General features: G+C 60.1%; 49 protein-coding genes and 1 riboswitch. Of the genes, 10 read left to right on the top strand and 39 right to left on the bottom strand.

What is annotated here, in order from left to right; all coding sequences use genetic code 11:
• Positions 1–65: 65 nt before the first annotated feature.
• From ABGT74_RS04200 to ABGT74_RS04040, 33 genes are all read right to left on the bottom strand, one after another.
• The gene (locus ABGT74_RS04200; protein WP_297282950.1) at positions 66–2,411 is read right to left on the bottom strand and encodes a SpoIIE family protein phosphatase; all 2,346 of its coding nucleotides are present in this window, start codon (positions 2,409–2,411) and stop codon (positions 66–68) included.
• A gap of 172 nt (positions 2,412–2,583) precedes the next feature.
• The gene (locus ABGT74_RS04195) at positions 2,584–3,363 is read right to left on the bottom strand and encodes a sirohydrochlorin cobaltochelatase (protein WP_297282949.1); all 780 of its coding nucleotides are present in this window, start codon (positions 3,361–3,363) and stop codon (positions 2,584–2,586) included.
• A gap of 1 nt (position 3,364) precedes the next feature.
• Entirely contained in the window at positions 3,365–4,003 is a 639-nt protein-coding gene (locus tag ABGT74_RS04190; RefSeq protein ID WP_346704601.1) for a precorrin-8X methylmutase, read from the bottom strand.
• Entirely contained in the window at positions 3,997–4,527 is a 531-nt protein-coding gene (locus ABGT74_RS04185; protein WP_346704600.1) for a cob(I)yrinic acid a,c-diamide adenosyltransferase, read from the bottom strand. Before ABGT74_RS04185 ends, ABGT74_RS04190 begins: the two co-directional genes overlap by 7 nt.
• Positions 4,524–6,026 (bottom strand): cobyric acid synthase, encoded by a 1,503-nt coding sequence (locus ABGT74_RS04180; protein WP_346704599.1) that lies wholly within the window; start codon positions 6,024–6,026, stop codon positions 4,524–4,526. The genes ABGT74_RS04185 and ABGT74_RS04180 overlap by 4 nt, the downstream gene beginning before the upstream one ends.
• Positions 6,026–7,081 (bottom strand): aminotransferase class I/II-fold pyridoxal phosphate-dependent enzyme, encoded by a 1,056-nt coding sequence (locus ABGT74_RS04175; protein ID WP_346704598.1) that lies wholly within the window; start codon positions 7,079–7,081, stop codon positions 6,026–6,028. Before ABGT74_RS04175 ends, ABGT74_RS04180 begins: the two co-directional genes overlap by 1 nt.
• Positions 7,082–7,096: 15 nt before the next feature.
• A complete protein-coding gene (gene cbiB, locus ABGT74_RS04170; RefSeq protein WP_346704597.1) occupies positions 7,097–8,065 on the bottom strand; it encodes an adenosylcobinamide-phosphate synthase CbiB in 969 nt (322 codons plus the stop codon).
• Complete coding sequence (locus ABGT74_RS04165) at positions 8,056–8,391, bottom strand: bifunctional adenosylcobinamide kinase/adenosylcobinamide-phosphate guanylyltransferase (RefSeq protein ID WP_346704596.1); 336 nt, start codon at positions 8,389–8,391, stop codon at positions 8,056–8,058. The genes cbiB and ABGT74_RS04165 overlap by 10 nt, the downstream gene beginning before the upstream one ends.
• Positions 8,388–9,176: an adenosylcobinamide-GDP ribazoletransferase gene (locus ABGT74_RS04160; RefSeq protein ID WP_346704595.1), complete on the bottom strand. Its 789-nt coding sequence runs from the start codon at positions 9,174–9,176 to the stop codon at positions 8,388–8,390. The genes ABGT74_RS04165 and ABGT74_RS04160 overlap by 4 nt, the downstream gene beginning before the upstream one ends.
• Positions 9,173–9,703 carry a bifunctional adenosylcobinamide kinase/adenosylcobinamide-phosphate guanylyltransferase gene (locus tag ABGT74_RS04155; RefSeq protein WP_346704594.1) on the bottom strand — a complete coding sequence of 177 codons (531 nt, stop codon included), beginning with the start codon at positions 9,701–9,703 and terminating at the stop codon, positions 9,173–9,175. Before ABGT74_RS04155 ends, ABGT74_RS04160 begins: the two co-directional genes overlap by 4 nt.
• 25 nt (positions 9,704–9,728) lie before the next feature.
• Complete coding sequence (cobT, locus tag ABGT74_RS04150; RefSeq protein WP_297282940.1) at positions 9,729–10,787, bottom strand: nicotinate-nucleotide--dimethylbenzimidazole phosphoribosyltransferase; 1,059 nt, start codon at positions 10,785–10,787, stop codon at positions 9,729–9,731.
• A 5-nt stretch (positions 10,788–10,792) separates the two neighbouring features.
• The gene (locus tag ABGT74_RS04145) at positions 10,793–12,133 is read right to left on the bottom strand and encodes a cobyrinate a,c-diamide synthase (protein WP_297282939.1); all 1,341 of its coding nucleotides are present in this window, start codon (positions 12,131–12,133) and stop codon (positions 10,793–10,795) included.
• Positions 12,123–13,316, bottom strand: coding sequence for a precorrin-6y C5,15-methyltransferase (decarboxylating) subunit CbiE (cbiE, locus tag ABGT74_RS04140; protein ID WP_346704593.1), 1,194 nt, complete (start codon positions 13,314–13,316; stop codon positions 12,123–12,125). The genes ABGT74_RS04145 and cbiE overlap by 11 nt, the downstream gene beginning before the upstream one ends.
• 244 nt (positions 13,317–13,560) lie before the next feature.
• Positions 13,561–14,841: a glutamate-1-semialdehyde 2,1-aminomutase gene (gene hemL / locus ABGT74_RS04135; RefSeq protein ID WP_346704592.1), complete on the bottom strand. Its 1,281-nt coding sequence runs from the start codon at positions 14,839–14,841 to the stop codon at positions 13,561–13,563.
• Positions 14,841–15,827: a porphobilinogen synthase gene (gene hemB / locus ABGT74_RS04130; protein WP_346704591.1), complete on the bottom strand. Its 987-nt coding sequence runs from the start codon at positions 15,825–15,827 to the stop codon at positions 14,841–14,843. The genes hemL and hemB overlap by 1 nt, the downstream gene beginning before the upstream one ends.
• Entirely contained in the window at positions 15,817–17,313 is a 1,497-nt protein-coding gene (cobA, locus tag ABGT74_RS04125; RefSeq protein WP_346704590.1) for a uroporphyrinogen-III C-methyltransferase, read from the bottom strand. Before cobA ends, hemB begins: the two co-directional genes overlap by 11 nt.
• Positions 17,310–18,173: a hydroxymethylbilane synthase gene (gene hemC, locus ABGT74_RS04120; RefSeq protein WP_346704589.1), complete on the bottom strand. Its 864-nt coding sequence runs from the start codon at positions 18,171–18,173 to the stop codon at positions 17,310–17,312. Before hemC ends, cobA begins: the two co-directional genes overlap by 4 nt.
• Complete coding sequence (cobK, locus tag ABGT74_RS04115; RefSeq protein WP_346704588.1) at positions 18,170–19,375, bottom strand: precorrin-6A reductase; 1,206 nt, start codon at positions 19,373–19,375, stop codon at positions 18,170–18,172. Before cobK ends, hemC begins: the two co-directional genes overlap by 4 nt.
• Complete coding sequence (gene cobJ, locus ABGT74_RS04110) at positions 19,372–20,100, bottom strand: precorrin-3B C(17)-methyltransferase (protein WP_346704587.1); 729 nt, start codon at positions 20,098–20,100, stop codon at positions 19,372–19,374. The genes cobK and cobJ overlap by 4 nt, the downstream gene beginning before the upstream one ends.
• Positions 20,097–21,302 carry a glutamyl-tRNA reductase gene (gene hemA, locus ABGT74_RS04105; protein WP_346704586.1) on the bottom strand — a complete coding sequence of 402 codons (1,206 nt, stop codon included), beginning with the start codon at positions 21,300–21,302 and terminating at the stop codon, positions 20,097–20,099. Before hemA ends, cobJ begins: the two co-directional genes overlap by 4 nt.
• Positions 21,303–21,318: 16 nt before the next feature.
• Entirely contained in the window at positions 21,319–22,347 is a 1,029-nt protein-coding gene (locus ABGT74_RS04100; RefSeq protein ID WP_346704585.1) for a cobalamin biosynthesis protein, read from the bottom strand.
• The gene (gene cobM, locus ABGT74_RS04095; protein WP_346704584.1) at positions 22,344–23,099 is read right to left on the bottom strand and encodes a precorrin-4 C(11)-methyltransferase; all 756 of its coding nucleotides are present in this window, start codon (positions 23,097–23,099) and stop codon (positions 22,344–22,346) included. The genes ABGT74_RS04100 and cobM overlap by 4 nt, the downstream gene beginning before the upstream one ends.
• A complete protein-coding gene (gene cobI, locus ABGT74_RS04090; protein WP_346704583.1) occupies positions 23,096–23,788 on the bottom strand; it encodes a precorrin-2 C(20)-methyltransferase in 693 nt (230 codons plus the stop codon). Before cobI ends, cobM begins: the two co-directional genes overlap by 4 nt.
• Positions 23,785–24,915 (bottom strand): cobalt-precorrin-5B (C(1))-methyltransferase CbiD, encoded by a 1,131-nt coding sequence (gene cbiD, locus ABGT74_RS04085; RefSeq protein ID WP_346704582.1) that lies wholly within the window; start codon positions 24,913–24,915, stop codon positions 23,785–23,787. The genes cobI and cbiD overlap by 4 nt, the downstream gene beginning before the upstream one ends.
• A 71-nt stretch (positions 24,916–24,986) precedes the next feature.
• A complete protein-coding gene (locus tag ABGT74_RS04080) occupies positions 24,987–25,319 on the bottom strand; it encodes an energy-coupling factor ABC transporter substrate-binding protein (protein ID WP_346704581.1) in 333 nt (110 codons plus the stop codon).
• The gene (locus tag ABGT74_RS04075) at positions 25,316–26,065 is read right to left on the bottom strand and encodes an energy-coupling factor ABC transporter permease (RefSeq protein ID WP_346704580.1); all 750 of its coding nucleotides are present in this window, start codon (positions 26,063–26,065) and stop codon (positions 25,316–25,318) included. Before ABGT74_RS04075 ends, ABGT74_RS04080 begins: the two co-directional genes overlap by 4 nt.
• A gap of 146 nt (positions 26,066–26,211) precedes the next feature.
• Positions 26,212–26,406: riboswitch (cobalamin riboswitch) on the bottom strand.
• A gap of 59 nt (positions 26,407–26,465) precedes the next feature.
• The gene (locus ABGT74_RS04070; protein WP_346704579.1) at positions 26,466–27,293 is read right to left on the bottom strand and encodes an ATP-binding cassette domain-containing protein; all 828 of its coding nucleotides are present in this window, start codon (positions 27,291–27,293) and stop codon (positions 26,466–26,468) included.
• A 20-nt stretch (positions 27,294–27,313) separates the two neighbouring features.
• Positions 27,314–28,099, bottom strand: coding sequence for a cobalt ECF transporter T component CbiQ (gene cbiQ, locus ABGT74_RS04065; protein ID WP_346704578.1), 786 nt, complete (start codon positions 28,097–28,099; stop codon positions 27,314–27,316).
• Positions 28,100–28,157: 58 nt separating this feature from the next.
• On the bottom strand, positions 28,158–29,147 hold the full coding sequence (locus ABGT74_RS04060; RefSeq protein ID WP_297282922.1) for a hypothetical protein: 990 nt from the start codon (positions 29,145–29,147) through the stop codon (positions 28,158–28,160).
• A gap of 27 nt (positions 29,148–29,174) precedes the next feature.
• A complete protein-coding gene (locus ABGT74_RS04055; RefSeq protein WP_346704577.1) occupies positions 29,175–30,110 on the bottom strand; it encodes a transketolase C-terminal domain-containing protein in 936 nt (311 codons plus the stop codon).
• A complete protein-coding gene (locus ABGT74_RS04050; protein WP_346704576.1) occupies positions 30,107–30,931 on the bottom strand; it encodes a transketolase in 825 nt (274 codons plus the stop codon). Before ABGT74_RS04050 ends, ABGT74_RS04055 begins: the two co-directional genes overlap by 4 nt.
• Positions 30,932–30,974: 43 nt before the next feature.
• Complete coding sequence (locus ABGT74_RS04045) at positions 30,975–31,778, bottom strand: aldolase/citrate lyase family protein (protein WP_297282919.1); 804 nt, start codon at positions 31,776–31,778, stop codon at positions 30,975–30,977.
• A 62-nt stretch (positions 31,779–31,840) separates the two neighbouring features.
• Entirely contained in the window at positions 31,841–32,827 is a 987-nt protein-coding gene (locus tag ABGT74_RS04040; protein WP_297282955.1) for an NAD(P)-dependent oxidoreductase, read from the bottom strand.
• Positions 32,828–33,072: 245 nt separating this feature from the next.
• Between ABGT74_RS04040 and ABGT74_RS04035 the strand changes: the two genes are divergently transcribed.
• Complete coding sequence (locus ABGT74_RS04035; RefSeq protein ID WP_297282918.1) at positions 33,073–34,998, top strand: sigma 54-interacting transcriptional regulator; 1,926 nt, start codon at positions 33,073–33,075, stop codon at positions 34,996–34,998.
• An 83-nt stretch (positions 34,999–35,081) separates the two neighbouring features.
• On the opposite strand, the gene ABGT74_RS04030 is transcribed toward ABGT74_RS04035, so the two are convergent.
• Both ABGT74_RS04030 and ABGT74_RS04025 read right to left on the bottom strand, forming a co-directional pair.
• Positions 35,082–35,825, bottom strand: a complete 744-nt coding sequence (locus ABGT74_RS04030; protein WP_346704575.1) for an N-acyl homoserine lactonase family protein — start codon at positions 35,823–35,825, stop codon at positions 35,082–35,084.
• A gap of 46 nt (positions 35,826–35,871) precedes the next feature.
• A complete protein-coding gene (locus tag ABGT74_RS04025) occupies positions 35,872–37,077 on the bottom strand; it encodes an ABC transporter substrate-binding protein (protein ID WP_346704574.1) in 1,206 nt (401 codons plus the stop codon).
• Positions 37,078–37,518: 441 nt separating this feature from the next.
• On the opposite strand from ABGT74_RS04025, the gene ABGT74_RS04020 reads away from it, so the two are divergent.
• The 9 genes from ABGT74_RS04020 to ABGT74_RS03980 all read left to right on the top strand — a co-directional run bounded on the left by ABGT74_RS04020 (position 37,519) and on the right by ABGT74_RS03980 (position 47,591).
• The gene (locus ABGT74_RS04020; RefSeq protein WP_346704573.1) at positions 37,519–38,415 is read left to right on the top strand and encodes a branched-chain amino acid ABC transporter permease; all 897 of its coding nucleotides are present in this window, start codon (positions 37,519–37,521) and stop codon (positions 38,413–38,415) included.
• An 11-nt stretch (positions 38,416–38,426) separates the two neighbouring features.
• Positions 38,427–39,446 (top strand): branched-chain amino acid ABC transporter permease, encoded by a 1,020-nt coding sequence (locus ABGT74_RS04015; RefSeq protein WP_346704572.1) that lies wholly within the window; start codon positions 38,427–38,429, stop codon positions 39,444–39,446.
• Positions 39,443–40,201, top strand: coding sequence for an ABC transporter ATP-binding protein (locus ABGT74_RS04010; RefSeq protein ID WP_346704571.1), 759 nt, complete (start codon positions 39,443–39,445; stop codon positions 40,199–40,201). The genes ABGT74_RS04015 and ABGT74_RS04010 overlap by 4 nt, the downstream gene beginning before the upstream one ends.
• Positions 40,194–40,931, top strand: a complete 738-nt coding sequence (locus ABGT74_RS04005) for an ABC transporter ATP-binding protein (RefSeq protein WP_346704570.1) — start codon at positions 40,194–40,196, stop codon at positions 40,929–40,931. The genes ABGT74_RS04010 and ABGT74_RS04005 overlap by 8 nt, the downstream gene beginning before the upstream one ends.
• A 71-nt stretch (positions 40,932–41,002) precedes the next feature.
• Positions 41,003–42,520, top strand: coding sequence for a UxaA family hydrolase (locus ABGT74_RS04000; RefSeq protein ID WP_346704569.1), 1,518 nt, complete (start codon positions 41,003–41,005; stop codon positions 42,518–42,520).
• A gap of 149 nt (positions 42,521–42,669) precedes the next feature.
• On the top strand, positions 42,670–43,608 hold the full coding sequence (locus ABGT74_RS03995) for a 3-hydroxyacyl-CoA dehydrogenase family protein (protein WP_346704568.1): 939 nt from the start codon (positions 42,670–42,672) through the stop codon (positions 43,606–43,608).
• A gap of 21 nt (positions 43,609–43,629) precedes the next feature.
• Complete coding sequence (locus ABGT74_RS03990) at positions 43,630–44,586, top strand: D-2-hydroxyacid dehydrogenase (protein ID WP_346704567.1); 957 nt, start codon at positions 43,630–43,632, stop codon at positions 44,584–44,586.
• An 18-nt stretch (positions 44,587–44,604) separates the two neighbouring features.
• On the top strand, positions 44,605–45,837 hold the full coding sequence (locus tag ABGT74_RS03985; protein WP_346704566.1) for a glycerate kinase: 1,233 nt from the start codon (positions 44,605–44,607) through the stop codon (positions 45,835–45,837).
• Positions 45,838–46,043: 206 nt separating this feature from the next.
• Positions 46,044–47,591 carry a nitrite/sulfite reductase gene (locus tag ABGT74_RS03980; RefSeq protein WP_346704565.1) on the top strand — a complete coding sequence of 516 codons (1,548 nt, stop codon included), beginning with the start codon at positions 46,044–46,046 and terminating at the stop codon, positions 47,589–47,591.
• A gap of 104 nt (positions 47,592–47,695) precedes the next feature.
• On the opposite strand, the gene ABGT74_RS03975 is transcribed toward ABGT74_RS03980, so the two are convergent.
• The 4 genes from ABGT74_RS03975 to uxuA form a co-directional block, all read right to left on the bottom strand.
• The gene (locus ABGT74_RS03975; protein ID WP_346704564.1) at positions 47,696–48,007 is read right to left on the bottom strand and encodes an S-layer homology domain-containing protein; all 312 of its coding nucleotides are present in this window, start codon (positions 48,005–48,007) and stop codon (positions 47,696–47,698) included.
• A 9-nt stretch (positions 48,008–48,016) separates the two neighbouring features.
• Complete coding sequence (locus tag ABGT74_RS03970) at positions 48,017–51,253, bottom strand: metallophosphoesterase (RefSeq protein WP_346704563.1); 3,237 nt, start codon at positions 51,251–51,253, stop codon at positions 48,017–48,019.
• A gap of 351 nt (positions 51,254–51,604) precedes the next feature.
• On the bottom strand, positions 51,605–53,221 hold the full coding sequence (locus ABGT74_RS03965) for a mannitol dehydrogenase family protein (protein WP_346704562.1): 1,617 nt from the start codon (positions 53,219–53,221) through the stop codon (positions 51,605–51,607).
• A 42-nt stretch (positions 53,222–53,263) separates the two neighbouring features.
• A partial coding sequence (gene uxuA, locus ABGT74_RS03960) for a mannonate dehydratase (RefSeq protein ID WP_346704561.1) occupies positions 53,264–54,005 on the bottom strand: 742 nt, incomplete at its 5' end.

The raw sequence follows: 54,005 nt of genomic DNA, 5'->3' as shown, positions 1-54,005 counted from the left end.
CCTTTCACCATAGCAAATCCCTCCCTTTTGCAGCAAGTATTGCCACAAAGGGAGGGATTTAACCATCACATTTTTTCCACCCGCATCACCAGCGCGGTGCGGTCGTCGTCGTGTCCTCGACCTGCCGCACCCGTGACCAGATGCATCGCCAGCTCTTTCGGGCTGTCCTCCGCATGGGCTTGCAGGGTTTCCCGCACCCAGCCGTCGTCCATGCCGTCCGAAATGCCATCGGACAGCAAAATGCATAGGTCACCATGCCCGAACCGCAGCGGCACCGGCTCGCCCAACGCATCCTCTTCAGCCAGACCAATGGGCAGCGCCTTTCCAGTCAGCATCTTCCACTGCCCGCCCAGACGCAGGTACGAAGGTGCTGCGCCGCACTTGAGGCTCTCCGCCCGCCCGGTGAACAGATCGAGTGTCAACGCATCCAGCGTAGTAAACCGCGTCCCGTCCGAGCGCAGCCGCAGCGCGGGCGACACCGCCTTGAGCGCATCCGCGATCGTGATGCCTGCGCGCAGGAAGCGTTCGAGCGAAGTAATCAGCATACGGCTATCCTGCTGCGCTGCTGTCCCTGACCCCATGCCGTCGGATAGCAGCAGGCAGGCAATACCCGCATCGGTCAGGAAATAGCAGCCGCTGTCGCCCGATACGGCGGAATCCTCCTTTTGCTGCCGCCCGATGCCGACGACCGCGCGAAAGGGCGCGCGCTCGCGCATTTCCACATGCGGCCCCAGCTCATCCTCCACCCTTTTGGGCGTGGTCAGCGTCACGCCGAGCAGCGCGCTCAAACCAGCTGAAAAGCCCTCGCCCTGCCGCAGCACATCCTCGATACCCTCGCCGTACAGCTCAATCGCCAGCCGACCCTGCGCGTCGCGCACCGCACACACGCGGTCGATCCAACCGAATGCCGCCGCATACCGCCGGATCTGCCGCTCCATCATGGGCTGAGCAGTCACATCCTGCGTCGCCTCCGCGCCCAGCTGACGAAGAATATCCGTAATGCCCGCATATTGGCGCGCCAGTAAGCTCTGGTTTTCCTCCTGCTGCCGCCGAAGGCTTTGGCGCTCGCGCAGCGCAAACAACGCGCTGTTGATCGCGCGCATCAGTTCGGGCAGATGCACGCAGCGCGAGGCAAAGTGATAGGGAAAATCCGAAAGCTCCGCCCGCCCACGCTTGAGCATAGGCTGGGTCACATCGTTGAGCGCGGCAAGCGTTGTCACATAGTCGCGCTGCCAGCACTGGGAGCACAGCACGCAGTTTTTGCAGACTCGGTCGCTCGCGCGGTCGAACACCGCGCGCACATTCTGATCGCCCGCGGCTTTGCCCTCGCTGATGCCGTTCAGCATCGCCAGATACAATTCATAAAACGCCTGCGCCGCTTCGGTGGCGCATTTTCCAACCGCCTGCCGCACTGTGCGGTGCGCAGCCTCTCCCATGAGCGTATCGGGCAAAAAGCTGTGGCGCATGGCCTCCCACACCAGCGGCGGCATGACCGCAAACGCCGCCACCGCGCAGAAAAGCTCGAAAATCATCGGCACAAACAGCACATGCTCCACGCCCAGCATCGCCGCGCACAGGCCGGAGCCCAGCGCACACAGCGCAAACCATCCGCGTCCGCTGTCCCGGAACAGCCCGGCAACCAGCGCGCACAGCCCATAGCAGCAGGTAAACAGCGCACCGTAACCGCAGGCAATATCCATCGCAGCACCCAGCGCAACGCCCGCCGCCGCGCCGGGTGCTGCCCCGCCGAGATACGCCGCCGCAAGCGTCAGCAGAAGCGCCGCCACACGCGCGGGAGAGAGCAGACCGAACAGGCTTAGGTCGGACAGTGAAAGCAGCACGGTCGCCACCAGCACCAGCAGCGTTGCCGGCCGCCGCCAGTCGTTTTCATCCCGCGGCGGGGAAAGCGCCGCGCCATACACCCGGCACGCGCCCAGCGTCAATAGCTGCACCGCCACAAACGGCAGCAAAGCGGATAAAGTCAGCGCTTCGCCCGTCGGCAGAAACACAAAGGTGCATGCCGCACCCGCAACCGCCGCAACGATCGGCGCAAACCACGCCGTGCGCACGATACGCAGCCCTGCGCATACACTCATCACGCACAGCACCAGCAGCGCCGCTGCAATGTACACCCCGCTTTTCATCCCGCCGCCCAACAGCATCAGCCCGCAGACCACACCGCCGATGGCGCTCAGCCCCGCGCCGCGCGCCATCAGTGCCGACGCCATTGCCAGCCCAAACGGCGCATACCCGCCAAACACCGTGCCGCGCGCCAGCACTGCGCACAGGATAAACCGCTGCACCCCGGTAATCAGGATATGCAAATGCTCTTCATTCCAAAGCCGCGCCAGCCATGCCGCTGCGCGGCCCAACACAAGCGGCGCAGCCCGCTTTGTCTTTTGCTTGTCCATTTTCGTTCTGCCTCCCTTGTTTTCCCAGTATAGCCCAAACAATTTGCGGGCTTTGACGGAAAATAAGGGTGGGAATAGAACTTTTTCTTTTTTTCCTTGCGCCGCCGCGCTTCTGACAGAAAAAAACACAGCAGGCTGCTGCTTGCTCCTGCTGTGTTCGATCGTTTTTCCGTTAAAATGCTTCCGCCGCGCGACAATGACCGGCGAAAATCTCCCCGACCGCGTCCAGTTCGCCCAGACCGCGCAGATGGGTTTCGACCGTATAGCCCTCGCTCTCCAGACGGCTCTTCCAGCTGTCCTCTTCCTCGCCCGCCAGATCGTTGTGCGCATGGTCGCCCGCCACAATCATCAGTGGCGCAAGATGGACATGCGTCACCTCATGCGCATCCAGCCGCGCCAGCACATAGTCGAGATGCGGGAAGCCCTCGACCGTGCCGACATACACCCGCTCGGCGCGGTGGTACCGGAAACAGTTCTCCACCAGCGCATACGCAGCGTTTGCGGGATGCTCGGTGCCGTGCCCCATGAAGACATACGCCTCGTCCGATGCAAGGCGCGGCATTTCGGCCAGCAGCGCGCGCGTCAGCCGCAGATAATCCTCGGTGTCCCACAAAAGCGGCCGACCAATCAGCAGCCGTGCAAACCGTCCGCGGTATGGCCGCAGCTGCGCAAGCAGCTTTTCGTATTCCTGCCCAAAGATGACGTGCAAGCTCTGGCAGCGCACCTCTTCATACCCTGCATCCGCCAGATGTTCCATCAGTTCCTCCGGAGATGGGATGTGCACGCCCTCCTCGCGCTCGATCTTGCGGGCAACCATCCGCGAAGTGAACGCGCGGAAGAAATCGTAATCTGGAAACGCAGCGCATAACCGTTCCTCTATGTTTTCGATCGCACGCCGCGCCTGCGGCATGCTGGTGCCAAAGCTGACCACCATCAGCGCTTTCTTGCCCATGTCAAAATCCCTCCCGCTTGACCAGTTGATACAGCAGCGCGTTAACGATGGCGGCAGCTACGTTCGAGCCGCCCTTGCGCCCGCGCGCGATGACATACGGCGTGTCCCCGCCGATGAATAATTCTTTTGCTTCCACCACGTTGACAAACCCGACCGGCACGCCGATCACGAGCGCGGGCTGCACCGCGCCCTCCTCTATCAACTCATGCAGACGAATGAGTGCGGTCGGCGCATTGCCGATAGCAAAAATGAGCGGTCCACCCAGTTTCGCCGCGTGTTCCATCGACACCGTCGCGCGCGTTACGCCGCGCGCCTTGGCCTCGCGCGCAACGTCCGCATCCGCCATCAGGCAGACCGCCCGCACGCCGAGCTTTTCGAGCGTTCCCTTGCTGATGCCCGCCAGCGCCATATTGGTATCGGTCACGACCGTTGCACCCGCTTCGAGCGCGGCTTTTGCCCGCTCAACTGCGTTTTCCGAAAAACACAGTTTGTCCGCATAGTCAAAGTCCGCCGTCGTATGGATGACGCGTTTGACTACCTCGGACACACCCGGCGCAAAGGTACGTCCGCCGAGTTCGGCGGTGATGATTTCAAAGCTGCGCTTTTCGATCTCGGCAGGCGCCATGCGTCCGTTTACCATTCGATTCCCTCCCTCGCGGCAATGCCACCGTCAAAGGGATGGCGGCGCTTTGCCATTTCCGTGATATAGTCCGCGTGCGCTTGGAGCGCGTCCGACGGGTCGCGTCCGGTCAGCACGACCTCAAGCGTATCCGGACGGCTGTCCAGAAAGTCCAGCACGGCCTGTTCGTCCAGAAAACCGCAGGAGATTGCCGCGCACACCTCGTCGAGGATGAGCAGCCCCGCGCCCTCGCGCACCGCGTAACCGGTCGCAGCGACGAAGGTGCGCTGTATCGCGTCCGCCGTCTGCCTTTTCTCGTCGTCCGTCATCTGAAAGGAGAATTTGCGCACCGGATTGGCTGCGAGCATCGTGACATTGCCGAGCTTTGCCAGCGTGCGGCATTCGCCCGAGGTGCCATCCTTCAAAAACTGCGCCAGCACCACCTTGCCGACGCGTCCCGCAAACCGTACCGCCAGACCGACCGCCGCGGTCGTCTTTCCCTTGCCGTCGCCGCAGTACAGGTGTACACAAGCCTTGTTTGTCATGCGTTTCCCTCCAAAATCCGGTAAATCAAATCCATATCGAGTGCCTGACGGATGGTGTCCGCCAAGCGGTCGTACTCCTGTTCCTTATACGCTGCGGTGTCGTACGCTGCATCGTCCAGCGACACCCCTTTGCGCGTAGCAAGCGCCTGCGCCAGTCTCAGCGCAACGCCCGGCGCGTCGAACACACCATGCAGATAAGTGCCGTAGGCGTTTTCCGCCTGACAGCCGTCCGAAACCACTGTGCCGTCCGCGCGTGTGAGCGTGGAGAACAGCAAAGCCGCCGCATCACGCTCGGTTTCACCCATGTGGATTTCATATCCTTCCACCGCTGCGTCCGACAGCCCCGCGAGCACGCCGGACAGCGCGCCGACCACGCCGCGCGCCTGCACCGTGGTCTTGCGCGGACGGAACACCGTATCCACGGGCAGCAGGCCAAGCCCGCGCAGACTGCCGCCGCCTTCGGTATTTTCCGGGTCGGAAACCGTGCGCCCCAGCATTTGAAAACCGCCGCATACACCAAACACCGGTGTACCCGCCGCATGCTGCTTCAAAATCTGCGCTTCCATGCCGCTCTCGCGCAGCCATTTCAGGTCGGAAAGCGTCGCTTTCGTGCCGGGCAGGATAATCAGGTCTGCGCCCTCCAGCTGCGCAGGCTTGTCCGCGTAATAGACACCCACACCGGGTACTCTTTCGAGCGCGGCAAAGTCTGTGAAGTTCGAGAGCCGCGGCAACCGCACGACCGCAATTCGTACCACCGCGCTGCGCGCGTCACCGTCCAGCCGCTCGGATAAGCTGTCCTCGTCGTCAATGTCGAACCGCCCATACGGCACCACGCCCGCGACCGGTTTGCCGGTCAGTTCTTCCAGCTGCGTAAGGCCCGGTCGCAAAATCTCCACGTCGCCGCGGAATTTGTTGATGATGAGTGCGCGGATACGCGCCTGCTCGTCCTGTTCGAGCAGTTTCACCGTGCCGTAAAGCGAGGCGAACACGCCGCCGCGGTCGATATCACCCACCAGCAGCACAGGCGCGTCCACCAGCTTTGCCAGCCCCATGTTGACAATATCGTCTTGCTTGAGGTTGATCTCTGCCGGACTGCCCGCGCCCTCAATGACGATGATATCATACTCGGTGGCCAGACTGTCATATGCCTGCTTGACCACCGGCAGCAGCGCCTTTTTATCGCCCCAGTATTCGCGGGCGGTGCGGTTGCCGCGCGCCTCGCCCATCACAATGACCTGCGAGCCGACGTCACTCGTCGGCTTGAGCAAAATCGGGTTCATGCGCACATCGGGCGCAATGCCCGCAGCCTCAGCCTGCACAACCTGCGCGCGGCCCATTTCACCGCCGTCTGCTGTAATATAGGAATTGAGCGCCATATTCTGCGCCTTAAACGGCGCGACGCGCCAGCCGTCCTGCCGGAAAATGCGGCAGAGCGCCGCGCAAAGCAGGCTTTTGCCCGCGTTCGAGCAGGTGCCCTGCACCATGATGCACCGCGCCATCAGCTTTCCTCCTTTTGAATTGCATCGAGCGCCGCAAGCAGCGCGTCGCTCTCTTTGCAGGTCTTGACCGCTGTGCGGTAATACCCGCGCGTCAGGCCACGATAATTGGAGCAGTCGCGTATCAGAATGCCGCGCCGCGCCAGTTTTTCCTGCAAGTCCGCGTCTTGCGCGCGGAACAACAGAAAATTCGCTTTGCCCGGACAGACCCAAAGCCCGCGCGCGGACAGCTGCGCGGACAGATACGCGCGCTCGTCTGCAATCCGCACGGCGCTCTCCTGCGCAAAACCGCGCTCCTGCGCGCACGCCACCGCGCATGCCTGCGCGATGACCGACACGTTCCACGGCTGCCCCACGCGGTACAAGCCCTCGATCAGCGCCTTGTCCGCTGTCATGCACCAGCCGAAGCGCACGCCCGGCACAGCGCACATCTTAGTATACGCCCGCAGCAGCACAAGCGACGGAAATTCGTCCAGATAGGGCGCCAGCGTCTCGCCGCCCTGCACAAAATCGAGAAAGCACTCGTCCACCACGAGCCGCGCACCTACTCCCGCGCACCGCGCGGCGATTTCGCGCAGCAGCGCGGAGGCAATTGTTCGTCCGGTCGGGTTGTTGGGGTTGCACAGGTAGACCGCGTCGAGTTCCGGCGTGATATCGTCCAGCATCCGTTCCGTCACGGCAAATTCTTCCTCGGCGCGCAGTGGGTGAAAGCGTAAATCCGCACCCGCAAGCGTGCGCTCATACTCCGCAAAGGTCGGCGCGAGCAGCAAGGCCGTTTTGGGACGCAGCACGACCGCCAGACGGTCGAGCACATCCGCCGCGCCGCTGCCGCAGTAAATCCGGTCGGGATCGACACCCTCTGCCGCGCCGATTGCCTGCCGCGCCGCGCGGCAGAACGGGTCGGGGTACTGCGTGCAGGCATCGACCGCGTCATGCATCGCCTGTTTGACGCGCTCTGGAATACCGGAAGGGTTGATATTCGCTGACAAATCGACCGGCGCGCCGCCAAAGCGCGCGGAAAAGGAATACACGTCGCCGCCGTGTACATATTCGGGCATAGGATCTCCTTTCTGTCAGGCAAGCGGCGGCCAGCCGAAAAGAAGCCGCAGCATCGCGCACAGCACCAGCGCGAGGACGCTCGCCATACTCATGAGGTCACAGGTCTGCAAAATATCCGTGCGGCGCACCACACGGTCGGGGTCGCCGAACGACGCTTTTTTCACCGTTTTGCCGAAGTAGCCTGCATCCCCGCCAAGCTGGATATGCAGCGCGCCCGCGCACGCGGACTCGGTCTGCCCGGCGTTCGGGCTTTTGTGACCGTTCCGGTCGCGCCGGCAAATGCGCAGCGCATTACGGTTGTCCAGCCTCAGCATTCCCGCCGCTGCAATCAGGCAGGCAGCGGACAGCCGCGCGGGGATAAAGTTGAAGATATCGTCCATGCGGGCGGAAAACTTGCCGAAATACTCATATTTTTCGTTATGGTAGCCCACCATCGAGTCGAGTGTGTTGACTGCCTTATACAGCAGTCCCAGCGGCGCGCCGCCGATGAGCAGGAACACAAGCGGCGCAACCACGCCATCGGTCGTGTTCTCCGCGACCGTCTCAACCGCGGCTTTAATGACGCCCGCCTCGTCCAGTTCTCCGGTGTCGCGGCCGACGTACATCGCGACCGCCTTGCGCCCATCGTCCAGCGACTGCCCCAACGCGCGGTAAACATGCTTTCCCGCGTCGGCTAGACATTTTCGCGCGAGAATCAGCCAGCACAGCAGCGACTCCGCCGCAAAACCCAGCCAGAAGTTCTGTCCGCGCAGCCAACGCAGTGCGAAAAACGGCGCGGCGAAGCTGACGCCGCACACAATCAGCCACAGCAGCACGCCCGCGACGGTCTCGCCGCCTTTCGTCTTGGGGAACACGCGCCGCAGGATTTTTTCGGTCAGCGACACCAACCGCCCAATGAGACAGGCGGGATGCAGACCGGTGTTTGGGTCGCCCAGCACAGTATCCAGCAGAAAGCCGAGCAGCACGGCACAGGTCAGGTACATGGTTTCTCTCCTTTGATATATTGCGGGATGCCCGCGGTCACGCGGATGACCGCATCCGCCTCGGCAGCCAGCGCACAGCACAGCCGCCCGACCGCCTCGCGGTAAGCTTCGTCCGCGCGGTCAATGGGCACCACGCCGCAGCCGACCTCGTCACAGGTGACGGCATGGCCGCGTAACGTGTTCAGCAGCGCCATCGGGTCGCGCCCGGCGGCGAGTTCCTCCCGCACGCGACGGTGCAGGTTTTCGACAAGCGGCAGCGCGGGATACAGCGCGCGCGCCAGCGCGGCCTTGCCCTGATGCGCCCCGCCGATGCATAATACCGTCATAGCATCAGCCCTCCCAGCGCGGCGCACGCAAGCGCCAAAAGTTCGGATACCGAAATGTAAAATCCGGCAAGGTCGCCCGTAATGCCGCCGAAAATGCTGCGGGTCATGTGCTCATGCACACCATGCCACACCAGCAGCACCGCCATCAGCACGGTAGCCGCCGTCAGGCCGTGCGGCACGGCATACACCAGCAGCCCGGTAACGGTCAGATAGAGCAGCACTTCGACGATCAGCGCAACGGCAACCACTTTTTTGTCGCTGTTCTCCGCGAACAGATGCGCAAGGCCGCTGTCTTTCGCGCACGGCGTCAGAACCACCTTGCAGCCACCCATTGCGCGCGCGATTGCAAACCCGCAGACCGCGAGCGGCAGCAGCGCGGGACGCGCGTAAATCTGCGCAAAACAGCCGACCTCGGCCAGCAGGAACGCAATCAGCCACATCGGCCCAAACGCGCCAACATGCGGGTCTTTCAAAACTGCCAACCGCTTTTCCCGGTCTCCATAGGAGCAGAGCGCATCACAAGTGTCGCACAGGCCGTCCAGATGGATGCCGCCCGACACGAAAAGCGGGATAAGCGCCGCCCCAACCGCGTAAAACAGCCCGTCCGCGGCAAAGCGCGTGCAAAACAGAAACCACAACCATTCGAGCGCACCGATCAGCACGCCGACCAGCGGCAAAAAGCCGAGCGCCCAGCGCATCGTGCGTTTTTCCCACTGCACCTGCGGCACGGGCACCGCCGAATACATCGAAAACGCGACCAGCAGACCGCTCCATGCGCTTTTCATGCGTTTTTCTCCCCTTTCAGCGGCAGCAGAATGCCGCAGACCGATTCATAAACCGCATCCGCCCGCGCGGCAAGCGCGCGGTTGAGTGCCGCAAGGTCGCGGATATACCGCGCGGTTTCGGGCGGGTAGTCCAGCCCATCGGAAAAGATTTCGTCCGTCACCACGACCAGCGTTTCGCAGCAGTCTTGCAGATGCACAATGCCTGCAAGGATGCTGCCGAACGCCGCGTCGCCCGCGCCTTCGGGCGCAAACATCTCGTTTGCCAGCAGATTGCCCAAATCCTCGAGCAGCATTCCGTCATACTGCCGCGCAAGCGTCAGGCTTTGCAGCCCCAGCGGGCGCTCGATCGTCTCAAAGCCCTTGCCCTGCCGTAGCGCGCGGTGCCGCGCAATGCGCGCCTGCGCCGCCGCACCAAAGGGCTGCATGGTCGCCAGATACAGCCGGGAGGACGGCGCAGCTTCGCACACCAGACGCTCCGCATGCGCGGATTTTCCGCTTGCCGCGCCGCCGGTCACCAAAATCAGCATGTTCCGTCTCCCCCCTTGTACATTGTTATTTCAGCGGCTGATACGCTTCGACACCCGCTTCGGCAAAGCTGGGCATACCGTCATAAGCCGCAAACACCAAGTCAAGCAGGCTGACCGCCGCGACCGCGCCCGTGCCCTCGCCCAGCCGCATGCCTGCCGTGATAAACGGTCGAAGCTCCAGCTCACGCAGCAGCAGCGCGCCCGCGGGTTCCTCCGAACGATGCCCCGCAAACAAATAGCCGCGCACTTCGGAACACAGCCGCACCGCAATCAGCGCCGCCGCGCAGGAAATCACGCCATCCAGCACAGCGGGCAAACCGCAGGCCGCCGCACCGAGGTACAGCCCAGCCAGTCCTGCGATATCCAGCCCGCCGACCTTGTGTAGTACGTCAAGCGGGTCGCTTGGGTCGGGCTGATGGAGTGCCAGCGCGGTCTGGATTGCACGCACCTTGCGTTCCAGCCCTGCCGAGGACAGACCGGCACCGCGTCCGGTCACGGTCTCCACGTCTGCACCGGTCAGCGCGGCGGTGACAGCAGCGCTTGTGGTTGTGTTGCCGATGCCCATTTCACCGCCGCAAAGCAGGTCGTACCCCTGTGCCGCGCACCATTCGGCAAGCGCAATGCCGACTTCCACCGCGCGCACGGCTTCCTGACGCGTCATGGCGGGTTCCTGCGTCATGTCCGCCGTACCGTACCGGATCTTGCGGTGCAAAATCCTTTCGCCCTGCACATCGCGCGCCACGCCGATATCGACCGGAAAACTGTCCATGCCGATGTGCCGCGCCATCAGGCAGACCGCCGACTGACCGCGCCCCATGTTTTCGGTCACGGTCGCAGTGACCTCCTGCCCGCACTGGGTCACGCCCTGCGCGACCACGCCGTTATCCGCGCAGAACATCACGACCGCGCGCTTGGCAATCGACGGACGCACCGTGCGCCGGATGGCGGCAATCTGCGCTACCGCATCCTGCAACAGCCCCAGACTTCCCAGCGGCATGGCAATCTCGGAAAAGCGCGTTCTAGCGGCGGCGCGGCTGTCCTCACACGGCGGACGCACCGCCGCAATGGTCTGCTGCAAATCCATGCTTTTCATCCTTTCTGCGCCGAGCGGCGCACAAAACTGGCTGCAAAGTCCTGGTTTGCCCGGAAATAAAGATGCGGAAAGCCCACATACAATGTGTCATTTGCATGAATGCATGCCCATGCTCGACCGTTTGGCTTTTGCGCGTCAAAATCCGCGCCTTCGTCGCCCGACACCGCGTAGTGAAACACATGCGCGCGGGTCTGCTCCCCTGCGCGGCACAGCAGGTTATCCCGCCGCGCGGTCAGCGTCACATAGCCGAAGGGCTGCAATTTTTTCGTCAAATGCGCATCCGCATCGATGGCACCGACCATTTCCGCACCGTCCAGCGTGCGGTGCAGATACAGGAAGCCGCCGCACTCCGCAACCGTTGGTAGACCGCCCAGCACCGCCGCGCGGACACTATCCCGCATCGTGCGGTTTGCCGCCAAACGCGCCGCGTGCAGCTCGGGGTAGCCGCCACCGAGATATAAGCCGCCGATGTTTTCGGGCAATCTTTCGTCCTCGAGCGGCGAAAACGGCACCAGTTCCGCGCCAAGCGCGCGCAGCACGTCAAAGTTATCCGCGTAATAAAAGCTAAACGCCTTATCCCGCGCAACCGCGATGCGCACCGGCTTGTCCACCACCGGCGCAAGCGGCGCGGTTTCGTCTGCCAGCGGCGGTGCGGTGTACGCAAGCGACAGCAGACCGTCCAGATCAAGCCCTGTTTCGGCCGCATCGGCCAGACGGTCAATCCTTTCCTGCAAATTTCCGATTTCCGCCGCGGTCACAAGGCCGAGATGCCGGTCTGGGATCTCCGCATCCGGTATCGGCGGCAGAAAACCGTAAACCGGCAACCCCGCTTTTTCTACAATTGCGCGGTAAAACGGGTACATCCCTGCCGATATGCCGTTCAAAATCACGCCCGCGAGCGTGTTGGGCGCAAAATCCCGAAAGCCCTTGATCTCTGCCGCGAGCGACAGCGACTGTCCGCGCGGCCGCACGATCAGCACCGCAGGCGTATCGGCCGCGCGCGCAACATGCGCCGCCGAAGCGGTGTCGGTCGTACCGGACACGCCGTCGTAAAAGCCCATCACACCCTCGATGATGCCGACGCTACCCGTCGGGATGTGACGCGCCAGCTGCCCGCGCACCTCGGTTTCGTCCACGAAAAACAAATCCAGGTTGCGGCTCGGTACGCCGAGCGCTTCAGTGTGGAACATCGGGTCGATGTAGTCCGGCCCGCATTTGAAGGCCGCGAGCGGCACACCGCGGCGCTGCAACGCACGCAGCAGCGCGGTTGTGACCGTCGTTTTGCCGCAGCCCGAGCCGGTGCCTGCCAGCAGCAGACGGGGTGCGTTATTCTGCATCGCGTCCGCCTCCCGACAGAATGAATACCGGATTCAGTGCGGTCATCATGGTATACGGCCCAACGGCTTTGCCGCGCGACGCGGCCAACTGCGACACCTCGACATTTGCAAAGTCGAGATCAAGGAGCGCACGCCGCGTCTCTTCCAGCGTTTCCAGCGCAATTGCAGTCACAACCACGCGCACGGCAGGATTTTTGCTCCTAGCCAGCTCCAGAATGCGCTGCATTGCGCCACCGCTGCCGCCAACGAACACGCAATCCGGCGCAGGCAGTGCTTCCAGCGCTTCGGGCGCGTGCCCCGCAACGATCTGCACGTTATACCCGCCCAGCTTGCGGCGGTTTTCGTCCAGCAGCGCAAGCGCTTCCGCGTCCCGCTCGACTGCATATATCATGCCGTCGCACGCGCGGCGTGCGAGTTCCAGCGTCATCGCGCCCGTCCCCGCGCCCACGTCCCAAACCGTGTCGCCGGTCTGTACAGCCAGCCGGCCGCACGCCGTCCAGCGCACTTCCTCCTTGGTCATGGGCACCTTGGCGCGCGTAAACATGCTGTCGCGCAAGGGCTCATACGTATTGGCTGCGTCCGGGTGCTCGATCAGCAGCACCGCCAGATCGCCGCAGGACTGCTCCGCCAGTTCCGCCGCCGTGCCGTGCGCAATGCGCTCGGTTTCCATGCCGAGGTTTTCGCCCAAATGGACAGTCAGCTCTCCCAGACCCGCATCCGCAAGCGTGCGGCACACGGTCTGCGCATTCTGCGTCCCGCCGGTCAGCACAAACACCTTTTTGTTGTAGCTGACCGCGCCGAGAATGCTGCCCGTGCGCCCGTGCAGACTGCGCACACATAGATCGTCATACGGAACACCAACCTTCGCACAGAAATATTGCAGGCTGGACAGGCCGCACACCAGCCGCACATCCCCGTGGGGCTGAAGCTGCTCCCGCAGCCGTGCCGCCGCACTGAAAAAGCCCACGTCGCCCGAAACCAGCACGGCAACCGTGCCGCCATCGACCTGCACCGCCCGCGCAGCCAGCTCCCCGAACGGACAGACGACCGCTTTCTCACTCAGCGCAGCCAGCCGCGCAGTGGCAAACACCGCATCCGCTTTGTCCAGCGCGCGGCGCGCTTCACTGGTCAGCGTGTCCGGCGTGCCCATTCCCGCGCCGATGATAAAAAAGAGGCGATTCATTTCCGTTCTCCCTTCGATATAAGCTGTAGCGCCCGCGCCCCTCTGGGGCAGGCAACCGCGAAAGTTGTTCTGATCCCGCGAGGTGGGCGGCAGACGGAAGCAGGAAGCGCATTTTGCGCGCGCAGCGCGCCCTCAAGGGAAAGCGGGTGATTGACAAGAGGGAGAAAACCGCAGGTTGTCGCCCTCTTGCCCGCCTGCGGCGCGCAGCCGCACCGTTCCTGATGAACGATGCAGTACAACACCGTTATAATGCCGCAAGGCTTTCGTCCGCCGCCTGCACGGTGAACGCCAAGTCCTTCTGCGTGTGCGCGGACGAGACGAACATCGCCTCAAACTGGCTGGGCGCCAGATACACGCCGCGTAATAACATCTCATTAAAATACTTTTCGTATTTCTTTGTATCGCTGGTCTTGGCTGCCGCGAAGCAATCCACCGGCGTATCTGTAAAGTACGGACACAGTAGCGACCCGACCTGATTGACCTGCATTTTGATTCCGTGCTTGTCCGCACTCGCGCGCAGGTGGTTGGCAATATACTGCGCCGAAGTCTCCATCACAGTGTAAACCTCCGGGTGATCGGTCAGGATTTGCAGCTGCGCCAGCCCCGCCGCCATGGCAACCGGGTTGCCGGAGAGCGTGCCCGCCTGATAGACCGGACCGCACGGCGCGACCTGCTCCATGAGCGCGCGGCTGCCCGCATACGCGCCGACCGGCATACCGCCGCCGATGATCTTGCCGAAGGTCACCAGATCGGCGCGCACGCCGAAATACTCCTGTGCGCCGCCTGCCGCCAGACGGAAACCCGTGATGACCTCGTCGAAAATCAGCAGCGCGCCGTGCTTATCGCACAAATTGCGTAAGCCCTGCAAAAAGCCGTCCTTTGGCGGCACAACGCCCATATTCGCCGCAACCGGCTCGACGATGACCGCCGCCACTTCGCCCGGGTTCGCGTCCAGCAGACGCTCGACCGAGGCAAGGTCGTTGTACTGTGCCATGAGCGTATCCTGCGCCGCGCCCTTTGTCACGCCCTTGGAATCCGGCTCGCCCTGCGTGAGCGCGCCGCTGCCCGCGCCGACCAGCATAGCATCCGAATGGCCGTGATAGCAGCCCTCAAACTTGATGATCTTGTCGCGTCCGGTCGCACCGCGCGCCAAACGCAGCGCGCTCATCACGGCTTCGGTGCCGCTGTTTACCATACGCACCATTTCGATGTTCGACACCATCGAGATCATCTTTTCCGCCATCTCGACCTCGAGTGCGGTCGGCGCACCAAAGGACAATCCGTTTACCATACGGTCATAGACCGCTTTCAGGATATCCGGATGGCTATGTCCCAGCACCATCGGCCCCCACGAGCCGATATAGTCGATATATTCCAGCCCGTCCTCGTCGAGGATATGGCTGCCCAGCCCCTTGACCAAAAAACGCGGACTGCCGCCCACCGCGCGGAACGCACGCACCGGAGAGTTCACGCCACCCGGCAGCACCTTTTTGGCGCGCTCGAACAGCTCTTCCGATCTGCTCATCAGCCGATGTCCCCTTTCCGAATCGCATCTGCAAGCTCACAGGCGTAGTAAGTAATCAGAATATCCGCGCCCGCACGGAAAATCGACACCGCGCTCTCGCACATCACGCCATATTCGTCGATCAGACCCGCTTTTGCCGCCGCCTTGACCATCGCATATTCGCCCGAAACCGCATACGCCGCAACCGGCAGATCGAACCGCTGCTTGCACTGGTAAACCAAATCCAGATAGCTCATCGCAGGCTTGATCATCAGGATATCCGCGCCCTCAGCCACATCGAGCGCGCACTCGCGCATTGCCTCGCGGCCGTTGTGCCAGTCCATCTGGTAGGAACGGCGGTCGCCAAAGGCCGGCGCCGAACCCGCCGCGTCGCGGAACGGGCCGTAGAAAGACGAAGCGTATTTCGCGGCGTAGGACATGATCGGCATATTCGTAAAACCGTTCTGGTCGAGCGCACCGCGGATGGCAGCCACGCGGCCATCCATCATGTCGCTCGGCGCGACCATATCCGCACCCGCCTGCGCGTGGCTGACCGCGATCTCTGCCAGCCGCACGAGCGTCTGGTCGTTATCGACATCACAGCCGCACAGGATGCCGCAATGCCCATGGCTGGTGTATTCGCACATGCATACATCCGTGATGACATACATCTCCGGGGCAAGCTCCTTGATCTTGCGGATGCCCTGCTGCACGATGCCGTCCTCCGCCCATGCGCCCGAGCCGATTTCATCCTTTTCCTTCGGCAGACCGAACAGGATCACGCGGCTCACGCCGTGCGCGCGGGCGCGCTCGACCATGCGGTACAGCTGATCGGGCGAATAATGGTACTGTCCGGGCAGTGAGGGAATCTCCTCATAAATGCCCTCTCCCTCGGCCACAAAAATCGGCCAAATCAGGCTTTCGGGCGAGATGCGCGTCTCGCGCACCATGCGGCGCAGGCTGTCCGATGTGCGCAGGCGGCGCGGACGGATGGTGTCATTGAACATTGTTTCTCTCCTCCTCAATACAAGTAACCAGATCGTCTATTGTAGCATTTTTTGCGATTTTTACATTGTTATAGTACCGCTTTGCGGCACTGGCGGTTTGTTCACCGATGCAGAACGCGGTAAAGCCGGTGCAGTCCGCGCCGATGGCTTCGACAAATCCTTCGACCGTGGACACACTTGTGAACGTCACCGCGTCGATTTTGCCGTCCGCCAGCAGACCGCGCAGCACATCCGCCTTATCGCAGCGGTGCACCGTGTCATAAAGCGGCACATCGGTCACACGGATGCCCGCGCGGGCGAGCTTTTCGGGTAACATTTGCCCACCTTGCATGGCGCGCAGCAGCAGCGCCGAACCGTCCTGCGGCATCGCGCCAATGAGCGCGTCCGCAAGGTGCTCCCCGTCGTACTGCGTGGGCACAAGATCGGCGGTCAGGCCGTAAGCCGCGAGCGCCGCCGCCGTGCCCTTGCCGATCGCGGCAATTTGCATCCCATACAGCGCACGCAGATCGCGGCCCAACCGCCGCAGCGCATGCACCGCCGCGGGCACGCCCGCTGGGCTGGTGAACACCGCCCAGTCGTGCGGCTGCTGCAAAGCGTCCGCCAGCGGCTGCGTGTCCTCGCGTTCGACCGTCTCAATGCACGGCGCTTCGATCACGTTCGCGCCGCGTGCGCGAAGCTTATCCGCCAATGTACCCGCCCGCGCTTTCGGACGGGTCACGGCGATGGTTTTTCCATGCAGCGGCAGCGGTGTGAACCAGTCAAGCGCATCGCTCAAGCTGCACACCCGCCCGACGATAATCAGCGCCGGGCTTTGCAGCCCCGCCGCGCGCACGTTGGCGGCAAGTTGCGATAAAACGGACACCACCTTGCGCTGCGTGCCGCGCGCACCGTTTTCAATGACGGCGGCGGGCATGTCGAGCTGCATTCCTGCGCGCAGCAGGCCGTCCGTCACCTGCTCCAAAGCGGTCAGCCCCATCAGGAACACCAGCGTGCCGTTTAAGCGCACAAGGCTGTCAAAGTCGATGGTCAGCGGCTTGCCCGCGCGCGCGTGCGCCGTGATGATGTGCACCGAGGAGGTAAAGTCCCGGTGCGTCACCGGGATACCCGCGAACGCGGGCGCGGCCAGCGCGCTCGTCACGCCCGGAATGACCCGAAACGGCACACCGTTTTGCAGCAGATGCTCGCACTCCTCGCCGCCGCGCCCGAACAGGAAGCAGTCCCCGCCTTTGAGCCGCACGACGTTTTTCCCTTCTTGCGCCAGCCGCACCAATATTTCGTTGATCTCCGGCTGCGGCACGGGATGGTGATTGTTTTCCTTGCCGACCGATATTTTTTCCGCGTGCGGCGGGATGAGGTCGAGAATATCCTCGCCCACCAGTCGGTCATACACCACCGCGTCCGCTCGCGCAATTGCCTGTGCGCCCGCTGTCGTCAGCAGTCCTTTATCGCCCGGCCCTGCGCCGACCAGCGTTACCGTTCCTGTCATACATTTTCCTCCGCCTGATGCTTCAGTTGCAGCGCGAGCGTACGCCCGAGCGAAACGGCTTCCGCCCGCCGTCCGGTCACCGCGCCGCGCGCCATGTGCGTTTCATCCGCGGACACATATAGCCCACGCAAGTGCAGCGTATCATCCTGCACCTCGGCATAGGCTGCGACCGGCGCAAAGCACCCGCCGCCGAGCGTGCAGATGAACGCCCGCTCGGCCGCTGCACAATCGCGCGCGTCCGCGTCGTCGACCAGCCGCACCTTATCTTCCCATTCTCCCGCGCGGCCCTGCACGGCGAGAATGCCCTGTCCCGCTGCCGGGATGATCTCATCCGGCGAAAAATACCGGCTGATGCGGTGCTCCAGCCCCAGCCGCTTGAGGCCTGCCGCCGCGAGCACCAGCGCGCCATACGCGCCGCTCTCGAGTTTGTTAAGCCTCGTCTGCACATTGCCGCGCACGGGCTGTACGTCCATATCAGGGAACAGTGCTTTGAGCTGCACCCGCCGACGGGCGGATGCGCAGCCAATGGGCTTGTTTTTGTCCCACGCGCCGCTCTCCGGCAACACCAGCGCGTCGCGCGCATCGGCGCGTTTGGTAAAGGCCACGAGCGGCAAGCCGTCCGGCTGCTCCATCGGCACGTCTTTTAAGCTGTGCACGGTGAGGTCAACCCGACCATCGGCCAGCGCATGATCCAGTTCCTTGACGAACAAACCCTTGCCGCCGACCTTGTCGAGCGTTTTATCCAGCACCATGTCGCCCGTGGTTTTCATCGTGATTAGTTCACAGTCGCCCAGCGCGCGGCAAACCTCTTCGGCCTGCACGACCGCCAGACGGCTGTCCCTGCTGCCCACTCGAATCATGTCATTCCCTCCAATACCGCGCGGATGCGCTTTGCCGCCGCCGCCGTTTTGCCGTGCGCCGTGCCGTCCGACACCACGCCTGCCGTGAGTCCGCCGCCCTCACATACCGCGGGGAAGAAAAAGGTCGATTCCGCTGCGCAGTCTGCCACGCTGCACGGAATATGCAAAGCGGCGCAATCCGCTGCGATACGGTGATTGACCTCCCGATCATTCGTTGCCGCAGCTGCCAGAAAAGCCCCCGAAAGATCGCTTTTCTCGTAGCCGCGGACATAATCGACCGCAATCCCTGCCGGACTTTCCGGTGCAACGACCGTCACCGCCGCGCCGAAGCGCCGCAGAACGCCCACGCGCCGCGCGGCGATATTGCCCGCGCCGAACACAACGCACTTTTTCCCTGCCAGCGAAACAAACAGTGGAAAACGCGGTGCTTGCTGCTCCTGTGCGGGCGCAGGCTGCGTCCAGCCGAAGCGGGCGGCGAGAAAGTCCTGCATTTGCATAAGCGTGCGCCCCTCTTCCCGGCACGGGCGGTCGATGACCAGCACGGTCGCGCCGACTTCACGCGCAGCCGACAGCTTTTCCGCAAAGCCGCCCGCCGCGCCGGTATTCTTGGTGACCAGAATATCCGCGCGCGTCTGGCGCAGCAGCGCAATGTTCATTTCATGCGAAAACGGCCCCTGCATGGCAACGATCTGCGCGCCCGCAAAGCCGAGTGCCGCGCATTGTTCAAGCACGGAAGCACTCGGCAGCACCCGCGCGGCCAGCCGCTCCTGATAGCCCTCGACCAATGCGAACGCCGCCAGCTCCTTGCTGCCGGTCGTCAGCAGCGCGCGTCCGGGATGGGCATTCAGCCACTCCACCGCCGCCGCGGTATCGGGGACGGTGACCACATCCCCGCCATCCAGCGCGGGACGCAGCAGACGTTCGTACTGTGCGCCGGTCTGTGCGCAGGCCGCACGCAGATTTTCCGAAACCAGCGCAGCATACGGATGGGTCGCATCGACGACCAGCGTATCCGCATCCAGCGCAGCCGCCATCGCGTCCGCGTCCAACCGCCCCTCGTGCACCGTGATGCCGTGCATCGGCTCCATAACCGCCGCGCCATAACCGGTGGCAACATACACATCCGCGCACCCACCGCAGTCCGAAACGAAGCGGCACAGCGAATGCCCCTCGCTCGTACCCGAGAAAATCACGAGTTTCATACGCCGCGATACCCCCGCGGCGTTACCATACGCCCATTTATCACGCGCGTGCGGCTGTTGCCGACGAAAACCGTTGTCAGCATATCGACCTGCATATCGCGCAGTGCACCCAGCGTTGTCAAAGTATATGTTTCGCCGTCGCGGCCAATGTTGCGCACCGTGCCGCACACGGTTTCCGGCGTCAGCGTTTCCAACAGGATATCGCACGCGCGCTGCAAATGGTCCACCCGCTTTTTGCTTGCGGGATTGTAGAGCGCAATGCAGAAATCGCCCTGCGCCGCGCAGCGCAGCCGCTGCTCAATGACCTCCCACGGAGTCAGCAAATCGGAAAGCGACACGCAGGCGAAATCGTTCGTCAGCGGCGCGCCCAGCACCGCGCCGCCCGAGCAGGCCGCCGTGATGCCAGGAATGACCTCGATTTGAATTTCCGGGTCCTGTACGCACACCTCGAACAGCAAACCCGCCATACCATACACGCCCGCGTCACCCGACGAGACGACCGCGACCGTATGCCCGTCCTTCGCCGCGTCGCGCGCCGCTGTGCAGCGATCGACCTCACGCGTCATGCCGGTCTGGATGCGCGTTTTGCCCTCAATCAGTTCCTCAATCAGGTCGAGGTACAGCCCGTACCCCGCCACGCAGTCGCACTGTTCGAGTGCGCGCACGGCGCGCAGCGTCATCTGCTCCGCGCCGCCCGGCCCGATGCCGATGCAATACAGCTTCATCTGCCGCTCCCCTTTCTCATGTGCGCAAGGCATGATTCCAGCCTTTCCGCATCCACCAGTTCCTTCATGCCGCCCAGCAGCAGATCGACTGTTTTGCCGACCGCCAGTTCCAACAGCCCATCCATATCGCCGTCCCGATACAAATCGCTGTATGCATGGTCAAAACGCAGCCGTTCCAGCGCAGTGTCTTTGACCGCGGCAATCATGGGCAGCGCCTGCCGGTAGGCATGCCAGCGGTAAAACTCCGTCTGTTCCTCATCCAGAATGCGCGCCGCCGCCAGTTTTGCCTCGGCGTTGCGGGAATCGTCCAAATCGCCCAGATCGTCCAGATTATACAGCGTCACGCGCGCATCTTCGCCCGCCGCCTGCTCGATGTCTCGCGGCATGGCAAGGTCAAGCAGCAGACGCGGCGGCTGCCGCAAATCAAACACCTGCTGCGCGGTGAGGGTAAAGTGCGGACTGGTCGTTGCGCTGACCGCGAGATCCGCGCCCTCCAGCACCTCGCACCGACGGTCATACGGGAACGTGTCGCACCCGGCGGGGACAATGGTCTCGCCGTGATGATAGCTGCGCAGCGTCACGGTGACGGCGCAGCCCTGCGCGCGCAGAGCGGTGGCGGCCAGCCGTCCCATCTCACCGTTACCGATCACGACTGCGCGGCGCCCTTGCAGCGCGCCGAAAAAGTCCTGCGCCCGCCGCACGCCTGCCGCCGCCGCGGAGGCGGGTACGCCGGTGAGCCTGACCTCGGTGCGCACGCGCTTACCTGCCGTCACCGCACGGCGGAACAGCGTGTCGAGCACGCTGTCGATCGTCTGCGCTTCGCGCGCGAGCGCCGCCGCGTCACGCACCTGCGTGAGAATCTGATCATCCCCGAAAATCTGGGACTCCAGCCCCGCTGCAACCGCCATCAGGTGCTGCACGCACGCCTTTTCTGCACGGGTCACGCTCAGGCCGCGCAACGATGCCGCATCAAAGCCCGCCGCGCGGGCCAGCATCGCCAGCGGGTCAAGCGACGCGCCCTCCTCGCCGTGCACATACAGCTCGGTGCGGTTGCAGGTCGCCAGCAGCACGCAACCGCAAACGCCCGACATTTCGGCCAGCTGCGGCAATAACGCCTGCACCTGCCCACGCACGAACGACACGCGCTCGCGCTGCGCCATTGGCGCATGCACAAAATCAATCCCCGTCATGATGAGGTTCACAATGTCCGTCCTCCAACTATTCTTCCTCAAAGCACGCGCGAAAGTCCTGCTGCGCAAGTGCTGCCGTTACGCCGTTTTGCGCGGTCTTGCGGCAGAGCAGTGCTCCGCCCACCGCGGCGCACACCGCCGCGCGCTCGCACACGTTATCCACGCCGACCGTGCGGACCACAAAATCCGACGGCGTAAAATCGCCCCGGACGCTTTGCAGCGTCTCCGCCGAAAACACGGTCAGTGTCAGGCCGTGAGCTTCGCAGAACCGCAGCAGCCCCGGCTCGTTTTGTTTTACATCGATACTGGCAACCCCGCGCACCGCGTCCCACGGCACACCCGCCGTGTCCAGCGCGGCCTGCACGGCTTGCTCGATCGTCTGCGCGTCCGTTCCCCTGCGGCAACCGATGCCGAGGAAAACGACCCGCGGCACCAGATGCAATGTATGTGCAAACGGCGCAGCTTTGGTGTCAAAGCCGATGCAGAAACCGCTTTCCGGTGCGCCGTCCAGCGCCACCTGCGCGGGCAAACGCCCACAAACCGGGAACGTCGACCGCAGGCCAATCGGCTCGCCGCGCAGCAGCGCGCCGGAAACGTATTTGATGTTCTGCGGATCGACCACGACGCAGTCATGTGCCGCCGCCCATGTATCGACCGCGAACGCCGCACGACCATCGGTCGCGGTCGTGATGATCGCCTGCGCTCCCAGTCCGTCTGCCAACCGCTGCGCCAGCGCATTCGCGCCGCCGAGATGGCCGGATAAAATCGGGATGACGAACCGCCCCGCCTCGTCGATCACAACAACCGCCGGATCGAACGCCTTGCCCGCAAGGTACGGCGCAACCGCGCGCACCGCGATCCCCGCCGCACCCACGAACACGATCAGGTCACAGTCCACCATCGCCTGCTGCGCAAAGCGCGCAAGCTGCGTACCGGAGAGCGAGGGGTCAACCGTACGGGCATACCGCTCGGTCAGAAAGTCGGGTAAAAGCGCTGCCGCTTCGCGCGCGGTCTGCGCACCAACTTCGGTGAACGAGACAAACTTGGCGTGCTTCATCGGCTCGCCTCGCGGAACCCCGTGGTAAACGTCGGGTCGTAGAGCTTCGAGCGGTCATATTCGTCGCCCAGAAAGCCGCCGACCGTGATCAGCGCGGTTTTGGTCACACCCTCGCGCGCGGCGGCTTCGGCAAGGCCGCTGACCGTCGTGCGAATCACCTTTTCATCCGGCCACGTCGCCTTGTAGACAATCGCGGCGGGCGTATCAGGCGCGTAGCCGCCCGAAATCAGCCGCGCGGACAGCTTTTCCAGCTGTCCTGCGGACAGGAAAACCACCATCGTTGCGCCGTGCGCAGCAAGAGCCTCGATCTGTTCTTTTTCCGGCACGGGCGTGCGTCCCTCCATGCGGGTCAGGATAACCGTCTGACTGACATTCGGCAGCGTATACTCGGCTTTGAGCGCCGCCGCCGCGCCGCAGAACGAAGAAACACCGGGGCAAATCTCGTATGCCAGTCCCAGCCGGTCGAGCGCGTCCATCTGCTCGCGGTGCGCGCCGTAGACGCACGGGTCGCCCGTGTGTAAGCGCACAACTGTCTTGCCCGCCTGCGCCGCAGGTGCCATGACCGCGATCACCTCTTCGAGCGTCATTTTGGCGCTGTCGTAAACCTCGCAGCCGTCTTTTTTATACTCGAGCAGGGCAGGATTGACCAGCGAACCCGCGTACACGATCACGTCCGCTTCGCCCAGCAGCTTTGCGCCGCGCACGGTAATCAGGTCGGGCGCGCCCGAGCCTGCGCCGACAAAATAAATCATGCCTTCCCCTCCTTGACGAGAATAATCGAGAAATATCCGGTCGGGTCGTCGAGCTGGGCAAGGTCGGTCACGATGCGTTCCCCTTCCATGCCGCACCGCTCGACGAGCGCCGCGTTTGCGAGTTCTCCGCGCGCGGCCAGCTTGTCGCGCACCTCGAGAATCGACTTGCCCGCCTTCATCAGCACGCGGCTGCCGGGCAAATCGAGCGCAGCGTCCACCCCGCCGTGCGAGGCGGGGATGATATGCAGCATTTCGCCGTCCTCGCACAGCGCGCGGCCCAGTGCGGCCGCCGCCGCGCAGAACGACGGCACGCCCGGCACGATTTCGGTCATGTAGCCGCGCGCCTGCACGCGCCGCAGCACATACCAGCAGGTAGAGTATACGGTCGGGTCGCCCAGTGTCAAAAAGGCAACGGTTTTGCCCTCATCCAGCAGCGCACAGATATCATCCGCCGCGCGGTCGTGGCAGGCATCTCGTTTCGCCTTGTCGCGCGTCATCGGCATCTCGCAGTGCAGCACCGGCTTGTCCCCGATGTACTGCGCCGCGATCGCGAGCGCGGTCTGTTCGCCCGCGCCCGACTGCGGCACCGCGATCACGTCGCTCTCCCCAATCACGCGGATGGCTTTGGCCGTCAAGAGTTCCGGGTCGCCCGGACCCACGCCCACGCCATATAATGTTCCCTTTGTCATACTATCTCCTTTAACCGCTCGCACAGCGCCCGTGCGCCGAGCGACTGTGCCAGAATGCCGTACTTTCCTGTAAACATCATAAATTCCACGCGCGCTTTGCCGCGCAGCCGCAGTGCAAGGCGCTTTTCTATTTCCTTGCCGATGCGCGCCATGACTGCGTCCCGCAGACCGGCTGCGTCCAGCAGTGCAATGCAGGCATCGACCGATATCGCGTCCATCAAGCCTTCAAGCGTCGCGCGTTCCGCGCCGCACAGGGCGGCGTGCGCGGTGAAAATCTCCTGCCGCCCGTCCGCGACCGAGGAATGCGTATTCATCACGCCCGCGGCTAGCTTGACCAGCTTGCCCGCGTGACCGACCAGCAGAATGTCCGCAAAGCCACCGAACGCCGCGTGGTCGAGCGTCTCTCCGATGTAATTTGAGCACTTGACCGCCCGCTCCAAATCCAGTCCCAACGTGTCCCGCGCGAAGTCCGCACCGTAGTTACCGGGGCACAGGAACGCGATCCGCTGTCCGGCGGCATACAGGCTGTCCAGCTCGAGCCGGATGGTATCGACCAGCGCCTTTTCGCTCATCGGTTCGACCACGCCGCTTGTGCCGAGGATGGAAATGCCGCCCATCACGCCCAGATGTTCGTTATAGGTCTGTTTGGCCAGTTCCTCTCCGTTTTCCGCCGAAACGATCACCGAAAAGCCGCCTGTATAACCTGCTTCGCGTGCGGCGCGCTCAACCGCTGCCGTAATCTGTGCACGCGGGGCGGGATTGATGGCGGCTTCGCCCACAGGAACAGATAAACCGGGGCGCGTCACACGCCCAACACCCGCGCCGCCCTCGATCACAATATCACTTTCCGTGCGGCGCACTGCCGCCGAAATACGCACGCCGTTTGTCACATCCGGGTCGTCGCCCGCGTCCTTGCGCACGGCGCAGACCGCCGCGCCGTCCTCCCATCGCGGCTGCTCGACCGGCAGATGGAAGGTCAGTCCCGCCGGGGTTTGCAGCGCAATTTCGACAGGGGCGGTACCTGTCAGCAACAGCATTGCCGCCGCCTGCGCCGCTGCCGCCGCGCACGAACCCGTTGTCCAGCCGCGGCGCAGCGCCTGTCCGCCCTGATAAGCTATTTGCTCCATTGTCGTTCCGGTCACCTCCCCGCAGACAGCACCGGGCAGGACGAATCAAAAGCCCGCCCTGCCCGCCTTTCTCATTGCTCCTTTTGCGTCCCGCGCGCAGTTTCCTGCTTTTTCCGCTCGACAAAGCGGCCAAGGAAAAACGCGATCACGCCCACACCCACGCCTGTCTGCACGCAGAACAGCAGGCTTTCCAGCTCGCCCGGCAGTTCCCCGCCGAGCAGCTGCTCGAACACCGGCGTTGCCCACGGCTCATAGTCCTCGCCCGTGATTTCCGCGACCTTTTCACTGCCCGCATCGTCCGAACCGCCGAACTCCGCGCCGCGCAAAGCCAGCACGGGCGTGACGATCAGCACCACGCAAAGCAGCAGAAGCACAACCATCAGTGCCCTATCCTTTTTCGTCATACGCCCGCCTCCTCAAATCCAACGGCGCGCAGCTCAGGCTGCGCATAAGCTTCGAGCGCCATCATAATCATGACGGTCAGCACGCCCTCGAGCACCGCCAGCGGCAGCTGGGTCGGCGCAAATACGCCGAGAAATTCCAGCACCGAGCCGAAAACACCGCCCGTCGCGGACGGGTAAGCGACCGCAAGCTGCACACTCGTCACGCAATAGGTCATCAGGTCGCCCAGCGCCGCCGCCAGAAAGACCGACACCTTTTTGTTTACCTTGCAACGCAGGCACAGCCTGTAAATCCCAAATGCGGCAAACGGCCCCGCGACCGCCATAGAAAAGGTGTTCGCGCCCAGCGTGGTCAAGCCGCCGTGCGCCAGCAGGATCGCCTGAAACAGCAGAACGATCACGCCCAGAATGGATACTGCGCTCGGCCCGAACAAGATCGCGCCCAGTCCCGTGCCGGTCATGTGCGAGCACGATCCGGTCACGGACGGAATTTTGAGCGACGAAATGACGAAGATGAACGCACCCGCCATCGCAATAAGCGCCACCGCGCGTCGGTCGCGCGCCACGGTTTTCCGAAGCGAGAAGTACCCCGCCAACAGAAATGGCAGCGCGATCACGCCCCATAGGATGCACATGGACGGCGGCAGAAAGCCCTCCATGATGTGCATTGCCCCCGCCACAGGCACCACACTGCACAAAAGCGCGGCGCAAGCGGTCAGCCGAACCAATTTTTGTTGTTTTTTTGTCATATTTTCTCCTTTCCCGCGAAAAACTGCGGATACAAAAATACGCCGTATCCCGATGCTTCCCACGCATCAGGCCGGCGCTGAACGCCCGCCTCTCCCTTTGCCGGAGAGCCGGGCTGACGCACAACCGGCCATCACTCGTAGCCGTATGCGCTTCCATCCCAAAAGGCAGGTATTCTGGCTTGGGCGTCCTTGCACGCAGCCGGTCTTCCCGGACCTATGGCCCAGTGACGTATTCGGCGGCGCGCTCTTCCCTTACAGCGGCGGGACCGCAGAGGATTTGCACCTCTTTCCCTATTCTCCTGCCGGAGAAAGTGGCAGGCACCTTTTGGTATCCGACATTCTATGCCGGAAGAAGCAGTTTCATTATAACATGCGGGTCATAGCTCCGCAAGGTGCATACTTATTTTTCACCCAGCAGCCGCTCGAGTGCCACGACCGATGCCGGGCAGGATGCATCGGGCGGCACCAGCCCCCGCGCGCGCAGCGCTGCAAACACCTCCGCCAGCACCGGGCGGCGCAAATGCGCCTGCCGCAGCAGCGCCGCATCCCCGAACACCGCCTGCGGCGTGTCGTCGGCAAGGATGCGCCCCGCGGAAAACACCACCGCGCGCGTTGCCCAGCGAAAGGCAAAATCCACATCATGCGTGGAGATCAGAAGCGTCCGCCCCTCGTCCGACAGGCGGTCGAGCACGCGCTCCAGCCGCTCCTCCCCTGCTGGATCGAGTGAAGCCGCCGGTTCGTCCAGCAGAATGACCTCGCTCTCCATCGCCAGAATGTCCGCGATGGACACGCGCTTTTTCTCTCCGCCGGACAGGTCGTGCGGCGGGCGCGCACGGAACTCCTGCAAATCCATGTAATCCAACGCATGGTCTACCCGCCGCGCGACCTCATCCCGCGGCAGGCGCAGATTCATCGGCCCGAAGGAGACCTCAGCCGCGACCGTAGACGCGATGATTTGGTCGTCCGCGTTCTGGAACACGATCCCGACCCGCTCGCACAGGGCTTTGCGCATTTTGCGGTCAACCGGCTTGCCGTCCAGCAATATCTGTCCGCTCTCCGGCGTCAGCACACCGTTCAAACACAGAAAAAAGGTGGACTTTCCCGCCCCGTTCGGGCCGAGCACTGCAATGCGCTCGCCCGCATGCACATCGAGCGATACGCCGTCCAGCGCGGGTGCGCCGGAATCATAGCAAAACCGCAGATCCCGCACCTGCAAAATCGGCTGCATGCATTTTTCCTCCTTTCTCTTTATAAAACGGCAAGCGCTGCAAGTGCCGCCCAAAACAACAGCATCCCGACGATTTGTATGCCATGCACCGGCTTTTCTTCTTCCAAAAAGCGCAAATCGCCGTCATACCCGCGCGCAGTCATCGCATCCGCGTACACGCGCGAGCGGCGCAGCGCCAACACAAACAGATTGCCCGCCGTGCCGCCGAACGAACGGCATGAGGTGCGGAAATCCCGCCAGCCCAACCGTGCGCCCGCCGCCTGCCACATGCGTCCGTACATATCCAGCAGCACAAACACAAAGCGGTAGATGAGGTACATCAGCTCGCACAGCAGTGGCGGCAGATGCGCGTGGCGCAGCACATCCACCAGCTCGCAGGCGGTGGTGGTAAACGCCAGCAGATACATTACGCTGACCGCACCGAGTGCTTTGAGCACCAGCGCCGCGGCAAAGCGGATGCTGTCCGCGCTGGCGCACACATAAAACCACGACAAGCGCACCTGCCAATCGCCCACAGGCACAGCAGAAACGTCGCACGCGACCGCCGCGCCGCCCAGCAGCAGAAACGCCAGCGGCACAAGCAGCAGGCCAAAATACGCCCGCAGCGGCAGCTTTCCCTTGCCCTTTTGCAGCGCCGCTAACGCGAGGATGACTGCTGCGGATACCGCTGGGCGGTCGGCGGCGAGGCAGAGCACCAGCGTGCCGACCGCCAGCACTGTCTTAAACACTGGATTCCAACCGCGCATGCCGGACTGATACGCCAGCCGGTCAATCGAACGCGGCCCGTGTGCGTGGCGATGTGCCATGCCGCGCCCCCCTTTCTGCTTGCAATATGTGACATTGTATCGTTCGGACTGTGGTTTGTCAACCGGACAGAAAAACGGCAAAGGGCGCTGCCAAAGCAACGCCCTTTGCTGTGCGCCCGCAGACGCAGCAGATGTTTAGCAGCGTAACACGCCGTTTTTCGATACAGGAAATCACAAACCGTGCCCTTGCCAACCGCTCGCTGTAATACTCCCGCACCGCCTGACTGTTGTCCGCGCGCAGCAAGCGCTCATACATGGTGGAAATGCCGACCGAACCCATCCAACGGTCGTTGATCTGGATCAGCCATTCACCGTCTACATACTCACAAATCAGGTCCGGCACCACATATCCTACGGTCTCCTCGCTGAACGCGGCTGCCGGATGCGGGTTCAAAGAACGGATCGCCTCCAGACAACGGTGCTGGATCAGCCGCGAGATACCGGTTTTTTGGGTGATCTTTTGAAAGTGTCCTGCCGCCAGATCCTCCAGATAGCCTTGCAGCAGTGTTTCAAACGCGGCGTTGCTTTTGCCTGCGCGCCTAAGCTGCAGGGACAGGCAATCGCCCAGATCGCGTGCGCCCACGCCCGGCGGGTCGAGTGAGCGCAGCCGTTCCACGCACCGCGTCGCCAGCAGCGGGTCTAATTGCAACACACTGGCCGCTTCCTGCGCGCTCACATCCAGAAAACCCTGTCCGTCCAGCGAATCAATCAGATAATACAGGCACCGCCGCTCCGCCGCGGTCAAAGCCCGTTCATCCAGCTGGCCGCGCAGATGGTCGCGCAGGCTGGTGCGTTCCGGCGCCGGGATGTCGCGATAGGCTGGCTCCTCCTCACCGGAAGCACGGGAAAGGGAGACGCGGCAGCCGCCCGTCTGCAATACAGGTGCCACCGTGCAATCCGGTTGCTCGAGCAGCGGATTATCCTCCACCTCACGCTGCACAAACTGCTCCAGCTCGTCCCCCGTCATGGAAAGCACATGGAGGGACTGCACCTGTGCCTGCGAAAGCGTCTGCTTTTGCGCCAGTTCCTGCTTCGCATCCATTCTCATGCCAGTCCCTCCCCGCTTCCTTACTTATCATTTTCTGGCAATCGCGCGGCGCGCCGCCTCACACAGCGCATCCACACCAAGACCATACTTTTCAATCAGTTCCTCCGGTGTGCCGGACTCTCCAAAGCTGTCCCGCACGCCGATACGCTCGACCGGCACGCATACGCTTTCTGCAAGTGCTTCGCACACCGCGCCGCCAAGGCCACCCGCGATCTGATGCTCCTCGCAGGTGACGACCGCGCCGGTCTCGGAGGCGTGACGGATCACGTCCTCACGGTCGAGCGGCTTGACCGTATGCACATCGACCACACGCGCGGAAATGCCTTCTTCTGCCAGTTTTTCCGCCGCCCGCATCGCCTGATGCACCAGATAACCGTTGGCCAAGTATACCACATCCGTGCCATCCTGTACCAGTCTATTTCTTCCAAGGATAAACGGCGTGTCGTCATCGGTCACCACGGGCACGGCTTCACGTCCGAACCGGATATAGCACGGGCCTGCCGTATCATACAGCGCCATGGTCGCCTTATAGGTTTCGATCGCGTCGCACGGCACGACCACCGTCATACCCGGCAGCGTACGCATAAGCGCTACATCCTCGAGCGCCTGATGGGTGGCGCCGTCCGGACCGACCGAAATGCCGCCGTGCGCGCCCGCGAGCTTGACGTTCAGATGGTTATAGCAGACCGTGTTGCGTATCTGATCCCACGCGCGTCCCGCAAGAAACACACCGTAGGTCGAGACAAACGGGGTCAGTCCCGCCAGCGCCATGCCGGACGCCGTGCCGACCATATCCTGCTCAGAGATACCGCAATCCAGAAAATGTGACGGATTTTCCTTTTTCACCCACTCGGAACGGGTGGATTTGGCCACGTCTGCGTCCAGTACCATCACGTCCTCGTGCTTTTGGCTCAGCTCCAGAATGGCTTTGCCGTAGCCGTCGCGCATTGGAGTATCCTTCATGCCTGCACCTCCAATTCCGCCATCGCCCGCTGATATTCTTCGTCATTCGGCGCAGTTCCATGCCACTTGGCGCTGTTTTCCATATAGGAAACGCCCTTTCCCTTGACGCAGCGCGCCAGAATGACCGTGGGTTTTCCCTTGCAGGCACGCGCCGCCTGATATGCTTCGTACATCTCGCGCACATTGTGCCCGTCCGCTTCGATCACATTCCAGCGGAACGCTTCCCACTTCTCGCGCAGCGGATAAACGTCCTTGATTTCGTCCACCTTACCGTCAAGCTGCACGTTGTTGTAATCGACAATGGCGCACACGTTATCCAGACCATGCTGAGGCGCGAACATCGCCGCCTCCCAGACTTGTCCTTCCTGCAATTCACCGTCGCCCATCAGGCAATAGACGCGCGCGTCCGAGCCGCGGCGGCGCAGCGCATATGCGATGCCGTTTGCAACCGAAAGCCCCTGTCCGAGTGAACCGGAAGAGCAGTCCAGTCCGGGCGTTGCGCCCTTCTTGGGATGTCCCTGCAAGCGCGAATCCAATTTGCGCAGCGTCAGCAGCTCCTCCGGCGGGAAAAAGCCCCGCCGTGCGAGCACGCTGTAAAGGACTGGCGCGGTATGTCCCTTGGATAGGATAAAGCGGTCGCGCTCTTCCCAATCCGGGTTGCTCGGGTCGCAGCGGAACTGGTCGGTGAAATAAAGCGCTGCCAGCAGATCGGCTGCGGAAAGCGACCCGCCCGGATGCCCTGAACCGGCCTCATGCGTCATTGTCACGATATCGCGGCGAATCTGACGGGCAATTTCCTGTATCCTTTGTTCTTCAAACATGAAACCCTCCTTATCTGAGGATGGCAGACGTTTTCCGCCCTCCTTAGTATGCCTGTCCCAATGCATCCAGCGTCTCGTGCGTGCCCTTGAGCACCGCCTTGCCGCCGTTGACGATGTAATTGAAATCAAAATTCATGCACAGCCAGTTTGCGCCGCGACCGATCCAGTCCTTGACGAACTGCTCACTGTATGCGCCGGATACGCCAAAGGGCTTGCCGGTCTTGCGCAGGATCGCACCGATTTTATCAAACTCCGCCTTGGCTTCGGGGGACGCAGCCGTATAACGATGCTCCTGCGTATTCATGCTCATGGCGTAATCGTTCGGGCCGATGACAAATCCCGAAATGCCTGGCAGTGCCGCAATCGCTTCGAGGTCCTTGACCACATCGACATGCTCGATCTGCACGATCGTCCAGATATGCTTGTCCTCATTGGCGGTGTACTCTGCCTTATCCCACATTGAGTAGTTGACTGCACGGCGCGTTCCCATGCCGCGCACGCCGTTCGGCGGATAGTGCGTCGCCGCCGCAGCGGTTTTCGCCTCCTCCAGCGAACGAACCATCGGCACGATGATGCCGTCCGCGCCCATAGCGAGCACTCTCTTGATAAACACATGATCGTTCCACGGCACGCGCACAATACCAGCCACACCCGCCGCGCGGCACGCGAGCAGGTGGTTCTGGATATCCTTTTTGTCGATTGCGGAGTGCTCCGCGTCGATCCAGATAAAGTCGAAGCCGCAGCCTGCGAGCGCTTCGGTCAGAAACGGGCTGTCAAAGCCAACATGTGAGCCAACCGGAATCTTGCCGGCAGCAATTTTATCGGTGATTTTTGGTAGCTGAAACATAGTATTCCTCCTATTATTTTCTTTATTAAAAACCATCGGCCATAGGAAAACAGATCTTGGCCTTAGGCTTTTCCCTGATAACCTTCGCGGTATAATCGGATGCGCGGCGTTTCCGGATGGGTACGCAATTCCGGGATCGGATGCCCGCAAAGAATGGTATCCACTGCCTGCGCGGCAAACAGGTCCATCCGGTTGAGCGCTTCATAGGTGTAGTAAGACAGCGGCAAAACGGGGACCACACCCGGTTGCTGCCATAACTGTTCTCCGCTTGGCTGCTGCCGCACGCCCTGTCCGACCGCCGCCCCAGCCAGCATTTCCTGCCAAAGTGCATCGCATAGATCGGAGCAATTGAGCGCCCACTCATTTGCAATGCAAATCAGGTATGCGGTCGGCTTCATGCGGCAAAAGCAGGCATGGTCCAACATCCCGGGCCGAAGCGCAGCGTGAATACAAACAAAGTCGGATTCCGCCAGTAATCTTTCCATACTGCTGCAGCGGCCGACTGTCGCCGGCAGCATTTGCAGCTGGTTCTGCGGCAGACAGCAGCTTTCCATTTCAAAGGCAAGCCTGCATTTATGCGCCACCAGCGCTGCCGTTTCATCCCATCCGATGAAACCAATTTTTTTGCCGCGCAGTTCGGTATTGCCCGCAGGGGAATATGCCGCTGTATTCTGCGAATGCACCAAATAGTCCATCCGGACGATCTGCTTGCAGCAGGACAGCAATAAGGCAATCTCATACTCGGCCCGGGATTCCACCCCTGCCGCATCACTGTCCACCACCCAGATTCCCAAGGCGCTTGCGGCAGATAAGTCGACAGGATCAGCGGCAACCCCCGGAACACAAATCACCTTTAACCGTGTCCCTGCCTGCTGCAGGCGCTCACGCGACCAAGTCCCCTGATGCAGCAGCATGGCATCACAGGATTGCGCCATATTGGCTTGGCTGTCCATATCCTCCGGCGCAACAACGAGTTCATAATATCGATCCAGCAAATATTGCCGTCCGGAATCCGACAAAGCAGAGTCAACCAGCACACGTGTTTTCATCAAGTGCCACCCACTCCCTTTTTTCATCTGTTCCTTTAGAGACGCAAAACCCGTGCCAAACTGATCGTTGCAAAGAAAAAAGCCTTTTTACAAAATTGTGTCTGTTTTTATCGTCGTTCTGCATAAACCAACCACACCGCATGTTGACTTTTTTTTCTGCGTTGCAGTATATTCGAAGAAAGCGTTTCACCTTTGCAGAAACACCGTTTCAAGAAACATTTCACACACCGACAGGAGGTTCAGCCTTGATCAAAATATTGATGATTGTTCCGTTCGAAGAAATGACTGAACTGGTCTGTCAGGTATGGGACGAAATCGAACAGCAGGAGCAGCTCACCCCCTCCGAAGACCGCTATGAATTGACCGTCACGCAAGCCAGCACAACGCAGGAATTTCTCAGCAGCAACCCGGATGCCGATGTCATCATCGCTCGAGGCGGCACGGCTTACGACTTACAGCACAAGCATTTTCACATCCCAGTAATCGAACTGATGATCAGTGCAAATGACATTCTGCAAACCATTTTTGCGGTGCGGGAACGGTTTGGCGACCTTCCGGCGGCGGTTATCGGCTCGCCTAATATGTTCGAGGGCTTGGACCGTATTCTGGAATTTTTCAAAATTAACTGCAAAATTTTCTATCTCAAGGAAAACACCGAAGAAGAGATTTACCGCAACGTGGAGCAGGCCGTTTCGAGCGGCTGCCAGGTTATTATTGGCGGCATTCGCGGCTGCATTTATGCGGAAAACTTCGGCGTACATCATACCCTGCTCTGCTCCAGCCATGACTCGATCTGGAACGCGCTCATGTCTGCCCGGCAGCTGGGTGTGACCAGCCGCCGCAACCGGGAATTTGTTTTAAGCAATCAGGCCATGCTGGATAATGCCTTTGAAGGCCTCATTTCGCTGGACAAGGACCATCGCATTACCGCACTATCCACCGCTGCGCAAAAGATTCTCAACCTTGCACCCGGGAACTGGTATATCGGGATGCATATTCAGGATGTATTGCACGCGCCGCGCATCACTGCGGCGGTTTGCAGCAGTCAATCCTATATTGATGAAATCGTCCCCTACGGCAACACACACCTTTCTTTCAAAAAGGTGGCGCTGCTGCTGCATGGGGAGGAAGTCGGCTGCGTTTTGGCGTTTCTCAATGCAACACAGCTGCAAGAAACAGAAATCAAGCTGCGCGGCAAGATCTATGAGCGTGGGCATATCGCCAAATACACATTTGAGTCCATTGTCGGCGTTTCTCCCGCACTGCAAGCAGCGATTGATACCGCCAAGGCCTATGCGTCCACCGCTTCCGATATTCTCATCATCGGCCAGAGCGGCACCGGTAAGGAACTGTTCGCGCAATCCATCCACAATGCCAGCAGCCGCAGTGCACAACCCTTTGTTGCGATCAACTGCGCTGCGTTGCCCGAAAACCTGCTGGAAAGCGAATTATTCGGCTATGTAGCAGGCGCATTTACCGGCGCAAACAAAAACGGCAAGCTCGGCTTATTTGAGCAGGCCCATCGCGGCACTATTTTTCTGGATGAAATATCCGAAATCCCTCTGGCTTTGCAGGGTCGCTTACTGCGTGTCCTGCAGGAACGCGAAGTGATGCGTTTGGGCGATGATAAAGTCATCCGTGTCGATGTGCGCGTCATTTGCGCCACCAACAAAGACCTGTATACGCAGGTGAAAAAAGGGCTGTTTCGTGAGGATTTATTATATCGAATTGATGTTCTGGACTTCCGTTTGCCGCCGCTGCGGGAGCGCAAAGGGGATGTTCCCTTGCTGGCCGAGCAATTCATCTCCCGGTTTTGCCAGCGTGCCGGACGGGAACCACTTCCCCTTGAACCGGATGCAGCAGAATTGCTGAGTGCACAGCTTTGGCCCGGCAACATCCGCGAGCTGCAAAACTTTTGCGAACGCATGGTGGTTCTCTGCCACAGCAGCAGTATTGAAGCCGACTTTGTCTCGCAGCTGCTGTCACATAGCATCCACACCATGAACACCGCCAGCAGTCCCTCTCGCCGGTCCGCCAATACGATCGATACTGCGAAAATCCGAAAAGCACTGGAGGAGACCGGCGACAACCGTCAGGCGGCCGCCGAACGCTTGGGCATCAGCCGTGCCACCTTATGGCGTTATCTCAAACGCATGGAAGAAGAACCCTGAGCTTTCCTTTTCTTTACTCATACGACCATAAAAAGGCGCAGCCAGCATTCCCTCTGGGAACGCTGGCCGCGCTTTTTTGATTGTTATGGGGTATTTCCGTATATCTGCCGGCGCAACACATAATCATCATGTCCCGGCAAGACATGATCTGCCAGTTCGAGCACTTTCTTATGGCTGTCATACCATTGATACAAGCTGGTGTGGCTGCCTGCCGGAATCCCTTTTTCATAATTTTCGATCAGTGGATAGTGATCGCTGGCCAACAGATACCGATCCTCTGCCGTATCCACCAGCAGGCCATGCAATCCCGGACTGTGGCCGGGCAATGTCACAATGCGCAGCCCATCTGCCAACTGGAAATCGCCCTCCAGCTGCACCATTGCTTCAAATCCGGCAAGCCACTGCGGCAGGCCGTTGCCATCCTTGACATTGTAATTATGCTCCTCGCAGGGTATGGGCGTGAGTGCCGCGCGCACCTCTTCCGCCTGCACATAAATCGGTTTATCCGGAAACAGTTCCAGATTATACGAATGGTCCCAATGCAAATGGGATACTACCACCGCGTCAATATCCGAAGGCGTCAAGCCGTGCTGTTGCAGCTGATCCTGCAACGAAACATGCTCCGTGATCTGGCGATGTGTTTTAAGCGGCGCCAGTTCCGGGCTTTCCGGCCCGCAGTCAAACAAAATGTTTTTTCCTCCACCCTGTACCAAAAACGTAAACAGTGGTGCATTTAACCCAACGCCATAATCTTTTTTGTAGGTAAATGCCGATTTTTCATGTCCTACAAACCGTCCCATCAGCATTGGGGTGATCGTATAATTCAAGATTCCGCCTCCCTTTTATCAAATGCAAGCGATCTATGCAGCATCGTTACTCCACGACACTGATCATAACCGCCAGACCGTCCTGATTCTGTACCAGCATCTGATTGGATGCCAGGCAATGGTTCTCCTGATAGTTGTAGGTGGTCATAACACCTTCAAAATTATTGATCTGCTTGAGCGCCTCGTTAATAGCTTCGCGATCGGTCGTGGTATTGGCAATCTCGCAGGCTTCCTTAAACAAAAGGATCGCATCATAGCAGGTTGCAGAAATATAATCCGACGGCGCGCCATACGCCTCACGATATGCATCTTCGAACGCCTTGCCGTTGGGCGTTGTAATCTCGCTGGTCCAGTCCGCGATCGCATACCAGCCATCGGCCGAGCTGCCCGCATTATCGCGGCAGACCGCCGTGCAGAACGAGTTGCCGCCAATCATCGGCAGATCCAAACCGGCAGCGTCCACCTGCTGGCAGATCATCGCCGCCTGCAGCTGGCTCATGGAAACGCCGATCAGGCCATCCACATCCGAATTCTGAATCTGCGTAATGATCGGAGCGAAATTCTTATCATCTGTGGTATATCCATACAGGTTGCTCTCAGATACGTTGATCCCCAGTTCTTTCAGTGCTGCAACAATCTGATCCTTTAAGCCCGTGCCAAAGCTTTCCGTCGAGTACATGATCACCGGATTTTTCATGCCCAGCTCATTGACCGCCGCCTGTGCAATGCGTGCGCCCGACTTATCATCGGTTGTGCGCACCTGCCACATATAATCGTTCTTTTCTTCCGGGATATTCGCCGACGAACCGGCCGCAAACATGGTCACCTTTTTCTCTGCCACAATCGGCGAAACACCAATATCATTGGAAGAGGAAGAAGAGCCAAAGAATGCCATGATGTCCGGGTTGTTGGCCAGCTTGGTCATCGCGTTGACCGATGCCTGCATGTTGTCCACTTCATCCTCTGCAACCAGCACCAGCTCCTTGCCGAGGATACCGCCTTCGGCATTGATCTTTTCCGCTGCCAGATTTGCAGCATTCATAATATAGTCGCCATTCATCTTATTGGTACCGGACAGCGGTGCGGTGATGCCGAACGAAACCGTACCCTCTGCTGATGTCGTGGTTTGCTCCTGCGTGGTCTGCGTCGTATCCTGCGTGCCATCCTCCGGCACTTCCGTGCTCACACAAGCAGTTGTTCCCAACAGGAGGGAGCCCATACACAGAATTGCCAACATTTTCTTCTTGTTCATTATATAATGCCTCCTTAAAATAAAAATACGGGGTCATGGCAGCCGTTACCACGCCTTGATCCAGGCTGCTTGCCCCTGTATAGAGCAAAACCAATGCCATCTTGCAGCTTATTTTGAAATTCGTTGTTTTTGACATAGCCGGCCAAGGAAAATGCGTCAAATCGTCCATGCCTCTCGTATTTTTTCAGCAGGCCCTGCAACCGTCCGCAAAACATGTTTCGTGTTTCATTTCGATGTTTCATTACACTGAAGCACTTTTAGAACGTTTTCCTAAAAAGTCCCCTTCCGTCCATCTCTGTGCCGCACAAAATCAACAAAAAACATCAGTCCAGCTGGAAAGCCTGTCCGAAAAAACAGCGACATCCTATCATGGCATACTATTTGCTTTCCATACAAATTGGAAGTCAACAAAAAATATGAAGAAAGGTAAAGGGTGAAACAATGAATGTAAATACGCTAATATCCTTAACCGTAAACGGTTTCGCCATGGGCATGATTTATGCGCTCATGGCCATGGGCATCATTCTGCTGATTCGTGCAGTCGGTGTAATGAATTTTGCGCAAGGCGATCTTTTGATGATGGGCGCCTTCATCACCTGCTGGCTCACCATTGATTTGGAGCTTCCTCTTTATATTATGGTGCCGTTCTCACTCATTTGTTTTGCTGTGCTCGCGCTGGTATTTATGTTTACCACGTATTGGCCGCTCCGCAACGCGTCCTATCCGGCCGCGACCATCATTTCAACCATGGGTGCATCCATGGCGCTCAAAGAACTGGCAACACTGATTTGGGGCAGCCTCCCCCGCAGCATGCCGCCGCTGATGAAAAACGCAGAAACCGGCAAGGCTTCCGTCCTGCGCATCGGATCGGTTTCGCTGCAATGGCAATATGTGCTTACCATTATTGTCGGAGCCATTCTAATCGTTCTGGTGTTCATCCTGTTTGAGCGTCTGTATGCCGGCCGCATGATGCAGGCAGCTGCGCAGGACAGCTATGCCGCAGAACTGCTGGGCATTCCGACTATCCTGACCACTGCCGCCACCTATATTATTGTTGTAATCCTGTCCGGTGTCGGCGGCTATATGATCTCTCCCATTTTTATGGTCAGCAACACACTTGGCTCGCTTCAGCTCCGCTCCTTCGCCGGTGTTGTACTGGGCGGCTTCGGCAACATCAAGGGCGCGATCATCGGTTCCCTGTTTATCGGTCTTGTGGAATCTTATAGTTCCATCCAGTTTTCACAATACAAGGATGCGGTCGTCTTTTTGGTGCTGATTGCCGCGCTCCTGATCCGTCCGCAGGGACTGTTTGGCGAAAGAATTTCGGATAAGGCATGAGGTGAAACTTTATGAAAGAGAAAACTAAAAAGAGATTTGCCATGAAACCATCCCTGCTTCTATTGTTGCTTGGTGTGATCCTGTTCATCGTCATCATCCCCCGCGCTACGACCGGCTATTCGATGATGATCGTAAACCTTGCGCTGATCTATTCGATCTCTACATACGGCGTTTCCGTCATGCTCGGCTTGGGCGGACAGCTTTCCTTTGCCGCAACCGCTTTCATGGGCGTCGGTGCATATTTTGCAGCAAACCTTTGCTCCGGACGCTGGGGCTTCTGGATGGACTCGTTCGCCGTCCTGCTGCTCACCCCGGTCTTTGCGGGCATCGTTGCTTTCGCAATCGGCATGGTGCTGTTTCGTCTGAAGGGCACGTATTTCACCTTTGCAACCGTCGGTTTGGTGCAGGTTTCCTGGTGTTTCTTCCTGAACTATCGTCCTCTGTTCGGTGGACCGGACGGCATCTCCGGCGTATCTTCCATTCAAATTTTCGGCTGGACCCCCAAGGACTACAATGAATGGTTTTACTTGCTCGCCATCATTGTGCTGCTGGTTGCGCTGCTGGTTGAACGCATCCGGCGCACGCAACTCGGCCGCTCGCTGGCTGCGGTTCGTGATAACGAAGTGGCTGCACAGACTCTCGGCATCAATGTGTTCATGACCAAGGTGATCGCCTTTACCATTGCAGGTATTTTTGCCGCAGTAGCAGGCGCGCTTTACGCCATGCACAGCCAGTTTGTTTCTTCCGACATGTTCACGTTTGAACGCTCCACTACCTATATCATCATGGGTATGCTTGGCGGCATCAACAACACCGCCGGTGTTTTCGTTGGTTCCGTGCTGGTCACCCTGCTGCCGGAATGGCTGCGCGGGATGCAGCAGTACTTGCAGCTCATTTACGGCATCGGCGTGATCCTGCTGATGATCTTCATGCCGATGGGCCTTGCCGGTCTGTCTTCCAGCATTTGCAAAAGCATCAAGCGTGCGCTGGGCAAAAAAACGTCTTCTGCACACAAGGAGGAGCTAAAATGAACCCTATTCTTCGTCTGGACCACGTCTGCAAGCGGTTTGGCGGTGTCGTCGCTGCGGAGGATGTGACCTTTTCCGTCATGCCCGGTACGGTGCATGGCCTGATCGGCCCGAATGGCGCCGGCAAATCCACGCTGATGAATTTGATCAGCGGCATCTACACCGCCGATGAGGGCGCCATCTTCTTGGATGAAAAGGATATTACGCAAAAGCCTTCCCACCAGCGCGCACGGATGGGCATTGGCCGTACCTTCCAAACCCCCCGTTTTCTGCAACGCTCCAACATCCGGGATAACCTGCTGCTGGGCACGGATCTGCATCGTCAGCAAGGGTATCTGCGCAGCTTTTTCGGCCGCGGCAATGCTTCCTTTGACGCAGAGCTGAACGAGCTGATGCAATTCCTCGACTTCTCTTTTGACTGGGATGACGACATCAGCGCACTCACCTATGGACAGCGCAAGCAGCTTGAAATCGTACGCGCCATGCTGGCGCATCCCCGTGTGATGCTGGTGGACGAACCCGCAGCGGGACTCAACAACAAGGAAATTGACGACATCATGGAGCTGCTCCGCTTCGCGGCGCAGGAACGCAACATCGGTGTGCTCCTGATCGAGCACTCGATGGATATGATTATGAACATCTGCGAGGAAATCGTCGTACTATGCTTCGGCAAGGTAATCGCACAAGGCACGCCAGTCGAAATTTCCTCCAACGACGCGGTTATCGAGGCATACTTAGGGAGGGATAACAATGCTTGACATCAAAGGTCTTCATGCGTATTACGGGCCAATCGAAGCCTTGAAAGGGATTGATATCCAAGCGGCTGCCGGTGAAATCACCTGTCTGATCGGCGCTAACGGTGCAGGCAAAACCACCCTTCTCAAATCCATCTCCGGCATGATCCACCGCACCGGAGAGATCAACTTTGCCGACGCAGGCTCCATTATCAGCAAGCGCCCCAGACAAATCGCACACATGGGTATCATCCATGTGCCCGAAGGTCGCCACATCTTCCCCGGTCTGACCGTGCGGGACAACCTGGAAACCGGCACCATCAACTGGCACGGTTTTTTCGGCAGCAAATCCTACGCCAATGAGCTGGAAGAGGTTTTCACTCTGTTTCCACGTCTGAAAGAACGGGAAAAGCAGCTTGGCTGGAGCTTGTCCGGCGGCGAGCAGCAAATGCTGGCCATCGGCCGCGCGCTGATGGCGCGTCCCAAAATGCTCATGCTGGACGAGCCTTCCATGGGTCTTGCCCCGTTGGTCATTGCCGAGCTGTTTGAAAAAATCGTTTCCATCAACCGCACACAGGGCATCCCCATCCTGCTGGTAGAACAAAACGCCCGTCTGGCGCTCGAAATTTCACATCGCGCTTATATCATCGACGGCGGACGCGTCGTTTTAGGCGGAAAGGCATCTGAATTGCGGAACGATGAGCGCGTTATCCACGCATATTTGGGTAAATTTGCCACCCAAAACGCCAAATAGCTCACATTTATAGTATAGCAGAAAAGACGCGCCGGTCAAACCCGGCGCGTCTGTGCTAAGGAGTGAAAAACATGCAACATACTTGCATTCAAGTCAACCCTGTCGATAACGTTGCCATCGCTGTGCGCCCGCTTGAGCCGGGCGAGCCGCTCTGCGGCAGCATCACCGTACAGCAGCCGATTCCCCAAGGCCAAAAAGCGGCGCTGACCGATCTACAGCAAGGCGACGCGGTCATCCGCTATGGCGTGTGCATTGGCCATCTGCGCTGCAATGTGCCTGCCGGCGGCTATATCGGTCCGGACGAATTGGAACAAGCCGAACCCCCATCGCTGGACACGCTGCGCTGGGGCACCAACCTTCTCTCCCTTTCGGAGCTGCCGCCCCCTCCCGTTGATACATTTGACGGTTACGACTGCGGCAACGGCATTGCCGGCACCCGCAACCTGCTGGGGATCGTCACCACCGTGCAATGTGCCGCCGGCGTGACCGAGCGCGCCGCAGAATATATCCGGCAAAACCTGCTGCCGCGTTATCCCCATGTCGAAGATGTGGTGGTGCTGGTGCCGCCTTACGGCTGCGGTGTTGCGATCGACGCCCCGGAAGCCGTCGTCCCGATCCGTACCATCCGCAACCTGATCCACCATCCCAATTTCGGCGGACAGACATTGGTCGTGTCGCTTGGATGCGAAAAGCTCACCCCCGAGCGCGTGCTGGATGCCGGCGAGATCAACGATGACAACCGCGTGGTGTTGCAGGACTGTGTCGGCTTTGACGGCATGATCCAAGCCATTGCAGAACGCGCCGAGCGCAAGCTCGCACAGCTCGAACAGCGCCGCCGTCAGCCGCTTCCGCTTTCCTCCCTTGTTGTCGGTTTGCAGTGCGGCGGCAGCGATGCGTTCTCCGGCCTGACCGGCAACCCCGCTGCCGGCTACGCCGCCGACATGCTGGTGCGGGCTGGTGCTACCGTGATGTTTTCTGAAAATTCCGAAGTGAGAGACGGGGCTGCTTTTCTGGCTGCGCGCACACCGGACGAGCAAACCTGCCGCCGCTTGTGCGAAGAACTGGGCTGGTATGACCGCTATCTGTCGGCGGGCGGCGTTGATCGCAGCGCCAATCCCACGCCGGGCAACAAACAGGGCGGTTTGACCAACATTGTAGAGAAAGCCATGGGGTCCATTGCCAAATCCGGCCATGCCCCCATCTTGGAGGTGCTCGCCACCGGTGCACGCCCCACCAAACATGGTATGATTGATGCAGCACCCCCCGCCAACGATATGATCTGCGGCACCTCGCAAATGGCCTCCGGCATTGGGTTGCAGGTATTCATCACCGGACGCGGCACCCCCTATAACCTCCGTGCCATTCCTGTCATCAAAGTCGGCACGCGCAATGAGTTATACCACCAGTGGCCCGATCTGATCGACATCAATGCCGGCACCATCGCCTCCGGCGAAGAAAGCGTTGCCGCAGTCGGGCTGCGGCTGTTCCGGCAAATGATTGATGTTGCATCCGGCCGGACGCAAACCTGCGCAGACCGTCACCGTATTTATAATGACACCTATGTTTTTAACCCTGCACCCATCACCTGAAAAAAAATACTGGTATTTTCCCATAAAAATTGAGCGAATTTTTGTTCATCGTGTCCTCTTCTTTTCTGTCTCATCCCCATTGGCAAGCATCTTGCTTTTGTACAAGGGTGTAGCAAAATGGCATACAAAGCTTGAAAGGAGAAACACAAATGCTTAATTACAAAACCGGTGTTGTCGGCGCGGGCCGCGTCGGCGCAGGCATGGCAACGCTGATGGCAGGACACGGCTGCGAGGTGACCATCGTTGGTCTGGATGAGGATGATCTCCGGCGCTGCCGCGGCATTCTGGAGGGCAATCTGGACGAGCTGGTGCAGCAAGGGCTGGCAACCGAGAAAAACCGTGCGGCCATTCTGCGCCGCTTCACCCTGACCACCGACACCCAAGCGCTCAAAGACTGCATCTTCGTTCTGGAAGCTGCGTTTGAAGATGTCAACGTGAAAAAAGGCATTTACCAGCAGGTGGAAGCCGTGATCGCACCCGATGCACTCATGGCGTCCACTACCTCGGCCATCCCGGTCGAACTGCTGACCGCCGACATGGCGCATCCCGAGCGCTTCGCCGTCACGCACCCGTTCCAACCCGCCCATATGCTGCCGCTGGTCGAGCTGGTCGGCGGCCCGAACACCTCACCCGCAACCATCGACCGCCTGCGTGTGTTCCTCGAGGAACTCGACCGCGAAGTTGTCACGCTGCACAAAAGCGTGCCCGGCTTCATCATCAACCCTCTGGCGCAGGCGCTGTTCCGCGAATCGCTTTATCTGGTCGAGCAGGGCGTGGTATCGGTCGCGGATATTGACAAAGCGATCAAGTATGCCGTCGGCATGCGTTATGCATCCATCGGTCTACTGGAATACTTTGATGACGTGGGTTTCAACCTCGAGTGCGACATTGCCAAAACCGTTTACCCCGATCTGTGCAGCACCCGGGCTATCCAGCAGATTGTGCTGGACGGACTGGCATCCGGCAAAACCGGCCGCAGCGTCGGCCTCGGCCTGTATGACTGGTCGAAGAAGGACGATGCCGACTACCTGCGCCGCAAAGCCGCGCCGTATTATGCCTGCTTCCACTGGGACATGCCGGAGGACTGACAAAGGAAAGAAGGATCTCTCATGCGCAAAATTGTCATATTGGACGGATATACCGAAAACCCGGGCGATCTGTCCTGGGCGCCGTTTGAAGCTCTGGGCGAGGTGACGGTCTACGACCGCACGCCAACCGACCAGATCATCCCCCGCATCGGAAACGCGGAAATTGTGATCGTAAACAAAACACCGCTGCGCAGTGAAACGCTCGCGGCCTGCCCTTCGATCCGGTACATCGGCGTGCTGGCAACCGGCTATGACGTGGTCGATGTACAGGCTGCCCGCGCCCGCGGCATTCCGATGACCAACGTGCCCGCCTATGGAACCGCTGCGGTCGGGCAATACGCGATCGCCATGCTGCTGGAAATTTGCCACCATATCGCACACCACGCACAGGCCGTGCGGGAAGGCCGGTGGCAATCCTGCCCGGACTGGTGCTTCTGGGACTATCCGCTCATCGAGCTGGACGGCAAAACGCTGGGCGTGATCGGCTTTGGCCGTATCGGCCGCCAGACCGCGCGCATCGCCAAAGCCATGGGCATGCGCATCCTCGCGCATGACAGCTTCCCCTGCGATGAGGGCCGCGCCATTGGCGAATATGTTTCGCTTGACGAGTTATATGCGCAAAGTGATGTAATCGCGCTGCATTGCCCGCTGTTTCCCGAAACGCGCGGCCTGATCTGCAAGGAGAGCATCGCTAAAATGAAAGACGGCGTGATCCTGCTCAACAACTCTCGCGGGCCGCTCATCAACGAACAGGACTTGGCGGACGCACTCGAAAGCAGCAAGGTTTACGCCGCCGGGCTGGATGTTGTCTCCACCGAGCCCATTACAGGCGATAATCCCCTGCTGCATGCCAAAAACTGCTTTATCATCCCGCATATCAGCTGGGCATCCAAAGAAAGCCGCGCGCGCATCATGGACATGGCCGCGGACAACCTATCCCAGTGGCTGGCGGGCACGCCGATCCACGTTGTCAACTGAGTCAAAGGAGGAACCGCCATGAGCCTGCGCACCGATGCGGAAACTATCTACCAGTCAGCCATCCGCGCCTCGCTGCCCGACCGCGCCGTACAAGATGCGCTGACGGGCTGGCAACCCCCTGCCAGGCGAACCATTGTGCTGGCTGTCGGCAAAGCCGCGTGGCGCATGGCGCAAGCCGCGCAGCAAGCGCTCGGCAAGCAAATTTCCGCAGGTCTTGTCGTCACCAAATACGGCCACAGCGAAGGCCCACTCGACGGCATCGAGATCATCGAAGCGGACCACCCCGTACCGGACGAAAATTCGGTGCGCGCGGCGCAGCGTGCGCTTTTGCTGACCCAAAACCTCACCGCGCAGGACACCGTTCTGCTTTTGATCTCGGGCGGCGGCTCGGCGCTGTTCGAGCTTCCGCGGATCGAGCTGGACGAATTACAGCACATCACGCAAAGGCTGCTTGCCTCTGGCGCAGACATCACGGAAATCAATACCGTGCGCAAGCGGCTGAGCGCAGTCAAGGGCGGACAGTTGGCTGCGCACTGCGCGCCCGCTCATGTGGAAGCGCTGCTACTCAGCGATGTGCTGGGCGACAAACCGGATACCATTGCCTCCGGCCTGAGTGCAGTGGACGCCACCGCCGGTGACTCTGCTCTGCCCATCGCGGAACGCTATGGACTGCCGCTGTCCACGCAGGCGCACGCCTGTCTTGCGCAGCCGCTGCCGCAGGCGCTGCCCCATGTGCATAACCGGGTGATCGGCGGCGTCTCCATGCTGTGCCACCATGCAGCCGATGCCTGCGCCGCGCTTGGCTACCGCGTGGAAATCCTCACTGAATCGCTCTGCTGTACCGCACGCGATGCGGGCATCTTCCTCGCCAATATCGCGCAGCATTACGCCGGACGCGGCGAAAAACGCGCGTTTCTTACAGGCGGCGAGACGGTCGTGCGCCTAACCGGTCAGGGGAAAGGCGGCCGCAATCAGGAGCTGGCGCTTGCCGCTGCCGAAGGGCTGCGCGGCCTTGCAGGCGCAGCCGTGTTCTCGGTCGGCTCGGACGGTACAGACGGCCCAACCGACACGGCGGGCGGATATGTCGATGGTTCTACCTACGATACCTTGCGCGCGCAAGGTATTTCGATCCCGCAAGTGTTAGCCGACAACGATGCCTACCATGTGCTGCGCGCTTGCGGCGGCTTGATTGTCACGGGCGCGACCGGCACCAACGTGAATGATCTTTCCGCCCTGCTGATTGAAAATTAGTCTCCCTCTCTTTATATCCCCGGAATGCTGGTATTCTGCTACGTTCCGGGGATTTTCTATGCTTTTTGAAAAATCTGAGGAAATGACTGCGTATAAATTGTCTTTAGAGGTAAAATATCGTATAATAAAATTCAGATGATCGGCTTCCCCGCCGCGTGTCGTCGCACGGGTCAGCCTTTGCTTGGAGAATCACAAGGAGGATATTCATGAACACCATCAATCCCCAAACCTGGAAGGCGGACTTGCCCGCTTTCCGCAAAAAGACCGCGGCGTTTTATGCAGGCGAGATCAAGCTCGCCGAATACAAGGGCTTTTCCGGCTACTACGGAAGCTATGCTCAGAAGGGCGGCAAGGCCAGCATGCTGCGTCTGCGCATGCCCGCGGGCCGCGTGACCCGCGACAAGCTGGCGTTCGTTGCGCAGATGCTGCGCACCCATACCGTGCCGCGCGCGCACTTCACCACCTGCCAGACCATCCAGCTGCACGACCTCGATCAAGACGCGGTATGCGCCATCATGGAGCAGGCGCTCGACGCGGGCATTGTGACCATAGGCGGCGGCGGCGACTTCCCACGCAACGTCATGTGCTCGCCGCTTTCCGGCGTGCAGAAGGACGAGTATTTCGATACCCTGCCGTGGGCGGAAGCCGCAAGCAATTATCTGCTGGGCTTCATCAAGGCCGAAAAAATGCCGCGCAAGCTCAAAGTCGGCTTTTCCAACTCCCCGGCTAACCTGACGCACGCGACCTACCGCGACCTCGGCTTTGTCGCCCGCCCGGACGGCAAGTTCGATGTATACAGTGCGGGCGGTCTGGGCAACAACCCGCGCTTTGGCGTCAAGGTCGGTGAAGCAATCGAGCCTACGCAGATCCTGTATTATATCAAGGCCATGTGGCTGACCTTCCGCGCTTACGGAAACTATGAAAACCGCGGCAAGGCACGCACCCGCTATATGGTGGAGACACTGGGCGGACCGGAAAACTATGCCAAGGCGTTCCACGAAAAGCTGGATGAGGTCTATGCCTCCGGCGAAGACCTCACCCTTTCGGTCGAACCGCAGACGATCACCAAGACCGGCGACGGCACAACGGCCAGCGGCCCGCGCGTGCTCGAACAGAAGCAGCCCGGCCTGTATACCGTTGTCTGGCATCCGATCGGCGGTCAGCCCGCCCCGGAAACGCTGTGCGCGCTGAGCGATCTTCTGCAGGAAATGCAGGACGCGGAGCTGCGACTTGCGCCCGATGAAGCCGCCTATATCGTCAACCTGACCGGTGCCGAAGCGGAAAAGGTGCTTGCTGCAACGGCAGACAGTGCTCGCTCGCTGTTTGAAACCTCGGTCAGCTGCATCGGCGGTGCAACCTGTCAGGTCGGCATGCGCGACTCGCAGGGCTTACTTGCGGCTTGTGTTGCGGCTGTGCGCGAAGCAAATCTGCCGGACGGCGCGCTGCCCCAGATGCACGTTTCCGGCTGCGCTTCCTCGTGCGGTACGCACCAGACCGGCTCGATCGGCTTCCGCGGCGCATCCAAGCTGGTGGACGGCAAGCCGCAGTCCGCGTTTACACTGTTCGTCGGCGGCTGCGACCAGCAGGGCAAGGAAGCAATGGGCCGCGAACTGGGCGCCATCCTCGAAAGCAAAATCCCCGCATTTTTGGTTGAGCTGGGCAAGACCGTTGCCACTTCCGGCATGGACTTTGCCGCATGGCGCGAGAGCGATCCTGAGGGCATTGACCGCATCGCGGCACCTTATCTGGCATAATCAAAAAATCTCATAAAAAATGCGTTTCCGAATTCGGAAACGCATTTTTCTTCTGTTTTTATGAGCAGAAAGTGGTTATCTCTCCACGTTCAGAGCCGCGCCTGTTATGCTGCCAGAATGCCCGACAGAAGCTGGAATGCCTCTGCACGGATAATCAGGTTGTTCATGCGAAGCGTGCTGTCCTCATAGCCGTTCATCTTGCCCTGAGACACCAGACCCGCGATCGAAGGCTGTGCCCAGCCCGGGATCTCGCTCGCGTCGGAGAACTTGTCCAGAACGGTCAGGTCATCCGACGAAATCTTTGCCGCGCGGGCAATCATAACAGCCACTTCTGCGCGCGTTGCGTTATCCAGACCGTTCATATGACCGTTTTCATCGCCCTGCATGATACCGGCGTCCTTCGCCGCCTGCAGCACGCCCGCTGCTCACTTGGAGGAATTGTCCGCGGGATCAACCGTCGCATCTGCGACCGGTTCAATATCCAGCGCATTTACCAGCAGGGAGGCAACCTCTTCGCGCGTAATGCGGTCTTCCGGCCGCACGCTGCCGTCGCCATCGCCCTTGACGATACCAAGGTCAATCAGCTTCTGGATGGTCTCTGCCGCCCAGTAACCGGACGGAACATCCCAGCCGAGTTCGCCGCCCGGTGTGGTCGGTTCAGTCGGCTCGACCGGCGTGCCTTCGTCTACTGTGCCGGAGTAGTCGTCGAAATCAGCGGACAGTGCGCGGTAAACATCCGCGGACTGATGGCCTGCGCCGTCAGCAAAGGTGCCCTTCTTCCAGTCCGCCCAGGTGTTCCACGAAGTCTCGTTGCCTGCCTTGAGCGTATAGGTGTTCAGAACCGGCAGATAGCTTGCATCCGTGCCCAGATCCGAGGTGAACTTAGTGACGATGCGCATGTAAGCGCCCTCGCCTGCACCGGTCAGGTCGATCGTGCCCGTGCCGTTTGCCAGCGCAAACTGCTTGGAAGCGGAAACCGTCTTGCCATCCTGCGAGAACTCAACGGTTGCGTCGATCTTGGAATCACCTTCGATCACTGCGTCATAGGCCAGCGATTCGGGTGCACCGGATACCTGCACCCATTCGGTGGTGTGCGTACCGGTCTGCACGATGTTGGACGGATCGAAGTCCAGCCAGAGCACCATATCGCTGCTCTTCGGGCCGGCTGCCGACGGATTGTCGTGTACGGAAGCGACTTCGCTTTCGGTCAGCTTGCTCTGATACAGGCGCGCCTGCGAGATCTCGCCCGCGAGCATGGTGCGGTCAATGCCGCGGCCGCGGTTAGTCAGCAGCGCACCGGTATACGAAAAGCCGATATAGGTGGAAGCGCCCGGCCAGTTCTTGATCTCGGAATCGAACGCGGGAGCGTCGATATGGCCGGAATGATACTTATTCTGGTACGAGTCGCCGCCGGTCGTGCGGTCAAAGCCGCCGACATACTGCACCCACTCGCCCTTCTTGATGCCTGCGTTGTCGTCCGCGTCATCGTCGTTCCAGAAGAACTCGCCGTTGTCGTTGTCAAAGCCGATGCCGACCGTCACCTTGCCGGTTGCGCGCACGGCCATGCGGTACAGATAGTTGGTGCCCCAGCCGATCGACACGCCCTTGGTCATCAGCGGATTGTGGTCGCGGCCGGTCGGGGTCAGCGTGTCGATGCCGGTGCCCGAGCAGTCCGGCAGCTTTGCCCAAACCATGCCGGTGATGCCGTCATCGATCGTGAAGTTGCCGTTATCCGGAATTTCGACATAGTCCTTATCGCCGTCGAGGATGATCGTGCCCTTGCCGTTCTCATCCGTGCCGAGCGTGGGCGCGCCGTGCAGATAGCCGTTGTTGCCCATGCCGGACTTATCCTTGACCATCGGCATGCCCTGAATCGAGCCTTCGATGGACACGGTCTGCACCGCGGAATCTCCGATGCGTACCTTGAAATCGCCGGACTTTTCAAACTGATAGGTGAATTCGCAGGTCTTGACGCCGCCTGCCTCGATGCTGTACTGCTTGCTTTCGATCGCCTTATCGTCGATATAAAGCGTTGCGGTCGCGGTATCGGCTTCATTGCCGATGTTGGTCACATCCGCCTTAATGTGCAGCACATCGCTGTTGATATCGCTGATCTCCCCATCGCCCAGCTTGGTGCGGACGTTGGTATACGAGAAGGTCGCGGGGCGGAAATCGACCTGTACGGTCTGGGTCTTGCCGCCGACCTTGAGGGTATGCGTGCCGATCGTGGTCAGCTGCACCGTGCCGCGCAACTCAACCGACTCGCCGGGATCAATCGTCTTAACGCCATTGGACTCGACGCGCACCGGCTCGCCCGAGGTGGACACGCCGCTGTCGCTGACCAGTTCGCCGTAAATGTACTTCATGGTGCCGTTATCGTCCACCGGAATGACCGCTGCCGCGAGGCCCTTGCCATCGTTCTTGACGGTTGCGGAAATCTCGATCTCGCTGTTGCAAGGCACCGGACCGGACTGGATGGACACATCCGAGTACGACAGCTGCTGCTTGGCAACTGCGGTTACGGTCGTGCCGACAACCTTGCCCTCCGCCATGTTGGACGTGGTTAGCACGTCGCCCTTGACGGTATGGGTCATATAGCTGCCCTTGGCGCTGACCGCACGCGAATCCTGATGCGTCAGGTAGATCGTGCCTGCGCCCACGGTCGGATCATCGGATACCGCGCGGGCATAGCTGTGCGTATGGCCTGCCAGCATCATATCGACATGGCCTTCCTCAGCCACCGACGCGATGTGCTGCTTGGTGTACGGGTCGGAGATGGGGTGATGCATGACCAGAATACGGAACTTCTTGTCCTGATTCTTGGCCAGATCGTCCTTGAGCCACTGCACGGACTTTTCGATCTTGTCCGCAGTTGCCGCGTCCATCTGTCCGCCCGAAGTCTCGGCGTTCATCTGGAACAGCGCCCACGGATTGCTGTCCATGAGGTTAAAGTGTATATCGCCGTAATCAAAGGCGATGTTGCCCTCGACCACCGAGCCGTATTCCTCGGTCTGGGTGTCGATGACATACATATCAAAATAATCGCTGAAATCATGGTTGCCGCAAGCGTAAACCACCGGATAATTGTGGATAAACTCGCCGCTGTTGAACCAGAACGCATACTGCTCCTTCTGCGTGCCGGTGCCTTCCACCATATCGCCGCCATGGATGATAAAGGCGGGATCGTAATCGGCAACCGCCTGATCAAACGTGCCCTTGGTATCAAACTTGTGCGTATCCGTGATCGAGATGTAGCGCACCTCTTCCGGATTTTCCTCCAGCGTGCGGAAGGTGCCCTTGCAGCTTGCGCCGCCTGCGAGCGTCACCTCATAATAATACCGCGCGCCCGGCTCCAAATCGGTAAATTTGTACCGGAAAATGTTGGTCTGCGCGCCGCCGTAGGCGGGCGCAGAGGGATCGCGCTCGACGGTGATGGCCTCGCCCAGCGCATTTGCGTCCGTGCCCCACCGAATTGTGGACGCATCGCCGGTATCCGTCTCCCACACGGCAACCATACTGTTCGTTTTTGGCGCGAGCAGATACGGCCCGATGACGAATTTCGCTTCCTCCGCTGCGAGCGCAGCCGGCAGCAGCGTCATAACCATCAAAATGGCCAATAGCAAACTGAGCAGCCGCTTGGATAAACTGAGTCGTCGCTTCATAATTCTCTCTCCTTTTCCTTCGTTTTCTCCGAAGGGATGTCCTCCGGCTCTTATGATTTATTTATAATAGCTGAAAAGAGAGGAATATGCAACTTGATTCTTGTGCATCTTTTTGCTGTGCATTTCTCAAAACCCTGCCTATTGCACAGCTACTTTGCATGCGACGATGGTCGGATGTTGTGCATTCCAAACAGCGCTTTGTGTTTCTTTTTTGTACTTTACAAGAATTTAACAAAACAGCAAAAGTTGTCTATACCTAACTCGACAACTTCCAAATACTGCAAAAATGCGCCGCAAACCATCGTTTGCGGCGCATTTTGGGAGATTTAGGCAATCAAAAAAGCTTAACAATCAGTCGCGCAGGTACTCCTGCAAGGTGGCGCGTACCGCACCTGGGCCGGCAATCAGCTTGCCGAACATGGTTTCGATCTTGTCGGCAAGGCCGTTTGCCACCAGATCGGCAGCAAAGACCGCTTCATTGGACAGGATGGGGCGCAGTTTGTCGCCTACGCTCTCGGGCTTGCCCAGCTCGATACCCGCCAGCTGCTGCTGCAAGGTTTCAAGCATCGGGTCGGAGGAGACTTCCATCTTCTCACCCTTGTCGTCCACGCCAAGCAGATAACGCAGCCAGCCCGCAATCGCGAGAGGAATGAACGTCAGGCTCTTGACGTCCAGCTCACTGGATGCGATATAGCTCTTGATGGTTTCACCGAAGCGGATCGGGATTTTCTGAGAGGTATCGGTTGCGATGCGCTGCGGCGTATCCGGAATGAACGGGTTCGGGAAGCGCTGACCGACAACCTCCGCGATGAAGTCCGCGGGCTTGATGATGCCCGGGTCGGTCACGACCGGCATGCCCTCGTCGTAGCCAATATGCTCGATCAGGCGCTTGAGTTCAGCGTCCTGCATTTCGGCAGCGATGCTGGTATAGCCCAGCAGGCAGCCGTAAACCGCCAGTGCGGTGTGCAGCGGGTTCAGGCAAGTTGTCACCTTCATGCGCTCGGTCTTGTTGACCGTTTCACGGTCGGTCATATAGACACCCGCCTTTTCGAGCGCCGGACGGCCGTTCGGGAAGTTGTCCTCGACCACCAAATATTGCGGGATTTCCGCGTTGACAAACGGCGCGATGAAGGTGTTGCGGCTGGTGACGATCGGCTCCATATCCTCGATGCCGTCTGCCAGCAGCGCATTCTCCACTTCCTTCGCCGGGCGCGGGGTGATCTTGTCGATCATGCTCCACGGGAACGCCACGCGCTTTTCGTCCTGCATGTAGGCGACAAAGCCGTCGTCCACAAGGCCGTTTTGCTTCCACGCCTCAACAATCTCAAGCACACTGCCGCGCAGCTTTTCGCCGTTGTGCGAGCAGTTGTCCATGCTGGCCAGCGCGATCGGGTACGCACCCGCCTTATAGCGCTCGTACATCAGGGCGGCAACCATACTCATCGCATGACGCGCACCGGACGGGCCTGCCTTCATGTCCTCGACGACAACCGGCATCAGCTCGCCCTGAATGTTGCGCAGCGCGTAGCCCTTTTCGGTGATCGTGAAACTGACCAGCTGCAAAGACGGATTTACGAAAATCTTGCGCAGCTTTTCCATCTCGGCGGCGTCCGTGCTGTCCGCGCATACGCTGTCCGCGATGGACGCGACGATTTCACGTTCAGTCGTGCCGTCCGGCTTGAGGCCGACCATCATGGTCAGCTCATCATGCGGCTTGTAAATCTTCTTGATGATGTCATAGTCAAAGGTGTCACCCGCGATGATGCCGCAGGTTGCCTCGCCCTCGTTCAGCAGCCGCTGCTGCAGCATCGCCACAAAGCCGCGGAAAATGTTGCCCGCGCCAAAATGCACCCAAACCGGCGTCTCGGCGGTCTGCGCACGCATGTTCTGCACGTCAAACTGCGGCAACTTGACGCCAACGGCTTCCCACGCCGCCTTATTCTGCAACGCTTCCAGACAAAGTTTCACAGGGATCATTCCTTTCTGTTCCAACTGTGTGATACGTTTCTCTTACTTCGCCAGCGCCTTTTCACAGGCCTCAAACAGGCCGTTGAGGTAAGAAGCGCCCAGCGCGCGGTCATACAAGCCGTAACCCGGCTTGCCGGTCTCGCCCCAGATCATGCGGCCGTGGTCGGGACGCACATAGCCGTCAAACCCGGTCTCAACCAGTGCCTTGACGATCTCATACATATCGAGGCTGCCGCAAGTGGACAGGTGCGCGCGCTCCTCGAACGAGCCGTCCTCCATGATCTTGACATTACGCATGTGCATGAAACCGATGCGGTTCATGGAAGAATACTTGCGCACCATCTTCGGGATGTCGTTGAACTTCGCGCAGCCCAGCGAGCCGGTGCACAGGCACAACGCATTGGACGGCGAATCGACGATGGACAGATACCGGTCGAGGTTCTTTTCACAGGTGATAACGCGCGGCAGGCCGAAGATCGGATACGGGGGATCATCCGGATGCAGCGCCATGACGATACCGCATTCCTCGGCAACCGGGATGACCTTTTTGAGGAACACCTCGATATTCTTCCACAGGCCTTCCTCGCCCAGCTCGCCATAAGCGCGGATCAGGTCGCGCACCTGATCCTGCGTGTAGCTGGCGTCCCAGCCGGGCAGGTTGATGTCATCCTTCAAGGGGTCAAGACCCTTCAGCTGCTCCCAGTACATGACAAGGCTGGTCGAGCCGTCCGGCGCCTTCTTGTCCAGCTGGGTGCGCGTCCAGTCAAAGACCGGCATGAAGTTG

Source organism: uncultured Agathobaculum sp. (assembly GCF_963927765.1).
In the GTDB taxonomy this organism is placed as follows: Bacteria; Bacillota; Clostridia; order Oscillospirales; family Butyricicoccaceae; genus Agathobaculum.
The sequence above is the reverse complement of the archived record's forward strand: the minus strand, read 5'-3'. Positions and strand labels throughout refer to the sequence as shown.

Bases quoted from the DNA above. Each gene is read 5' to 3' on its own strand.
- ABGT74_RS04200 (WP_297282950.1), bottom strand. From the start codon at position 2,411: ATGGACAAGCAAAAGACAAAGCGGGCTGCGCCGCTTGTGTTGGGCCGC.
- ABGT74_RS04195 (WP_297282949.1), bottom strand. From the start codon at position 3,363: ATGGGCAAGAAAGCGCTGATGGTGGTCAGCTTTGGCACCAGCATGCCG.
- ABGT74_RS04190 (WP_346704601.1), bottom strand. From the start codon at position 4,003: ATGGTAAACGGACGCATGGCGCCTGCCGAGATCGAAAAGCGCAGCTTT.
- ABGT74_RS04185 (WP_346704600.1), bottom strand. From the start codon at position 4,527: ATGACAAACAAGGCTTGTGTACACCTGTACTGCGGCGACGGCAAGGGA.
- ABGT74_RS04180 (WP_346704599.1), bottom strand. From the start codon at position 6,026: ATGGCGCGGTGCATCATGGTGCAGGGCACCTGCTCGAACGCGGGCAAA.
- ABGT74_RS04175 (WP_346704598.1), bottom strand. From the start codon at position 7,081: ATGCCCGAATATGTACACGGCGGCGACGTGTATTCCTTTTCCGCGCGC.
- cbiB (WP_346704597.1), bottom strand. From the start codon at position 8,065: ATGTACCTGACCTGTGCCGTGCTGCTCGGCTTTCTGCTGGATACTGTG.
- ABGT74_RS04165 (WP_346704596.1), bottom strand. From the start codon at position 8,391: ATGACGGTATTATGCATCGGCGGGGCGCATCAGGGCAAGGCCGCGCTG.
- ABGT74_RS04160 (WP_346704595.1), bottom strand. From the start codon at position 9,176: ATGAAAAGCGCATGGAGCGGTCTGCTGGTCGCGTTTTCGATGTATTCG.
- ABGT74_RS04155 (WP_346704594.1), bottom strand. From the start codon at position 9,703: ATGCTGATTTTGGTGACCGGCGGCGCGGCAAGCGGAAAATCCGCGCAT.
- cobT (WP_297282940.1), bottom strand. From the start codon at position 10,787: ATGGATTTGCAGCAGACCATTGCGGCGGTGCGTCCGCCGTGTGAGGAC.
- ABGT74_RS04145 (WP_297282939.1), bottom strand. From the start codon at position 12,133: ATGCAGAATAACGCACCCCGTCTGCTGCTGGCAGGCACCGGCTCGGGC.
- cbiE (WP_346704593.1), bottom strand. From the start codon at position 13,316: ATGAATCGCCTCTTTTTTATCATCGGCGCGGGAATGGGCACGCCGGAC.
- hemL (WP_346704592.1), bottom strand. From the start codon at position 14,841: ATGAGCAGATCGGAAGAGCTGTTCGAGCGCGCCAAAAAGGTGCTGCCG.
- hemB (WP_346704591.1), bottom strand. From the start codon at position 15,827: ATGTTCAATGACACCATCCGTCCGCGCCGCCTGCGCACATCGGACAGC.
- cobA (WP_346704590.1), bottom strand. From the start codon at position 17,313: ATGACAGGAACGGTAACGCTGGTCGGCGCAGGGCCGGGCGATAAAGGA.
- hemC (WP_346704589.1), bottom strand. From the start codon at position 18,173: ATGATTCGAGTGGGCAGCAGGGACAGCCGTCTGGCGGTCGTGCAGGCC.
- cobK (WP_346704588.1), bottom strand. From the start codon at position 19,375: ATGAAACTCGTGATTTTCTCGGGTACGAGCGAGGGGCATTCGCTGTGC.
- cobJ (WP_346704587.1), bottom strand. From the start codon at position 20,100: ATGAAGCTGTATTGCATCGGCATCGGGCCGGGCGGCGCGGAGCAGATG.
- ABGT74_RS04100 (WP_346704585.1), bottom strand. From the start codon at position 22,347: ATGAAGCACGCCAAGTTTGTCTCGTTCACCGAAGTTGGTGCGCAGACC.
- cobM (WP_346704584.1), bottom strand. From the start codon at position 23,099: ATGATTTATTTTGTCGGCGCAGGCTCGGGCGCGCCCGACCTGATTACC.
- cobI (WP_346704583.1), bottom strand. From the start codon at position 23,788: ATGACAAAGGGAACATTATATGGCGTGGGCGTGGGTCCGGGCGACCCG.
- cbiD (WP_346704582.1), bottom strand. From the start codon at position 24,915: ATGGAGCAAATAGCTTATCAGGGCGGACAGGCGCTGCGCCGCGGCTGG.
- ABGT74_RS04080 (WP_346704581.1), bottom strand. From the start codon at position 25,319: ATGACGAAAAAGGATAGGGCACTGATGGTTGTGCTTCTGCTGCTTTGC.
- ABGT74_RS04075 (WP_346704580.1), bottom strand. From the start codon at position 26,065: ATGACAAAAAAACAACAAAAATTGGTTCGGCTGACCGCTTGCGCCGCG.
- ABGT74_RS04070 (WP_346704579.1), bottom strand. From the start codon at position 27,293: ATGCAGCCGATTTTGCAGGTGCGGGATCTGCGGTTTTGCTATGATTCC.
- cbiQ (WP_346704578.1), bottom strand. From the start codon at position 28,099: ATGGCACATCGCCACGCACACGGGCCGCGTTCGATTGACCGGCTGGCG.
- ABGT74_RS04060 (WP_297282922.1), bottom strand. From the start codon at position 29,147: ATGAGAATGGATGCGAAGCAGGAACTGGCGCAAAAGCAGACGCTTTCG.
- ABGT74_RS04055 (WP_346704577.1), bottom strand. From the start codon at position 30,110: ATGAAGGATACTCCAATGCGCGACGGCTACGGCAAAGCCATTCTGGAG.
- ABGT74_RS04050 (WP_346704576.1), bottom strand. From the start codon at position 30,931: ATGTTTGAAGAACAAAGGATACAGGAAATTGCCCGTCAGATTCGCCGC.
- ABGT74_RS04045 (WP_297282919.1), bottom strand. From the start codon at position 31,778: ATGTTTCAGCTACCAAAAATCACCGATAAAATTGCTGCCGGCAAGATT.
- ABGT74_RS04040 (WP_297282955.1), bottom strand. From the start codon at position 32,827: ATGAAAACACGTGTGCTGGTTGACTCTGCTTTGTCGGATTCCGGACGG.
- ABGT74_RS04025 (WP_346704574.1), bottom strand. From the start codon at position 37,077: ATGAACAAGAAGAAAATGTTGGCAATTCTGTGTATGGGCTCCCTCCTG.
- ABGT74_RS04020 (WP_346704573.1), top strand. From the start codon at position 37,519: ATGAATGTAAATACGCTAATATCCTTAACCGTAAACGGTTTCGCCATG.
- ABGT74_RS04015 (WP_346704572.1), top strand. From the start codon at position 38,427: ATGAAAGAGAAAACTAAAAAGAGATTTGCCATGAAACCATCCCTGCTT.
- ABGT74_RS04010 (WP_346704571.1), top strand. From the start codon at position 39,443: ATGAACCCTATTCTTCGTCTGGACCACGTCTGCAAGCGGTTTGGCGGT.
- ABGT74_RS04005 (WP_346704570.1), top strand. From the start codon at position 40,194: ATGCTTGACATCAAAGGTCTTCATGCGTATTACGGGCCAATCGAAGCC.
- ABGT74_RS04000 (WP_346704569.1), top strand. From the start codon at position 41,003: ATGCAACATACTTGCATTCAAGTCAACCCTGTCGATAACGTTGCCATC.
- ABGT74_RS03995 (WP_346704568.1), top strand. From the start codon at position 42,670: ATGCTTAATTACAAAACCGGTGTTGTCGGCGCGGGCCGCGTCGGCGCA.
- ABGT74_RS03990 (WP_346704567.1), top strand. From the start codon at position 43,630: ATGCGCAAAATTGTCATATTGGACGGATATACCGAAAACCCGGGCGAT.
- ABGT74_RS03985 (WP_346704566.1), top strand. From the start codon at position 44,605: ATGAGCCTGCGCACCGATGCGGAAACTATCTACCAGTCAGCCATCCGC.
- ABGT74_RS03980 (WP_346704565.1), top strand. From the start codon at position 46,044: ATGAACACCATCAATCCCCAAACCTGGAAGGCGGACTTGCCCGCTTTC.
- ABGT74_RS03970 (WP_346704563.1), bottom strand. From the start codon at position 51,253: ATGAAGCGACGACTCAGTTTATCCAAGCGGCTGCTCAGTTTGCTATTG.